Below are 40,798 nucleotides of genomic sequence, written 5' to 3'. Positions count from 1 at the left end.
GAAATGCTGAATGGAGAAGTCTTCTACAGCCTCCGCGAGGCACAAATACTGATCGAGCAATGGAGGAAGCACTACAACACGAAACGACCACACAGCGCATTGGGCTAYCSCCCGCCAGCCCCGGAAACCATCCTTCCGATGGACCAAAGACCGGCGATGCACTAACTTTTAAAATGGACCACTCAAGTGGGGCTGATCACCGGCCAGGGTCACGACCTGTTGATCTGGTCGAAATGGTGCGAGGCCGGGTGAACAGGATTACCGTTGTGCCGGCATGCGGATAAGTTCCCGGCAAGGGCCAAGCCACTCAAGAGCTTGCCGGGACCGAAAGGCACGAAGATGAGAATGGCCATACTGATTGCTATCGTGATTGCGACCATGCCGGCTTTCGCCTTTGCCCAGGACAATTGCTACGACAAGGCTCAGGATCAGGCCGCTCTGAACAAATGTGCTGACGCTGCGTTCAAGAAGTCCGACGAGAAGCTCAATGAGCTTTACAGGCAGATCGAAATCCGCCTGCGGGACGATGCGGATACCAAGAAGCTTCTTGTTCAGGCACAGCGGGATTGGGTCAGGTTCCGCGATGCGGAATGCGATTTCCGGACTGCCCAGGCGGCCGGAGGAAGCATGATGCCGATGCTCGTTGCACAATGCATGACCCACCTGACACAATCCCGCATCCAGGACCTCGAAGGCTATCTGAATTGCGAGGAAGGGGACATGGGCTGCCCCGTTCCGTCCGCCAACTGACACATCCCGCCGATATGCTGGAAAGAGCTGTCGTTCATCTCGGCTTTGCCGTGATTGATGGCTTCCGGCAGAGTGGTGAATCCCTGATCGGGCTCTTCTGTTACTCTCGGATATAGATCGTACAGCGCGAACCATCGGCGCGGACGGCCGAAATTCGCGCCAAGCATCTCCCCCATGCCTCTGCATGATTAGCCGGCATTCGCGGCGAAGGCTGCCCTTGGTCAAAAGAGCGCCCGTCCACGCTATTCACAGTACCGTCAAATAGCTGTCATCCGGGATTCATCGGGCTGTCATCCGCCTGTCCTATTACCGCTCTCAGCCCGATGCGAGACGCACTGCCTCGTTCGAAGCGACTTGTCCTTTTTTGTTCATGGCGACGCGGTGCAGTTCGTTCGCCCGCGTTGTACTTCCCGGCGGCCCGCGCCCGCATCCGATTTATCAGTTCTGGAGAGATCTACGATGGTTCAACTGACGCGCCGATCCGTGCTTGGAGCGGCAGCCGGTACAGCCGGCTCTTTCATCTTGCCCCGTTTCGCCATTGCGCAGGCGGACAATCGTCCCTCCATCACGATCGCGGTGCAGAAGATTTCGAACACGAACACGCTCGACGTCATGCGCGAGCAGTCCAATGTCGGCGAGCGCATTTTCTTCTCCTCGCTTTGGGAAGGTCTGATCGGCCGGAACTGGCTTGGCCAGCTTGATTCCGTTCCCCTGCTCGCCACCGAATGGAAACGTGTGGACGACAAGACCGTCGAGCTGAAGCTGCGCGAGGGCGTGAAATTCCATAATGGCGACGAACTGACCGCCGAGGATGTCGCCTTTACCTTCGGCCGCGAACGCATGTTCGGCGATACGGAGCCGGTGGCAGGGAAGACGATCTACACCACCGAGCAGAATATCACCGGCCGCGCCGACAAGGAACTTCCCATCGAGGTTCCAGCCGTGGCGCGCCGTTCCTGGCCCGCCCTGCTCGGCGTCGAGGTGGTCGACAAATACACCGTCCGCTTCGTCAACGGTACGCCGGACGTCACGATCGAGGGACGCATTTCGCGCTATGGCAGTGAAATCACGAGCCGGCGCGGCTGGGCTGAAGCCAAGAGCTATGTCGACTGGTCCCGTGGCCCGGTGACCACCGGTCCCTACAAGGTCGTCGAATTCAAGCCGGACAACTATCTTCTTCTCGCCGCCCATGACGAATATTGGGGTGGCCGTCCGCCGCTCAAGGAGATTCGCTTCGTCGAAGTGCCCGAAGTCGCCTCCCGCATCAACGGCCTGCTTTCGGGTGAATACCAGTTCGCCTGCGATGTCCCGCCGGACCAGATTGCCGGCATCGAGAGCAACGAGGCCTTCGAGGTCCAGGGCGGCACCGTCCTCAATCACCGCCTGACGGTATTCGACAAGAATCACGAGCAGCTTCAGAACCCGCTCGTGCGCCGGGCCTTCACCCATGCGATCGACCGCCAGGCGATCGTGGATTCGCTGTGGGCCGGCCGCACGCGCGTGCCTGCCGGTCTGCAGTGGGAATATTACGGCGACATGTTCATCAAGGACTGGTCGGTTCCCGAATACAATCCCGAACTGGCCCGCGACCTTCTCAAGCAGGCTGGCTACAAGGGCGATCCGATACCCTATCGTCTTCTCAACAACTACTACACCAACCAGACCGCAACCGGTCAGATCCTGGCCGAAATGTGGAATCAGGTCGGCCTGAACGTGCAGATCGAAATGAAGGAGAACTGGCAGCAGATTCTCGAGAAGACTCCGGGACGCGCCGTTCGCGACTGGTCGAACTCCGCGCCCTTCAATGACCCTGTCTCCTCCATCGTCGCCCAGCACGGTCCGAATGGCCAGCAGCAACAGGTCGGCGAGTGGACGAATGAAGAGGCGAACCGCCTGTCGGTCGAGCTTGAGACAAGCACCGACCGCGCCCGCCGCCGCGAGGCGTTCAAGCGGATGCTCGAAATCTGCGAGCGCGAGGATCCGGCCTACACCGTCCTGCATCAGAACGCGGTCTTCACCGCCAAGCCGAAGTCGATCAAATGGAAGGCGGCGTCCGCCTTTGCGATGGACTTCCGCCCCGGCAACTGGGGTGGAATGAACTGAGGCAGCGTACCGGGAGAAGGCACATGTCGCTGGTGGAAATCACCGGACTGACGGTTGCATTTGACGGTGTGCGTGTCCTTCACGGCATCGATCTGACGATCGGGAAAGGCGAGGCCGTAGGCCTTGTAGGGGAATCGGGCTGCGGGAAGTCGGTCACCTGGCTTGCCGCGCTCGGCCTCTTGCCCCAGAAAGCCCGAATCGGCGGCCGCGTCATGATGGAGGGAGCAGACCTTCTGACCATGCCGCGGTCCGAAATCGAGAAAGTGCGCGGCGCACGGATCGCCATGATCTTCCAGGATCCGTCCAGTGCGCTCAATCCCATCATCCGCGTCGGCCGGCAAATCGAGGAGGCGATCGCTCTCCATCGCGGTCTCACCGGGGCCTCCGTACGCGCAGAGGCCAAGCGCCTTCTGGATCTCGTCGGCATTCCCGACGCCTCCCGCAGGCTCGACAACTATCCGCACGAATTTTCCGGCGGGCAGAACCAACGCGTAATGATCGCGATGGCCCTGGCCGGCAACCCGGATCTCCTGGTCGCTGACGAGCCGACAACTGCACTGGACGCCACGATCCAGGCGCAGATACTCGATCTCATTGTCAGGCTGCGCAACGAAACAGGACTGGCACTGGTCTTCATCAGCCATGATCTCGGCGCGGTCTCGCAGGTCTGCGAGAGAGCCTGCGTGATGTATGCCGGCCGCATCATCGAAAGCGGCCCGACAGCGGAACTCTTCAGGCAGCCGCGTCATCCCTACACCAATGGCCTGTTCGAGGCATTGCCGCGCCTCGACGGGCCACGGCGCCGGTTCGTTCCCATCGAGGGAACCGTCCCGGATCCGCGCCATATGCCGGCCGGCTGCGCATTTTCACCCAGATGCAGGTCGGCCCGGGAAAACTGCCATCACACACAGCCGGCATTGGCCACCCTGTCAGGAACCCGGCAAATCGCCTGCCTGCATCCGTTATCGGACTCTCCGGCCTCGGAACGGCAGCGGGATTTCGCAGTCGCATGAGCGCGGACATCATCACCGCTCAGGGTCTGGTCAAGGACTATGCCTCACGGCGCGGCATGTTTGCGCCGCCGACGACAGTGCGTGCCGTGGACGGCGTCTCCCTGTCCGTCGAGCGGGCAAGCACACTTGGTATTGTCGGCGAATCCGGTTCAGGCAAATCGACCACCGGTCGCCTGCTGCTTGGCATCGAGCCGTCATCGAAAGGCAGCATCTCGTTTGACGGGCGCCCCATACCGGCCGCAGGGACTTCTGAATGGCGACGCCTGCGCGCACGGATGCAACTCATCTATCAGGACCCCCTGGCCGCCCTGGACCGGCGCCTGACGATCGCCGATCAGGTGCGCGAGCCGCTTGATGTGCACAACATCGGAGATGCTGCCGAGCGCCGCGAGCGGGTGCATGAATTGCTCGCCGCCGTGGGCCTCAGGCCGGATCATGGCAGAAGTTACCCTCATGAACTGTCGGGCGGCCAGCGCCAGCGCGCCGTTCTGGCCCGGGCCCTGGCCTCACGCCCGGAATTTCTCGTCTGCGATGAACCCGTTTCGGCGCTGGACGTCTCGATACAGGCGCAGGTCGTCAATCTCCTGACTGACCTCCAGGAGCGATTCAGCATCGCCATGCTGTTCATCAGCCACGACCTGAAAGTCGTTCGGAATATCAGCGACCGCGTAGCGGTGATGTATCTGGGCCGCATCGTCGAGGAAGGTTCTTCCGAGGACATTTTCCGCGAGCCGCTTCATCCATATACGCAGGCGCTCGTGTCGAGCGTCCCCCAGCCGGGAACGCCGCTGAAGGAACGCATCATCCTTCAGGGAGAGCCCCCGAATCCGGCAAACCGCCCGTCCGGCTGCGCCTTCCATCCGCGCTGCAGATTTGCAACGGCACGCTGCCGGAGCGAGACGCCTGCACTCAAGCAGACGACAGACGATCGCTCGGTGGCCTGCCATCTGGTGGCGGTCTCCACCGCACAGCCCTCCCTCGAAGGAGTCGTGTGATGCTCCGCTTTCTGGCACTGCGCGTTGCACGGGCATGCATCACCGTGGCCCTGGTCGTCACATTCGCATTCATCGTTCTGCGCCTGTCCGGCGACCCTGCATTGATCATACTGAGCCCGGACTCTCCCCCCGAGGCGATCGCCGCCTTCCGCAAATCGTGGGGACTGGATGATCCCATCTGGCAGCAATATCTGCGCTATTTCCTGGCGATCATCAGGGGCGATCTCGGTGTGTCGATGCGCGATGGCCAGTCTGCCATCATGCTTGTCGCCGAACGCATTCCGGCAACGCTGCAGCTCACGATTCCCGCACTGCTGATCAAGATCGGGCTCGGCATTCCGGCCGGCATCTATGCAGCGCTCCACCGCAACAGTGCGATCGACCGCATCGTGATGATCGGCGCGATTGTGGGCTTCACCATGCCAAGCTTCGTGCTCGGATTGCTGCTTGTCCTCATCTTCGCCGTGATCCTCGGCTGGTTTCCTTCCGGCGGCCAGGATACATGGATGCATGCCATCCTGCCGGTGCTGACTCTTGGCGTGGGAGGTGCGGCGATCCTCGCGCGCTTCACGCGCAGCGCCATGCTGGAAGTTCTTGGCCAGCCCTATATCCGGACCGCCAGCGCCAAGGGCGTGCCGTGGGCGCGGGTCGTGCGCGGCCACGCCTTCCCCAATGCCTCGATCCCCGTGGTCACTATTGTCGGCTTCATGGTGGGCTCGCTCTTCGCGGGCGCAGTGGTGGTCGAATCCCTGTTTGCCTGGCCCGGCGTGGGCCGCCTGCTCGTTTCTTCCGTGGCCAACCGGGATCTGGCCGTCGTTCAGTGCATCCTGCTCCTGGTCTCGATCACCATGGTCGTTTCGAACCTTACCGTTGATATTCTTTACGGTTATCTCGACCCGCGGCTGCGGACAGGGGGGCATACATGACGGACGCCACGCTTCCCGCCGAGAAGGCGGTTCGCTCCCGGGAAGATGGAAGCGGCGGCAAGGGCATTCCCGTCTCCGTCTATATTGCCATCTTCTGGCTCGTGGCGATGGTTGGCATCGCTATTTTCGCGGATGTGATCCGGCCCTACGGCATCACCTCCATGGATCTCGGCAACAGGCTTGCCCGGATCGGCAACCCCGCGCACTTGCTCGGCACCGACGAACTCGGCAGGGATGTTCTTTCGCGGCTGATCGAATCGATCCGCGTCTCGCTCCTGATCGCTTTCGGCGCGTCGTTGATTTCAGCGTTCTTCGGGACTCTGCTGGGCTTCCTGGCCGCCCATTTCCGCGGATTCGTCGAACAACTGGTGCTCATGCTGGCGGACTTTCAGGCGGCTTTGCCGTTCCTGATCCTTTCTCTGGCGGTCCTCGCCTTCTTCGGCAATTCGCTTCTGTTGCTGGTGTGCCTCATGGGCTTCTATGGCTGGGAGCGCTATGCCCGCATAGCGCGCGGCCTGGCGATTTCTGCCAGCGCGCAGGGCTATGCAGCGGCGGTGGCGCAGATCGGAGCGAGCCCCGCACGCATCTATCTCAAGCATATATTACCGAACATCGCCTCGACCCTGATCGTCTCCATGACGCTTGTCTTTCCCGAGATCATTCTCCTGGAAAGCAGCCTCTCCTTCCTCGGGCTCGGCGTACAGCCACCGATGACAAGCCTCGGCAATATGGTCGGCTATGGCCGCGAATACCTGACCAACGCCCCATGGATCATGCTCGCGCCGGCCTTCGTCATCATGTTCACCACGCTGGCGGTCAGCGTAGTGGGCGACTGGCTGCGCGACCGGCTCGACCCGACGCTGACCTGACACGATACCAAACTCAGAAAGGACCACGACATGCTCCCCAATGGCGCCGCAGGAACCGGCATCTCCGCCCACAAGCGGAAGGACGATCTCAGCGATTTCGCCGAGGAACTCGACATGATCCAGGAACTCGGCGTCGAAGCGATCGAACTGCCGACCTACGACATGGACATCGTCGTCGGCGGGAAAATCCGCCGTCCGCAACTCGAGGCGCTGAAGAGGGCCTGTACCGGGCGTAACGTGATCTATTCGGTCCACGGACCGCTCGCCATCAATTTCATGGATGAAGCCTACCGCCTGCCGCGCCATATGGAGGTGCTGGCCGCCTCGCTTGAAGTGGCGGCGGAGGTCGGCGCCGAGAATTACGTTATCCATTCCGGTCTGATCCCCGTTCAGCAGGGTGACGGCATCGAGGCAGCCTATGACCGGCAGCGCGAATGGCTTTCGAAGGCCGGGGATGTCGCAAAGCAGCTGAATCTCTTCCTTTGCGTCGAAACCCTGTTCGGTGGCTACAAGGGTGCGGTCCATGCCTCGTCCCCGACGCGGCTCGCCGCCGAGCTTGCCGCCATCGCGCATCCGAACGTGGTAGCAACGCTGGATTTCAGCCATGCCTATCAGAAGCTCGACTTCGACGGCCGCCGCGACGATTTCGTCCAGGAGGTCAAGGCGCTGGCTCCGTACTCACGCCATCTGCATGTCCATGACAGCTTCGGCCGGCAGGACGACATCTGGATGTTCACGGACGGCGAGCGCGTCGCCTACGGCCATGGCGACTTGCACCTGCCGGTCGGCTGGGGCGATATTCCCTGGGACACGCTGATGGCCGAATGCGAGTTTCCCGAAGGCGTTCTCTTCAATATCGAACTCAAGCCGCGCTACTGGTATGCCGCCCAGGAAACGGTGGACGCGACCAAGGAGCTCGCCGCCAAGGCTCGCATCCTTCGGAAAGCTGCCGCCGCCTGAGCGGTGCCCCTTCGGGGAATCCTATTGTTTCTGCCGATGGGACCGGCCTTCGGTTCCGTTGGAGCGAAAGCCACCCATCGGTACTGCACACCTGGCCTCGGCACTCGCAAGCCCCTGAAGAGCTTGTTTTGAGGCGAGATGAACTCAGACGGGATCATCTCGCCCCAAAGAACGGCGCTGCTGCTAAAAGCGCTCTCATCATCGCCGCTCCACTTCACGATCTCGCGATTTGCCGTCTATCCGGTTGTTGCCCAGGCGAGGCGCCCCTAATCTGCGTCTGCTGCGTTCGACAAAGACTCCGGCACCCCGCCGGAGGAGGCGCAACGCTATAGCCAGCTCAAGACAAGGAGAGCAAGCCATGGTCGCTTTCACCCTCAATGGCGAAGCGCGAACGCTCGATGTCGATCCGGAGATGCCGCTGCTCTGGGCGCTCCGCGACGTCATCGGGCTTACCGGAACGAAGTTCGGCTGCGGGCTCGCCCAATGCGGCGCCTGCACCGTTCATGTGGACGGCATTGCGACGCGCTCGTGCCAGACCGCAATAGGCGACATCGAAGGCGCCTCTGTGACCACGATCGAGGGCGTTTCCGGCAAGGTCGGAGAAACGGTGCAGGCCGTATGGGCGGATTTGGACGTTCCCCAGTGCGGCTATTGCCAGTCGGGACAGATCATGTCGGCCGTGGCCCTTCTGACGGAGACGCCGAAGCCAACGGACGAAGACATCGATGCGGCCATGAGCGGCAATCTGTGCCGCTGCGCAACCTATCATCGCATCCGCGCGGCTATCCACGAGGCCGCCCACCAGCTGGAGATCTGAGCCATGCTGCTATTTCGTTTCAAGGAAAGCACCTTGCAGCCCACGCGGCGCCAGTTTCTCCTCGGCACGGCCGCCACGGCCGCGGGCCTCGTAGTCGGCTATACCATGCTTCCGATGGCTCCGGCGCATGCCCAGTCGGACCAGAAGGACGCCGCCAACCCGTTCCAGGCCTATGTCGAGATCACACCGGACAACCGGATATTGGTCCATTCATCGCAATTCGAAATGGGCCAGGGCTCCTATTTCGGCATCGCCACCCTGGTCATGGAGGAGCTCGACGGTGATTGGGCGCAGGTCGATGTGATCGGCGCCTCCGGCAATACCGCCCTTTACGGCAACCTCGCCTGGGGCGGCGCCATGCAGGGAACCGGCGGCTCCACCTCCATGACCTCCTCCTGGGAGCGCTACCGCAAGGCGGGTGCGGCGGCCCGCGCGATGCTGATAGCCGCGGCCGCCAGGACGTGGGACGTGCCGGAAGCCGAGATCACCGTGGCCAAGGGCGTCGTTTCGCATCCATCCGGCCAAAGCGCTGCCTTCGGCGATCTCGCCGAGGCCGCGGCAGGAATGCCGGTGCCCGGGGACGTGCCGCTGAAGCCACGCGACGAGTGGACCCAGATCGGCTCGGACTCGTTGAAGCGTTACGATTCGTCCGGCAAGACGAACGGTACGCAGGCCTACACGATCGACCTCAAGATGGACGGGCTCAGCACTGCCGTGATGATCCATCCGCCGAAATTCGGCGCCGAGGTGGCAAGCTTCGACGCCGACAAGGCGAAGGCGCTCGACGGGATTGTGGACGTCGTCCAGACGCCCCGCGGCATTGCCGTGATCGGCAAGGACATGTGGACCGCGCTCAAGGGCCGCGACCTTGTGGAAGTGACATGGAACGAGGACAAGGCTGAAAAGCGCGGCTCGGCCGAGATCATGGCCGAGTACAACAGGATTGCCGACGGACCGGCTGCCGCCACGGCGCGCAATGACGGAGATGCCGCCGGCGCGCTCGCCAATGCGGAAAAAATAATCGAGGGCCATTACGAGTTTCCCTATCTCGCTCACGCCTCCATAGAACCGCTCAATGCGGCCGCCCGCATCAACGAGGACGGCACGATCGATGTCTGGGGCGGACACCAGATGCCCGATCTCTATCAGATGGTCGCCGCCGAGGTCGGCGGCACGACGCCGGACAAGGTCAGGCTGCATGTGATGAAGACCGGCGGCAGCTTCGGCCGCCGCGCGGTTTCGGATGCCGACCTCATTGTCGAAGCCGTGGCGGCGGCGCGCGCGCTCGGCCCCGGCAAGCCGGTAAAGGTGCAATGGACCCGCGAGAACGACATGCGCGGCGGGCGCTACCGTCCCGCCTATGTGCATGCGGTGAAGGCCGGCCTCGACAAGGATGGCAATATCGTCGGCCTGTATGACCACATCGTAGGCCAGTCGATCATGGCAGGCTCCGCCATGGCCGCGATGATCAAGGACGGCATCGACCCGACTTCCGTGGAAGGTGCGGCGAACCTGCCTTACGCGATCCCGAACCTGAAAGTCGATCTGACGACGACGGATGTGAAGATCCCTGTTCTGTGGTGGCGTTCGGTGGGCTCTACCCACACGGCCTATGTCATGGAAACCTTGATCGACGAACTGGCGGCAGCCGCAAACCGTGATCCGGTCGAGTTCCGCCTTTCAATGCTCGGCGACCATCCGCGTCACGCGGGGGTCCTGCGGCTGGCGGCCGAGAAGGCCGGCTGGGGAACGCCCCTGCCTGAAGGCCGTTTCCGCGGCGTGGCCCTGCATGAAAGCTTCTCGACCTATGTCGCCGAGGTGGTCGAGATCACCTATAATGGCGACAACGACTTCAAGGTCGATCGGGTCGTATGCGCCGTGGATTGCGGCACCGCGATCAACCCCGATCAGATCCGCGCCCAGATGGAAGGCGGCATAGGCTTTGGTCTCGGCGCTATCCTGCAGGAGGAGCTCACCCTCACGGAAGGGGTCGTGGACCAGGAGAACTACGATACCTACACGCCGCTTCGGATCGACCAGATGCCGCAAGTCGAGGTCCATATCGTGCCGTCGCAGGAACCGCCCACGGGCGTCGGTGAGCCGGGCGTTCCGCCGATCGGCCCGGCCGTCGCCAATGCGCTACGCGCTGCGACCGGCAAGACGGTCCGGAAGCTGCCAATCACCACGAATCTGTCAGCCTGATCAGCAGACATCACACGAGACGGCCGCGATCCTCATCGCGGCCGTCTCTTTTTTGGGTGCAGACGCTGCTGAAGCAGCATTCAAAGCTCGGTTGCAGCATATAGGCTGTCTTGCAGAGCTTCTTTTCTGAGCATCACTCCGAAGCCGGGACTATCACGGATAGGTATGACGCCGTTCTTCACGGTAGGCTCGATCGGATCTTCGAGAATTTCCCTGTGACCGGGAATGCGGTCCCAATAAGGGAAATGCTCCTGGATATAGAAGTTTGGAATCGAGGCGCTGAAATGCATGCCGACTGCCGTAGACAATGCGCTGGCGCAGATATGCGGCTGCACCTTGAGGCTGTAGGCTTCCGCCATGGCCGCGATCTTGCAGGCCTCCAGAAGGCCGCCGGTATTGCTGATATCCGGTTGAAGAATGTCAACGGCGCGCGTTTCCAGAATGTCGCGGAAGCCATACCGGGTATAGACGCGCTCGCCAACGGCCACCCTCTGGGAGACGGCGCTGGCGACCTTTACAAGCGACCCGATGTCACCCGGATCGGCCGGTTCCTCGATATAGGTTATGTCGTACTTCTCGACCGCATGGCAAAACCGTATCGTGTCGTCTGGAGTGGTCCCGGCGGACAGATCGAGCATCAGTTCGATATCCGGTCCCGCTGCTTGACGAACTGCAGCAACGCGCGCGACGGCCCGTCGTAGAAGCTCCGGCTCGCTTGCGGCGCGCAGCGCTGGATGACGCAACCGGCCATCCGGCATGATGGTGGCAAAAGGATAGAATTTCAGGGCTTTATACCCATCAGCCACGGCGGCTTCCGCGGCCCTCGGCAAATCGCCATCGGACATGCAGCCAAAATACCAGCCGTTTGCGTAAGTGCGCAGACCGTCGCGCATCCGGCCGCCAAGCAGCTCATAGACGGGAACCCCGAGTGCGCGGGCCTTGATATCGATCAGCGCTTGCTCAATGGCGCTCATCGCTGAAAAGAGGACAGGACCGCCGCCTTTCGTCCAGAAGCTGTGATCGTAGATTTCCGTCCACAGGCGCTCCACCCGGAAGGGGTCGCAGCCATCCACAAGGTAACGCTCGATCATCTCCTTGAGCATACCGGCGGCGGCCAATCCGCCGAGCCCGTAGGCCAGACCCGCCTCGCCCAGTCCGATCACGCCCTCATCGGTCACCAGCTCGAGCAGTATCGGGCGGATGCCACCACTCTCGACGACATAGACATTGGCAGTCTTCAATCTCATGGGCATCCTCGTTTCAGATCGGCGCGTTTGCTTGAGGTGGAGGTTCAGGCATGCCGAGTTCCGGATACAATGCCGCGATGCGCTCCATATCGGCAGCGAATTCCGCCGCGATCCAATCGCAGATCTCGACAATGACCGGCAGCTCCGGATTGCGTGCCGTAACCAGTTCGCATGTCCGGCCTGTCTTCATGATCGACCCGACGGGCACCAGATCGCCGCGCGCCAGCAGGTGTGAGACGACGTTCAGCCAGCCGAGCGCGACCCCCTGCCCGAGCAGCGCCGCCTGGACCACGACGGTGTAATCTGAAAACTGCAGGCCTCCGGCCTTCCCATCGGGCGTGTCGTCAGAGAAAAGTCCGGACCAGTCAGGCTCCGCATTGCTGAGATTGATTATGCGGTCGACGGCGGGCATGAAGGCCCCGGCCGGCGCTTCCGCGCCGCGGAAATGCGGAGCGCGGATCGGCACCAGCAGTTCCGGCATGAGCGGTCGCGCCACATGGCGCACGCCGCTGCCGTGGTCGAAGCGCATGGCGATATCGACGCCGTTGACGGATCCGCCGAGCGGTCCGCTGATCAACTGAAAGCGGATATCGACCTTCGGGAATCGTTCCTGGAAGTCGGCAAGCCGTGGCATGAACCAATGGGTCGCGAAGGCCGAGGAAGCCGACAATACGACAGTCTGGACGCCGGAGCGCCGCGCCTGCTGCACCCTCAGCAATGTCTTTTCGATCTCGTCGAAACTGGCCGAAATTCCGGAGAAGAGTGCGCTTCCTTCCTCCGTCAGGACGGCGCCGGCGCTCGTGCGATGGAACAGGGCGACACCGAGGTGCGCCTCCAGCCGTCCGATCGTCCGGCTGACGGCCGGACCGGTAACGCAGAGCTCGTTCGCAGCGCGTGCAAAGGTGCCGCAGCGCACCGCCGCCTCGAAGGTGACGAGCGCGTTGAGCGAGGGAAGCAGGTGGCGAAGCCGTGCCATTACAAAATGTAACCTCCCAGGTTACCATTTGTGGAATTGCGGCGGTCCGCTGGCTCCTGTTCATTGAGCCGAAGCTTCCGCGGTTCGGGAGCCGGATCAATGAAAGACAAGAGGCAGACCGGATGTCCTTCAAGCAGTTCAAGGTTCTGACATTCGACGTGGTCGGAACGCTCATCGATTTCGAGAAAGGTATTCTCGACGCGTTCCGTTCGATCGGCGGAAAGGCTGCCGAGGGACTGAGCGATGATGATCTCTTCGCCCCCTATCTCGATGGGCGCGTCGAGCATCCCGGCCGTTCCAGCCAGGTCATGGCGGATGTCTATCTCCATGTGGCGCGCAAGCTGAGCCTGCCCGCCGACGAAGGTTCTGCCGACGCCTTCCAGCTCGCCGTGCTGCGCTGGCCGGCATTCGAGGATTCCGCCGAGGCGCTTAAAAGGCTGCGCCGGCATTTTCGCCTCGTGGCGATGACGAATGCTGACCGCGTCGCCTTCAGCGCCTACGCGCACCGGCTGGGCAACCCCTTTCATGACGCCGTCACGATGGATGACGCCAAATGTGCCAAGCCCGATCCGCGCTTCTTCTCGCATAATCTCGGGCGGCAATCCGCCTTCGGCTATCGCCAGGAAGACATATTGCACGTTGCGCAGAGCCAGTACCATGATATCGGCGTCGCTCGCGCTCTCGGTTACAAAGTCTGCTGGATCGAGCGGCGGATGCACCAGGAGGGCTATGGCGGCACGCCGCATCCCGGCGAGGTGACGAAGCCGGATTACCATTTTGCCACGCTCGCCGAGTTCGCCGACGCGGTGGAAGCGGAATTCGGCGCCTGACGGGCATGCAGCGGGCCATGGCACGATGAACGCGACCGAGCATCCGCGTTCGCTCTGGCGGGAAACAGCCCCGCTGACGCCGGCTCCAGTCGTGCTCACCAAGGCGGTCAAGGCCGATATCGCCATCATTGGCGGCGGGTATACCGGTCTTAACGCCGCCTTGCGCGCCATCGAACGTGGCCTGCATCCGGTTGTTCTGGAAGCGGTCGAGATCGGCTGGGGCGCTTCCGGCCGCAATGGCGGCGTGGTCTCTACGAAATTCCGCGTCTCCCTAAGCGACATCGCCAAACACCACGGTCTTGAAACCGCCCGGCGCATGCACCGCATCGGCCATGATGCGATGGATTGCGTCGAACGGAATGTCGAAGGACTTGGCATTACGGATGCCGGCTTTGCCCGCACCGGCAACCTGCGCTGTGCCCATAACGATCTCGCCCAGGCGAGGCTCGTGGCAGAGGCAGAGACCGCGCGCGACATGTTTGGCGACACTAGCCTGACCATACTCGACGCCGATCAGGTGCGGGAGGAAACAGGCTCCGGTGATTTCGTCGGCGGCGTGCTGTCCACCCATGCCGGCGTCATCCACCCGCTGAACTATGCGCGCGCGCTTGCCGCCGCGGTGCGGGCGGGCGGCGGCGAAATCTTCGAACATTCGGCGGTTCTGGCGCGCAAGGGAAACGGCGACCGAACCGTCCTGACAACAGCGCAGGGCGAGGTCGCCGCCCGGCATGTCCTGATCGCCACCAACGGCTATTCTGACATCACCGCCGCCACGGCGCCGGTGCGCGGGACCGTCATTCCATTCCGCAGCGCCATGATCGCCACCGAACCGCTCGGTCCGAACCTTCGCGCCACCCTCATGCCGCATGGTCGCAGCTATAGCGAGACGCGGCGCATGATGCGCTGGTTCCGTCCTGCCGGCGACCGCATGCTGTTCGGCGGGCGCGGCGCCTTCGGTCGCGAGGATTCCGCTTCCGCCTTCCAGGAGCTCGAACGGGCGCTGAAGGAGATGTTCCCCCAGCTTGCCGGAACCGCGATCACCCATCGCTGGTCCGGGCTCGTGGCCATGACCATGGACAGCCTTCCGCAGGTCGGCATGCTCGACGAGCGGACCGGCTTCGCGCTCGGCTACAACGGCGCCGGCGTTGCCATGTCGAGCCTCATGGGCCGCCGCGCCGTCGATCTGATACAGGGAGACAAGCCTGATCTCGGCCTGATGGAACGGGACGGGCCGAAGCCCATCCCTTTTTACTTTCTGCGCGAGCCGGCGGTCCGCTTCGTGGCGGGCTGGTATCAGTTCCTCGACCGCATCGGCCGCTGACGCCGCCGGCAGGCGCATTGTCAGAGCGCGCTGCATATCCGCAAGGCATCCAGCACGGCGGCGTGGATATTCCGGCTCGAGACGGCATCGCCGATGCGGTGCAGTTCGAAGCCGTCCTCCCGCAGGCGCGGCTGCGGCGCCGCTTTCACCATCGCGTCGAGGTCGGTCACGCCGTCATTTGCCGACTGCCCACGCAGTTCGAAATAGACCTCGTCCATCGGGATGCTCCCCTGCTCCACGATGACCTGATCCACGAGAACGCTTGTCACCTCGCGCGAGATCTCGTTCAGGAAGCTCGCTTCGAGCCGGTTGTCCTTGCGACGGACGGCGAAAAGCCGGCTCTCGAAGACCGGCTTCACGTCGAGCTGCAGGAAGCGTTTCTTCCAGCGCAGCCGCTCCGCATAGGTCAGTTCTTCCGAAAGCTGGGCGTCAATGGACACATAGGTCACCTCGGCGCCCGCCTCGCGCGCCTGTTCAGCAGCAAGCGGGCCGGGATGCCGGCCGGTTCCGTCATAGATCAGAACCTCGCCATGCAGCGGAACCTGCCCCGTCAGCACGTCCCAGGTGTTGAGGCACAATTCCGCCCCCTCCTGAAGGTCGATATTCGGCAGGCCGCCCGTGGCGAGGATGACGACATCCGGCTCCAGGGCGGCGATGTCGGCGCTTTCCATATAGCTGTTGGTGTGCACCGAAACGCCGAGGCGCTGCAGTTCGGCCTCGCGCCATTCGACAATGCCCATGAGATCACGCCGCCAGGAGCCGGTCGCGCCGATGCGGATCTGTCCGCCAAGGTCGCTGCCCGCCTCGTAGAGCGAGACGGCATGGCCGCGTTCCGCGCTGACGCGCGCTGCTTCCAGGCCGGCCGGACCGCCGCCGACGACGACCACCTTGCGCGCGCCTCCTTCGGCCTTCTCGATGACATGGCGCAGCGTCAGTTCGCGGCCCGTCGCGGCATTGTGAAGGCAGGAGGGCCGGTAAGGCGACTGGCAATGCGTTGCCCCGACGCAAGGGCGTATCTCGGTTTCGCGTCCGCCGGCGAGCTTCTCCACCAGATGCGGATCGGCGATCTGCGCCCGCGTCATGCCCGCCATGTCCAGCATGCCTTCCGCCACCGCAAAGCGGGCGGATGCCACGTCGGCAATGCGCGCGGCATGAAAGACCGGCAGTCCGACCTCGTGCCGGAAAGCGCCGACCGGCTTGACCCAGGGCGCCAGCGGCGAGCCCATGCCCGGCATGTTCTCTTCGGCCAGTGCGCGGGTCGTATCCATCGTTCCGTAAATGGCGTTGAAGAAGTCGATCGCGCCGGCCTGTTTGAGTATCAAGGCCGCCTTCACGCATTCCTCGAAGCCCAATCCGCCGTCCGGGCCTTCATCCACCACGAAGCGCATGCCGACTAAGAAATCATCCCCGACCGCGTTGCGGATGGCTTCATGCACCATGAGACCGAAACGCAGGCGGCTTTCCAGCGAGCCGCCGAAACGATCAGTTCTGCGGTTGGTCACCGGCGACAGGAACTGACCGATCAGATGGCCGCCCGCCAGCGTCTCGATCCCGTCGAGGCCACCCTCCTTGCAGCGCAGGGCAGCTTGCGCATAAGCCTTCACAACGCGGTCGATGTCGTGATCATCCATCTCCTTCGGGATGCTGCGATGAAGGGTTTCGCGCACCGGCGAGGGGCCGATGGTGGAAAGCCGGTCGCCCGCGTAGGGATCGCCGCGGCGGCCGAGATGCGTGATCTGGCACATCAGGGCCGCACCTTGCGCATGCATGCGCGTGCTGAACTGCTGGAGATGCGGGATGATGGCATCCGTGCCGACATTGAGCTGGCGGAAGATGTTGGGCGAATCGCGATCCACATTGGACGAGCCGCCGAACATGGAAAGCGCCAGCCCGCCCCGCGCCTTCTCCTCGTGATAGCGCTGATATGCCTCTTCCGGCATGCCGCCGACTTCCAGCCCGCAGGCATGGCTGGTGCTCATGATGCGGTTGCGCAATGTCAGTTTCTTGATGGTCAATGGCTGCAGCAGCGGATCTTTGGTAATGGTCCTGGCTTCCGGCCCGTTCATTTCATTCTCCTGCCGAATTTTGGCCAAGCACGATCGTCCGCGTAGATGGGTCCGTCTGCGCGCCGCCGTCGCCGGCCTGTCTGGTTCAACTTTCTTGGCCGATAGCTCGAAAGCTTCGGGCCGAAACTCCTTCGATCCTAAAGAACCTGGCTAAGGAACTGCCTCGTTCTCGGGTCATTTGCTTTGGTGAAGAACTGATCCGGCGGACCGTGCTCCACGATCACGCCTCGATCGGTGAAATAGACATGGTCCGCGACCTCCCGTGCAAAGCCCATCTCATGCGTGACGAGGATGCATGTCATGCCCTCGGCCGCGAGTTCCCTGATCGTCAGCAGAACCTCCTTCACCGTCTCGGGGTCGAGTGCGGCGGTCACCTCGTCGAACAACATGATATCCGGCCGCATGGCGAGGCTGCGAGCGATGGCGACACGCTGCTGCTGACCGCCCGACAATTCACCCGGATAAGCATCCTCCTTGCCTTGAAGACGGACCTTGGCGATCAGCGCGCGGGCCCTTTCCTCGACCTCCCTCTTCGGCTCCCTTAGCACCAGAACCGGCGCCATCATGACGTTCTGTAGGGCCGTCTTGTGCGGGAAGAGATTGTACTGCTGAAAGACGATGCCGACCTTTTTGCGCAGGGACAGCAGATCGAGCTTCGGGTCGTTCACTTCCTGCCCTTCGACCTTGATCGAGCCCTTTTGGATATTGTTGAGACCGTTGATGCAGCGGATCAGCGTCGACTTGCCGGAGCCCGACGGGCCGATGATGCAGACCACCTCACCCTTGCGAACGTCGAAACTGATGCCTTTCAACACCTCGACGGCGCCAAAGGATTTGTGCACGTCCCGCAGCGATATGATCGGCATGTCGGGCGCCCAGTTCGGTTGCGGGTTCGCGCCACGGGCGTTCGAATTAGTTTGCAACGGCATATTTTCGCTCAAGCTTCCGCGTCCAGATTGCGATCGGGTAGATGTAGGCGAAGAACAGGCACAGCAGGAAAAGATAGAATGGAATGAGAAATTCCGGCCGCGCGCCTGACGCCTCCATGGCGGCCTGGGTATTGCTTACTGCCTCACGCACGCCGAGGATCGAGGCCATAGGCGTCGCCAGCGCCAGCAGCGCATACCAGTTCATCCATGGCGGGATGGCGCGCCTGACGCATTGAGGCAAGATGATCCAGCGCAATGTCTGCCCTCGCGTGAAGGCGAGGCTTTCGGCAGACTCCCACTGCCCCTTCGGGATGGAATTGATGGCACCGCGCAGGATCTCGCTGATATTGGCCATCACCGGCAGCGAAAAGGCGAATGTTGCCTTGATCCAGTCCGGTAGCATGACTCTCTCTCCGCCGGGCAGATACATCTCGAACGGCACCAGGAACATGACCATGAACAGGATCACCAGCCACGGCGAATTTCGGAACAGATGCGTAACGAACCAGGCAGGCCACCGCAGAAGCGGCAGTTTGCTGATTTGCAACAGTCCCAGTCCGATCCCAAGAACAGTCGCGGCGGCCATTGCGATGAAGCTCATCAGGAGATTGAGACCGAAGCCTTTGAGGATGAAAGGCAGCCACAGGATCAGCGTGCTGATGGCCGACGGCACCTGCTGCCCGGGTTCTGATTGCGCATAGGCGAAGACAAGCGAGCCGAAAAAGGCCAGTCCCAGCCAAAGGCCATGCCGCCAGTGGACATGTGAACAGAAGCTGCCTCCGCCAAAGCGGCGGGCTTCGATGCGAAACGCCATGCCGCTCATTGGCCGTATCCAGGCAGGGCTAGCCTGCGCTCCAGAAAATGAAGCCCGGCAGCCAGTAGCGACACCACGAGCACGTAGAAGAGAAACAGAATCAGCATCATCTCCGGAACGTTCACATTGTCCGACCACACCTGGTTGAGCGTGTAGGTCATCTCCGGGACGGAAATGACATAGGCAAGCGACGTCGTCTTGGCGAGGCTGACGAGATTGTTGGTAAGCGCGGGAAGGCTGATGCGGAATGCCAATGGCAGCGTGACATGCATGTATGTCTGCCATTTGGTCATGCACAGGCTCTCAGCAGCTTCCTTCGTCGATTCCGGCACGGCCTCCAGGCCGGCGCGAAAGATTTCGACATTGAAGGCGCCACCGAAAATGCCCAGCGAAATGATCGCCCACATGAAGGACGAAATCAGCGGCTGATAGTAGCCTCCCATGTCGACTTGTGGCGTGAATGTGCCGAGAGCGAAGTAGAAGAAGAGGAGTTGGATCATCGGCGGGGTATTGCGGAATGCCTGGATATAGGCATCCATCAGGCCACGCAGCACGGGAGACCGGGCGCTCTGCGCCCAGGCTCCCAATATGCCGATCACCAGCGACAGGACGATCGACCAGAGTATCAGTTGCAGCGATATGCTGATGCCGGACAGGAACCGCTCATATTCGTAGCTGTCGTAGAAAACGATGAAGTTCAGGCCTGTGCGATTATAGAGATCCTGGAAGAATGGCGCGATCAACTGGAACATGTCAGCTCTGGCAACCGGTCATTGATCAACGTTCCGTCGAACTTCGGCTTAGTTGCTGCCTTCCAGATAGCTCATGTCCCACTTGTGCTTTTCGTGCTGTTCGGCAATCCAGTCGGACGGCTTTACCTTCCATTTCTTCTCAAGTTCGATCAGTTGACCGGAAGCTTGCCAGCGATAGGCCATGCCTGACATGAACACGCCCCATGCCTCGTCCAGTTCCTCCAGGGACACCGCGGCAGCCCAGGGATTGTTGTAAAGGACAGATACCGGCATTTCATAGCCTTCCCACTCACCGGAGGCGAGGTCGGCCATGATGCTTGCATCGTCATAGACCCAAGCAATGCACTTTCCCGAGCGCAAGGCCTCCTTGCCTTCCGTATTGCCCGTGAAAGCGACGATGTTGGCCTTGTATTCCGTCTCGATCGCCTTGTTGTAATGGACACCCTGCTTGCCGCAGACGGGCTTGCCGGCGATATCCTTCCAATCCTTGATCACTCCTTCCTTGGCCAGCAAGGTCGGACCGGAGGTCCAGTAGGCCGGTTCGATGATGCCGATCACCTTACGACGGTCAGTGGTATCGTACATGCCGCCGATGATGACGTCGATCTTGCCCTGCTGAAGGAACTGCATGCGGTTAGCGGAGGTGACGACAACGGTCTCAAGTTCGACGCCGAGTGCATCGGCGACTGACTGGGCCAGATCGACCTCTATGCCTTGCATGGAGCCATCGGGAGCAGGGAAGGACCAGGGCTTGAAGGCCCCCAGCACGCCGACACGCACCACTCCGCGCTCAATGATTTCCGTCAGCCGCGAATCGGCTGCCTGCGCTCCGTTGGCAGAGAGTACCGTACCCGCCGCCAGCGTGATGGCGAGGGCGGCAATGGTTTTCAATGCAGATCTGCGTTTCATGCTTGAACATCTCCCATTGTTGATGTCGTTGCTCTTGATTGAATCGGGTCTGATGCGGTGCGGAACACCGTCTTCTGATATTGGATGAATTTATCGACCTCCCGGGCGGTTCTCTCCTTCGACCAGCCGACGAGATCGGCGACGTAGCTTGCGGCCTCTTCCACTTCACCTCGATCCAGATGGCCGCGCCAGGCGAGACCTGTCCTGGTATAAAGGATGCCCTTCAGATCCCGCGCATACTCCGCCAACACCGCCCTGCGGAAGGCAGCCTGCCTGCCCCCGGCAATCGGGCACGAAATACCGAAACCGCCAACTCGTGCGGCCGAAACCTGCCTTTCGGTGAGACCGCGTGTCGGCCTGAAATGCTTCTCGACAACCCGCCTCATCTCGCGCCCCGCGCTCAGATGGGTCATAACCGGCCCGGCAGTCATGGCGAAAATGCCCGCCCTTCCGGCGCTGGCAAGGTCATGGACCTCGCGTGTGCGTCGGCCCATGGGCTGCTGCTCATCGAAGGTGAGCGGGCGCACTCCGGCCCAGGTAAACTCGACATGGCGGCGGGTCAGCCCCAGCCCGGGAAGCATATGGTTGGCCTCAGCAAGCAGGAAATCGATGTCTTCGTCACTGGCTGCGACATCGGTCGCGTCGCCGTCGAAAGGCGATTCCGTCGGCCCGAAATAGAAGCAGTCGTCATGGGATGGCAGGCAATAGAACGGCATGCCGCTCCGGTTGATCGTGGCAATGCCGTAGCCTTGATAGGAATCCGGCAGCCGAACTGCGATATGGGCGCCCTTCGTGCCGCGAATAAGTCGGGGGGCGGCGCCAGTCGCGGCAACGGCATTCACCTTGTCTATCCAGGTTCCAGCCATGTTCAGCACGAGGGCGGCGCGAATTTCGGTAGCCTCGCCACGGTCATGGTCCGTGAGTTGGACAACCCACCTGCCCTGCTCCTTCCTCACGATCTCGGCCTCGCAGAAGAGACGTATTTCCGCTCCATTCTCCTCCGCGTCGAGGGCCGCATCCACGCAAAGCCGGTCCGGCCAGTCCATGACATATTCGCGGTAAGTGGCGATGGACTGCAGCCGATGCAGGTCACGCATATGGCCTGCGAACGGCAGATGGCTTTTGAAATCCTTCGTCAGCCGGCGGTAGGCAAGCGGCGGTTCCGGCGGCCCGAGATGCCGCAGGATGCGAAAGCCGAGATCCAGGTGCCAACGGCGGACCGGGCTCTCCGGATAGACGGGAAAGCACATGGTGAAGAGCTTGCAGCGCCCTGGCTCGCGCTTCACCAGTTCCGCTCGCGCTTCCATTCCGGCCCGTGCCATGCGCACGGCGCCGGCAAAGCGTCGCGGATGAAGCGCAAAGCTGCGAATGGGATTGGGCGTTTCGAAATAGCGAAGGCCGCAATGCAGAATGCGTGAGGAGCGGCTGGAAGCGCCAGCGGCGAAATCACGCTTTTCGGCCAACAGCACTTTGTAACCGGCCATAGCCAGTTCACGCGCCGCACTTGCCCCGTTGATGCCGGCACCGATCACAACAACGTCGTAATCTCTGCCCTGCATCTCGGTAAGCTTCGGCGGCATCGGCGGCCCGTTCCCTGGATGATCACCACGCCAATAAAGCGAGGAAAGAGCAATGTTCAAAATAGAATTATCGTGGATTGATATGTGCGTAATGCATACCTAGTCATCGTGGCAGTTGCGCCAGCAGCCGGTCACGTTTTTCCGCCATCACTTCCAGCAAGGCATCTGCGGCAGGGTTCGCCGCCCGCGACTCCGGCCTCAGCAAGGCGACGTTGAATGGAATCTGCGGTGCGAAGGGAATGAGCCTCACCCGATCGTCAAGCTGCTCAACCGCCGTGTAGGGATCGATGATCGCGATGCCTATGCCCTGCTTGACCATTTCATATGCCGAGATCGAAAAAGTCGTCTCATAGGCGGCATCCACCTTGACGCTGCTGGACTGCAGCGCCTGGTCAAGGAGATGCCGCGCCGACACGAAAGAGGTCCATGAGATAAACGGACCTTCACGGAGATCGCCCGGGCCGAGTCGGCTCCGGTCTGCAAGCGGGTGATGGCGCGGCACGACCGCGATATATGGTGCGTTGCTGAAGATCGACGTACGGAATCCGGAGCGCCTGAAGGGCGTCTCCGCCAGGCCGAAATCGATTTGCTGCGCGGCAGCCCATTCCTCGATCTTGACCGACATGCGGACATTCAGGGTAACTTTGGTCTTCGGCCAGTCCCGCCTGAACTCGGCCAGCAGACGCGGCACGAAATTGATGCCCAGCGCCGGCATGACAGCGAGGCTGATCTCGCCACCCTCGCCGCTTGCCAGCCGAGAGGCAAAGCTGCTCAGCGCTTCCAGCGAAACATAGGCCCGTTCGATCTCGTCGAGCAGAAGATGCGCGACAGACGTCGGCGTGATCTGGCCCCTGCGCCGCTCGAAGAGGGAAACACCAAGCTCATATTCAAGCTTGTCGAGGAGCCGGCTAACGGCCGGCTGGCTCCGCCCGAGAAGTTCCGCAGCCCCGCTCACCGTGCCGGTCAGCATGACGGCGCGAAATGCTGCATAATGCAGGAGGTTCAATGTCTTCAATGGAGATACCGGTCCTTCGCGGCAAGGTTGAGTTTCGACACAGGTCCTGTCGGATTTTCCATGTTTTCCTGTCTCAGTCTCCCTCGCCCGTCCTGGAGGTCAACTGGCGGCGCGCTAGAAATGTGAGATCCCGTGTCGGACTGGCAAATCCTCGTTCGTCCTTGATGCGTGGATTGGCGATTCATGGGAGCCATCCGTCAAACTCACAAGGATAGACCACATGCCCAGCACCGTAAGCCTGCACCGCGTTCTGGCAACCAGCCCGGAGAAAGTCTACCGCGCGTTCCTCGAAGCGGACGCGCTCGCAAAATGGCTTCCGCCAAACGGCTTCGCCTGTACCGTCCACCATCTGGAGCCGAAGGTCGGCGGCACCTTCAGGATGTCGTTCCGCAACTTCACAACGGGCCAAAGCCACGCATTTGGCGGCGAATATGTCGAACTCGTGCCCGGTGAGCGCTTGCGCTACACGGACAAATTCGACGATCCGAACCTGCCTGGCGAGATGCAGGTGACCGTGACCTTGAAGCAAGTATCGGTCGGTACCGAACTCGATATCGTGCAGGCCGGCATCCCGGATCTCATCCCTCCCGAGGCCTGTTATCTCGGGTGGCAGGAGTCGTTGCGAAATCTGGCAAGGCTCGTCGAGCCTGAGATCAATCAATAGCCAGAGAGCAAATTCAGCCGAGACGGCAGGGGCCAGAACAGGAAGCGGCGCTGGCCCTCTGATGCGGCTGTGATCGGGCGGGAAATCGGCCTTGCAATTACGCGCGCGCCGCTCTGCGCGCGCCGCTCTCATCGGCATCGGCCGGAGACATTTCCTCGGCGACGGCACCGTTCAGGATCGTCTCGAACATTTCCAGTGCCCGTGCGACATTGGCTCCATCCATGACCCGATGGTCGTAGAGGATCCGGACATTGACGAATCCGTCCTTGTCGATCGTGCCGTAGTTGAGAAGCGTGGTCAAAGGGGTGAGCGGATTGAAGGATTCGGCCCCAAGCCCGGAATAGACGGATAGCTGAAAGGTGCCGAAATAGTTTGCCCTCTGCCGGGCGATATTGAGCCCCAGCCACATCAGCAGCCATCTGATCGGCGCCGGCGCACGGGCGAGTTTCAGGGCGCGTTGAAAATCCTTGACCTCGAGAACCGGGCGCGACCGCACCCTCTGAATCATTTCATCGAGTTCGGCGACCGAGAACCGTTCCGGGGCCTTTATGCTGCTCAATAGCACGGCCCGCTCGCCTTCATATTCGCGCTCATAGGCGATCGAGGCCACGCTAACGGGATACTCGTAGAGTTGCGGCCGGGGCAGCTTCACATAGGCGCGCCGCAATTCGGGCACCTCGCGGGCAAGAAGCGCATATCCCTTCAGAAAGATCACGGTCCAGGAGGGTCTGGGCGTTTGGCTCATCCTCGCCTTCATGAGGGGAGCGAGGTTCATGCGCCGCTGCACCGTGACCCGCGGCACTCTGATCGAAAACCGCATCAGGTCGCCGACCAGACGTCGGGACGCCGAAAGCTTGATGACTCGGCCTCTCATCACAGGACCTCAATAAATATAAGGAACTATTCTCTTGGTCCTTTCCATATAGGCGCGGTACTCCGCACCGAAAATCTCCAGCATCATACGCTCTTCCTTACCCACCCGCAGAAAAAAAAGAACCGCAAAGCCGACCAGGCCGGCCAGGCCCGCGACCCAGTTCGCCAGGAGAAAGGCCTGTCCGACCGCCATGAGCAGAAACGAGGTGTACATGGGATGGCGAATTCTGGCGTAAAGCCCCGTATCGACCAGCTTGTGGCTTTCCCGAATCTCCAGCGTGATGGACCAGTTTCGGCCGAGTTCCTTGTGGGATTTGCGAAAAACCCACAGCGCGGCGGCAAAAATGATCGTTCCGAAGGCAACGGCCCAGGCGTTGACCGGATGGTCGGCAACCTTCGGAATGCCGCTTGCAACGTAGAATCCAGGAAGGATCGCCATGCCGAAGAGCGCCGAGGCAAGGCCGATGCCATCAGCCGGAGAACTGCGGTCGGTCACCACTCTCCGGCGTCTGGCCCGCCGTTCGAAGGGATATCGTATGATATACCAGGCAATTATGCCGAGGACCCAGACGATCTCCCCAATGGTAGCCACGCCTATCTTCACTCCAGAGCCTCTCGCCGGTCGGGACCTATTAGTATGATCGAACGTTCTGCCAACGGGAATTCGGAACACGGGCCGAAGGCTTCGGCGCAGGTCCATGCAGGCATCAGCCGAACCGTATCCGACAGGCCAGCGAATCGCCTGCCATTATAGGCCCGGCTGACCGGGACGTCTGTGTTTGCGACGCTATTCCCTTCGAAACCCGGCTGCTGCCGAGGAAAGGGTCGTGTTGTCGTCCGTGTTCATCTCCCGAAGCTTGGTGATGAACTGCTGGGACCGGAGCCACTTGGAAGGTGTCCTGTAGCCCATGAAGCGCGCGATGCTTCCGACGAAAGCGTTGCAGTTGTAGACCGTCGCATTCCAGGTAACGGAACTGGACTGCAACTTCCGGATATATGCGACGACCTTGTTATACTCGTCTTCATTGAGCATCACTCGCCAACTCGCCGACCTGTATTCTTCTTCCAGATCTCCGTCACTCCAGCCGGTTTCGGCCGGTACCGGGATGATATGCCCCAGTACGTAGGGGACCGGGCTGTTCGAGGCCGGGTGAAGGCCCGCTACTTCGGGATTGATCATCTCCCCTGTCTCGGTCGCGCGGCCGAAAACCACATAGGAGTGGCCGTAGCTCAAGGCATAACGGGAGCGGAATTCTATGAAATACTGCCGTTCGCTGTTTCGAGCCGGCGCTGCCGGAGCACTTTGCGCCGCGGCCGTCGACATCGGCACGGCTATTCCGTCATCCGGTGCAAAGGAAATGAAACGCGGCTGAGGAGGCAAATCGTCCGTTTGACACGCGGCCGCCATGAGAGCGAGTAGCGCCGCAAGCACCAGACGAGCACAGACAGGCGTCATCCCCATCCGGAACCTCAAAATTGCATGGAACTACATGCCCGCCCCGCCGCCAAGAGCGGGTTCAGGCCAGTAATTGATGGGAAAGTGCCGGCCGGCACTTTCCCATCAAAGCCCAAGTATGGGTTACTTGGTGATGATTTCCTCAGCCACCGGAGCCGGCTCAACAACCGGAGGCGGGGCTTTCCCCTTGCCTTTTCCGATCGTTCCGCAGGCGCTAAGGCCGGCGACAGCGAACAGAAGAACCACTGGAACTAGTATTCTGACCATCGGGCAAATCCTTTCCCCGTAAGTGGAGTAGATTATCTACGCAACGACCCCCCAATGGACGGGAAGGTAACGGCATTCGTTACAGAAGCCTAGTGCAGGAAAGACACAGTTGGTTTGCTGGTTAACGGAGAAACTCTATGCCGGAGCCGCGGACAAGTTGACGGGCTGCTGCTGGAAAAAGGAGGCTATCCGTACTTTATCAGGCCGGATCAGATGACCAGTACCGGCGCGCCCGTCGGGGTACGCTCATACAAATCTATGATGTCTTCGTTGGTCAGGCGAATGCATCCATTCGACACTGCAGTGCCTATCAGCCAAGGCTCGTTGGTGCCATGGATCCGAAACATGGTATCGCGCCCGTTACGATAGAGATAGAGCGCGCGAGCACCAAGCGGATTGTTTTCTCCGCCTGGAACTCCTGCCGCATATTTTGCCAGATGCGGCTTGCGCTTGATCATGTTTGCGGTCGGCGTCCATGACGGCCACTCGGCCTTGCGGCCGATCTTGGCCCTGCCCTTGAAGGTCAGCCCCTCCTCGCCAACGGCGACACCATAGCGCGTCGCCATGCCGTCCTCCTCGACGAAATACAGGAAACGCTCCGATACATTGACGACGATCGTCCCCGGCTCCTCCGTCCCATAATAGGCGACACGCTGTCGCCTGAGTTCAGGAGCCAGTTGAAAGGGAGGCGGCGGCGACGGCGCCTCAACGACCTTCCGCCGCGAAGCGCAACCGGAAACCATCAGTGCCAGGCAGCCCAACACCAACTCCCGGCGCGCGATCCCAAAGCGGTTCGCTTTACCGGCAGCACCCACAACATCCGTCCCGACCACCACGCACCCTTCTTTATTTGTTCCAGCTGTCATTCATGGCGGCCATGCACCGCCGGTCAAGCATACCGGGCCTGCCCTTTTCGTTTTCTTTCAAAAGTGTTGCATCGCTGCCTCGATTCGGCAGGCGAAGCCATTATCGGGCCAGGAAGGCTGGCCGAGGCCGATCATCGCCTCCGGCCTGCCAGGAAAAGTCATGCAGCCTTGCGGGCAAGCCGCGCCCGGATGCTCTCCACGTCGGCTCGCGGCGTCGCGGCGAAAAGCGTCTTTGTGTAGTCGTGCTTCGGCGACGAGAATACCTCGTCGCGGCTGCCATATTCCACCGCTTCGCCGAAATACATCACCATGACGTCGTCGGCGATGTAGCGGACCACGGACAGGTCATGGCTGATGAAGACATAGGTCAGCCCGAACTCGTCCTGCAGATCGCCAAGCAGGTTCAGGACCTGCGCCTGCACCGAAAGATCGAGCGCGGAGACCGGTTCGTCCAGCACCAGAAGTTTCGGATTGAGCATCAGCGCGCGGGCGATCGCGATGCGCTGGCGCTGGCCGCCGGAGAACATGTGCGGGTAGCGGTTGAAATGCTTTTCGTCGAGCCCGACCTTGGTCAGCATCTGCATGGCCCGTTCACGCCGCTCACCGGCGGGAATGTCGGTATTGATGATCAGCGGCTCCATCAGCACATCGCCGATCTTCTGGCGCGGGTTGAGCGAGCCATAGGGGTTCTGGAAGACGATCTGCACCTTGCGGCGCAGCTCGGGCGCCAGCTTCTGATGTGCTATGTCTACCTTCTCGCCTTCGATCAGGAGTTCGCCGGCGGTCGGCGGGTCGATCATGGTGATCATACGCGCCAGCGTGGACTTGCCGCAGCCACTCTCCCCGACAATAGCCAGCGTCTTGCCTTCTTCCACCTTCAGGCTCACCCCCTTGACGGCATGGACCGTCTTCGGCTTGCGGAAGAGGCTGCCGCCGATGTGATAGTCGCGGACGATGTTGCGCGTTTCCAGGATGATGCGGTTCATCGCAACGTCCCCAAATCCTGACTTGCCTCAAGCGTCGCGAAATCCGGCATGGTCGGAAGACGATCGCCGACGGCGTTTTCCGGCAAAGCCGACAGAAGCGCCTTCGTATAGGCATGCTTCGGCGCCTCGAAGAGCGAGAGCACGTCGGCCTCCTCCATCTTGCGGCCGCGATACTGCACGACCACGCGATCGGCCGTCTCGGCCACAACGCCCATATTGTGGGTGATCATGATCATGCCCATGCCGTGCTCGGTCTGAAGCCGCATGAGCAGATCCAGTATCTGCTTCTGGATCGTCACGTCGAGCGCGGTCGTCGGTTCGTCGGCGATCAGGAGTTTCGGATTGCAGGCAATGGCGATGGCGATCATGACGCGCTGGCACTGGCCGCCGGACATCTGGTGCGGAAATGCGCCGAGGCGCTCCTCCGGATCGGGAATGCCGACGGCTTTCAGAAGTTCTATGGCGCGTCGGCGCCTTGCCTTGCCGTCGAGGCCCAGATGCTCGCGCAGAACCTCCTCGATCTGAAAGCCGACCGTGAAGCACGGATTGAGGCTGGCGATCGGCTCCTGAAAGATCATGGCAATGTCCTTGCCGATGATCTTGCGCCGGTCCGGGGAGGAAAGCTTCATCAGGTCCCGGCCCCGGAAGGCCATGCGGTCTGCCGTCACCTTGGCCGTCCAGGGCAACAGCCCCATGACCGCCAGCATCGACACGGACTTGCCCGAGCCGGATTCTCCCACGATCGCCAGCACCTCGCCCTCATTGACCGAAAGCGATATGCCGTCAACCGCGCGGAATGGCCCGGATGCAGTCGCGAATTCGACCACGAGGTTTTCGATTTCCAGAAGCGCCATGGTCACGACCTCTTCAGCTTGGGATCGAGCGCGTCGCGCAGGCCGTCGCCCATGAGATTGATAGCGAGCACGGCGATGAGGATGGCAAGGCCCGGGAAAGTCACCACCCACCAGGCGCGCAGGATGAATTCACGCGCCTCGGCCAGCATGGTGCCCCATTCCGGCGTCGGCGGCTGCGCACCCATTCCGAGGAAGCCGAGAGCGGCAGCATCGAGGATGGCGGTCGAGACCGACAGCGTCGCCTGGACGATCAGCGGCGCCGTGCAATTGGGCAGGATCGTCTTGAACATCAGCCTGAGATTGCTGGCGCCGGCGACCCGGGCGGCGATGACATATTCGCGTCCCTTCTCCCCCATAACCGCCGCGCGGGTCAGACGGACGAAATGCGGCTGCAGGACGAGCGCGATGGCGATCATGGCGTTGCCAAGACCTGGCCCGAGCACCGCCACCAGAACGAGCGCCAGAAGCAGCGAGGGGAAGGCGAGGATGATATCCATCAGCCGCATGATCACGGTATCGATCCAGCCCCGGAAATAGCCTGCGACAACGCCGATCAGCACGCCGACCGTCAGCGCCAGCGCGGTGACGGCGACACCGATGAAGAGCGAGAACCGCGCGCCATAGAGGAGCCGCGAGAGCATGTCGCGGCCGACGGCGTCGGTGCCGAGCGGGAAGGCGGCGCGGCCGCCATCCTCCCAGAATGGCGGGACCAGGATCGCGTCGCGATATTGGGCATTGGGCGCATGCGGCGCCAGCAGCGGCGCGGCGATCGCCACCACGACGAGGAGAAGGAAGACGACGAGCCCGATGACGGCGCCGCGGTTTTCGGAAAAGTAGAACCAGAACTCCACCAGCCTGCGGCGGCGCGACGAATCCTGCATTCTGGCAGAGGTTGCAGACGTGTCCGTCATCATCCTACCTCAATGCCTGATGCGCGGATTGATGAGACCGTAGAGCAGGTCGACCAACAGATTCACCAGCATGATGATGCCGGCGATGATCAGCAGACCGCTTTGGATCACGGGATAGTCACGCCTGAAAACCGAATCGACCATCCATTTGCCGATGCCGGGCCAGGAAAAGATGGTTTCGGTCAGGATCGCGCCCGCCAGCATGACGCCAATCTGGAGGCCGATGGTCGTGATCACCGGGATGAGCGCGTTGCGCAATGCGTGAATGCCGACGACGCGGAAGGGCGAGAGGCCCTTGGCACGTGCGGTGCGGACATAATCCTCGCCGAGCACCTCCAGCATGGCTGACCGCGTCTGCCGGGCGATGACGGCAAGCGGGATCGTCGCCAGAACGATAGACGGCAGGATGAGATGGCTTGCCGCCGAGGCGAAGGCTCCCTCCTGGCCGGACAGGAGCGAGTCGATCAGCATGAAGCCGGTCACCGGCGGGAAATAGTAGAGCAGCGATATGCGGCCCGATACAGGCGTCCAGCCGAGCATGCCGGAAAAGACGATGATGAGCAGGAGGCCCCACCAGAAGATCGGCATGGAATAGCCGACAAGCGCGGTGCTCATGATCGTCTGATCGAAGAAGGAGCCGCGCTTGATGGCCGCGAAAACGCCGGCCGGAACGCCGATCAGAACGGCGATGAACATGGCGCAGAACGAAAGTTCGAGCGTGGCGGGAAAGAGCGCCATAAAGTCATCGAGCACGGGCCTGCGGGTAACGATCGAATTGCCGAAATCGCCTGTCAGTATTCCGCCGAGATAGTCGAAATACTGGACGAAGAGCGGGCGATCATAGCCGAGTGCATGGCTGATCTGCTCATAGCGCTCCTGCGACATCACCCGTTCGCCGGACATCAGCATCACCGGATCTCCCGGCAGGACGCGGATGAAGGCAAAGGCAATGATGGAAACCCCTATGAAAGTAGGAATCAGGACGGCAAGCCGTCCCAGAATGAATCGAAACATGGCGGTTCGATCTCCGGCGGCTGGAAGCAGACCCCATCTACAACCATCATGCAAATGGGGCGCGCCGGTCGCCCGGCGCGCCTCCAGTATCTGGTTCTTGACGACTATTCGACGAGGTCTACACCGTCGAAGGCAAAGTCGCCCAGCGGGCTCTGGACGAAGCCCTCGACTTCCTTGCGCATCGGCACGACGGACAAGGAGTGGTCGATCGTGGCCCAGGGCGCCTCGCGCTTGAAGACGACCTGCGCCTCTTCGTAGAGCCTGGTGCGCTCCGCCTGGTCGGTGGTGCGCTTGGCGTCCGTCACCAGCTTGTTGAACTCCTCGTTGCACCACTGGGCGCGGTTGTTGCCGCCGACGGCATCACAGCCGAGCAGAGTGTGCAGGAAGTTGTCCGGGTCGCCATTGTCGCCGGTCCAGCCGAGGAGGACCGCTCCGTCGCGGTCCTTTGCCGAGGAACGCTCCAGATATTCGGCCCATTCATAGGTCACGATCTCGACATTGACCCCGATCTTGGCAAAGTCCGACTGGATGAGTTCGGCTGCGCGGCGCGCATTCAACATGTAGGGACGCGAGACTGGCATCGCCCAGACCTTCATGGAAAGATCCGTCACGCCTGCCTCTTCCAGCATCTTCTTCGCCGCCTCGGGATCATAGGAATCGTCCTCGACGGCGTCGTTGTAGGACCACATGGTCGGCGGGATTGGGTTCTTGGCGGGCGTTGCGAAGCCCTGGAACACGGCCTCCACGATCGCTTCCTTGTTGATCGCCATGTTGAGCGCCTTGCGCACCTTCGGATCGTCGAAAGGCTCCTGCGTGGTGTTGTAGGCCAGATAGGCGATGTTGAGGCCCTCCTGCTCCATCACCTTGAGGTTCGGATCGGCCTTCATCGACTCGATATCGGCCGCGTTCGGGAACGGCATCAGATGGCATTCGCCAGCCTTCAGCTTCTGGTAGCGTACCGACGCGTCCGGCGTGATGGCGAAGACGAGATCATCGATCTTCTGCGCCCCGCCCCAATAGTCCGGATTCGCCTTGTAGCGGATCACCGCATCCGGCTGATAAGCGACAAAGGCGAATGGCCCGGTTCCGAGCGGCTGCTGGTTGAGCTGGTTCATATTGCCGTCGGCTTCGAGCTTGTCGGCATATTCCTTCGACATGATCGAGGCGAAGGGCATCGCCAGATTGGCGAGGAAGGGTGCCTCGGGCTGATTCAGCACGAATTTCACCGTCATGTCGTCGACCTTCTCGATCGACTTGATGAGATCCGGGAAACCCATACCGCTGAAATATTCCCACGCGGCGCCGGCGACATACTGGTGCCACGGATTGTCCTCCTTCAACTGACGCTCGAAGGAGAAGATGATGTCGTCGGCGTTCAGTTCGCGGGTCGGCGTGAAGAAGTCGGTGGTCTGGAACTTCACGCCGGAGCGGATCTTGAAGGTGTATTCCAGGCCGTCATCGGAAACCTCCCAGCTTTCCGCCAGGCCCGGTTCTGTTTCAGTGGTGCCCGGCTTGAATTCGAGAAGGCGGTTGTAGACGGTATGGGCAGCGGCGTCGAAGGTTGTGCCGGCGGTGTAAAGGCCGGGATCGAAGCCTTCCGGCGATCCTTCCGAACAATAGACGAAGGTCTTCGCGCTTGCCGCGCCGCTCAGCATCGTGGCAGCGAGTAGCGCCGCCGCGAAAATGGTCTTGGTTTTCATCGAGGTCTCCCCTGAGATCATGCGAGCCACTCCCATCGGCTCTGGAAGCGCCATATAAGCAAAGTTCCAATGGCGAGGAAACACCCGTCAGTGTTGCCCTACGGTCAAGCTGCAGAAGTGTTGCTATAGGATACACAGGAAGGAATGCCTGTCGGCAGACATATTTGCGGGACGGAAAGGAAAACATCATGCACGAGGGATGGGTAGACGACGTGCTGAACTTCTGGTTCGGGGAACTTACACCGGAAGATTGGTTCCAGCAGAAGGATGCCACCGACAAGGCCATCCGTGAGCGTTTTCTTCCGCTGCATTCGGATTTACAGCGGAATTTTCCGGAAGAGGCCATGACGGACCCGCGCACGGCCCTTGCCGCCATCATCGTCTTTGACCAGTTTCCGCGCAACATGTTCCGCCGCACGCCGCAAGCCTTCAGCACCGATTCTCTCGCTCTCAAACTGGCCAGGAATGCTGTGGAAAATGGGCTCGACAAGGATCTTTCGCCCGAGGAAAGGCAGTTCCTCTGCCTGCCGTTCCAGCATTCCGAAGAACTCGGGGACCAGGAACGCTCGGTGCAGCTCTTCGAGGCGATCGGCGACGAGGAAGGCATTCGCTACGCCGTCGAACATCGCGACATCATCGCGCGCTTCGGCCGCTTTCCGCACAGGAACAAGGCGCTCCAACGCAAAAGCACCGAGGAGGAATTGTCGTTCCTGGAAGGCCATGAAGGTTTTGGCCAATAGCCGGATATTTGCCGGAATCTGGCATACTTGCGCCAACCATCCATCACGCAATAGTTAGGTTGGCGCCAGGAGCCTGTGAAACATGCCGTGAACGGATTGTTGCGGCATAGGACAAATAAAATTCCGCAAAGAAATTTGCGAGGGAGGCAGCATGGTCAAGCAAGCAACCGCTACGCGGAAACCCCGACAAAAAGCGAGGGCCTCCAAGGACGAGGCCGAAGCGAAATCCGCTACGGCCAAGGCTGCCCCGAAATCCTCGCTTGAAAAGGCGGCAGGGAGCAAAACCTCTGCGGGCAAGCCGAAGCCGAAGGCGAAAGCACCGGCCCCCAAGGCCAAACGCGCCCCGAAGGCAAGCGCGAAGGCTTCGCTCGACCCGAAGCCCTGGCTGAAAAGCTATCCGGAGGGCATCCCGGCGGAGATCGGGCCGATCACATACAACTCCATCGGCGACTTGATGGTGGAAGCCTGTCGCAAATATGCCGACAGGCCTGCCTTCACCTGCATGGGCAAGACGCTGACCTTCCGCGAACTGGAGCAGCAGTCCACCGCCTTCGCCGCCTATCTCCAGTCTCTGGGACTGCAGAAGGGTGCGCGCGTCGCCCTCATGATGCCGAATGTGCTGCAATATCCCGTCGCGATGATGGCGGTGCTGCAGGCCGGCCTTGTCGTCGTCAACGTCAATCCGCTCTATACGCCTCGTGAACTCGAGCACCAGCTCAAGGATTCGGGCGCAGAAGCGATCGTCATCCTGGAGAATTTCGCCAAGACGCTGGAGACGGTGATCGCCAGGACGCCGGTCAAGCACGTCGTCGTAGCGACGATGGGCGATCTCCTCGGCCTCAAGGGGCTCATCGTCAATTTCGTCGTACGCCGGGTGAAGAAGATGGTTCCGTCCTGGTCCCTGCCCGGCAATGTCCCCTTCAAAGCCGCTCTGAGCCAGGGCAAGGCCAAGACCTTCCACCCGCCGGAACTCACCCAGGACGACATCGCCTTCCTGCAATATACGGGCGGGACGACCGGCATTTCGAAAGGCGCCACGCTTACCCATCGAAACGTGCTCGCCAATGTGGCGCAGAACGCTGCATGGGTGGAAGCGGCCTTCAGGAAGCATCCCCGGCCGGAGCGCCTGGTCTATGTCTGCGCCTTGCCGCTCTATCACATCTATGCGCTGACGGTGAACGCGCTCATGGGCGTGCAGCAGGGGGCCGAGAACCTTTTGATCCCCAACCCGCGTGACATTCCCGCCTTTGTGAAGGAGCTCTCCAGAAAGCCGTTCCACGTCTTCCCGGGCCTCAACACGCTCTTCAACGCGCTGCTGAACAACGAGGATTTCCACAAGCTGGATTTCAAGCCGCTGATCCTGACCTTCGGCGGCGGCATGGCCGTGCAGCGGTCGGTGGCGGATCGCTGGAAGCGGCTGACCGGCAATACGATCGCGGAAGGCTACGGCCTTTCGGAGACGTCGCCCGTCGCCACCACCAACCGGTTCGACAGCGACGAGTTCACCGGGACGATCGGCCTGCCCATTCCCTCGACGGAAATCGCCATCCGCGACGAGCACGGCAAGGACGTTCCGCTCGGTGAGGTCGGCGAGATATGCATTCGCGGGCCACAGGTCATGACCGGCTACTGGAACCGGCCCGACGAGACGGCCAAGGTCATGACGAAGGACGGCTTCTTCCGCTCCGGCGACATGGGCTTCATGGACGAGCGCGGCTATGTGAAGATCGTCGACCGCAAGAAGGACATGATCCTCGTCTCCGGCTTCAACGTCTATCCGAACGAGATCGAGGAGGTCGTCTCGCAGCATCCGGGCGTGCTCGAAGTTGCGGCCATCGGCGTACCGGACGAGCATTCCGGCGAGGTGCCGAAACTCTTTGTCGTGAAGAAGGACCAGTCGCTGACCGAAAAGGATATACTCGACTTCTGCCGGGACAAGCTGACGGGTTACAAGCGGCCGAGAAAAGTCGAGTTCCGTTCGGAACTGCCGAAGACCAATGTGGGCAAGATCCTGAGACGCGAATTGCGTTGAAGCCGGGTCGGCGGCCTCATTCCTCCGGACTGAGAAGCGCCGGCAGGTCAGCGATCGAATTGAGCAGCACATCGGCACCCGCCAGCGTCTCGCGCGTGCCGGTGCCGCTGAGCACACCGACGATCAAACCGGCGCCTGCAGCCTTGCCGGTGTCGAGGTCGTGGCGATTATCGCCCACCATCGCGATCTCGGACGGCCGTAGCCCGGTCATGTCGGCGAAGGCGTGGATGACGTCCGGGGCCGGCTTCGGATTGGCCACCGCGTCATAGCCGAAAGCGGCATCGAACATCTGCGCGATTCCGAGCGCCAGAAGCGTGCGCTCGGCGCCGCTCGTGGAATCGTTGGTCGCCAGTCCAAGGCGAAATCCCCGACGATGCAATTCCGTGATCGTTTCCTTGCAGCGGTCCACGGCCACCGCAGTCGCGGCTGCTTCTTCCGCCGTTATCTGGTCGAACGCCGAGACGCGCTCCAGACGACCGGCGGCCGACAGATGCGGATACCAGAGCGCCACGATATCGGCATTGGTGCCGGCCGCGAAGACGGAGTCGGCGCGGAATCCGCCGGTCACCGCATCATAGCCGGCAATGTTCATGAGTTCATCGGCCCGTTCGCGGTCGCCATCAGCGGCAAGCAATGCCATATGCGCGCCGATCGCGAACCAGGTCTTGTGGAAATCGACGAGGGTGCCGTCCTTGTCGAACAGGATGCCCCTGATGGCCCGCGCCGATTTCATCGACTGCCGCGCAATGCGTTGATGCGGGCGACCAGGCCGGCTGTCGAGGAATCGCGATCCCCTGCACCCGCCTTGCCCTCGACGACCGGCAGCAGGCCGGTCGCAAGCTCCTTGCCGAGCTCCACGCCCCATTGATCGAAGGCATTGATGCCGAAAAGCTGAGCTTCGACGAAGACGCGATGCTCGTAAAGGGCGATCAGGCGTCCGAGGGAGAACGGATCGAGTCTGCGGTAGAGAATCGTCACCGAGGGGCGGTTGCCGGGGAAGACGCGGTGCGGTGCCAGGGCTTTCGCTTCAGCCTCCTTCATGCCCTTGGCGCGCAACTGCTCCAGCGCTTCCTCGTGACTGCGACCGCGCATCAGGGCTTCCGACTGGGCAAGACAATTGGCGAGCAACAGGTCGTGATGCTCCTTGAGCTCCGGTTCGTGGCCTTCCGCCGCGGCGATGAATTCGACCGGAACGACGTCCGTGCCCTGATGCAGCAGCTGGAAGAAGGCATGCTGGCCGTTGGTGCCCGGCTCGCCCCAGACCAGCGGCCCGGTCGGCGCGACCACGGCTCCGTTCAGGGCCACGCGCTTGCCGTTCGATTCCATATCGAGCTGCTGGAGATAGGCCGGCAGGCGCGCCAGCCGCTGATCGTAGGGGATCACCGCGCGGGCCGGATAGCTGCAGAAAACGCGATGCCAATAGCCGAGCAGGCCCATCACCACCGGCATGTTCTCGAGCAATGGCGCCTCGCGGAAATGCCGGTCCATCGCCTCCGCGCCGGCAAGCAGGCGGCGGAAGTTCTCCGGGCCGATGGCTATCATGATCGGCAGGCCGATGGCCGACCAGAGCGAATAGCGTCCGCCGACCCAGTCCCAGAAGCCGAAGACCCGGTCCTCCGCGATGCCGAAATCGGCGACCTTGTCCAGCGCCGTCGAGACGGCCGCGAAATGCCGAATGACCGCATCCGCGCCGAGCCTGTCGGCAATCCACCGCCGCGCCGTCGCTGCATTGGTCATGGTCTCGACGGTGGTGAAGGTCTTGGAGGCGACGATGAAAAGCGTCGTTTCTGGATCGAGCGGTTTCAGCACGTCCGCGATATGCGCCCCGTCGACATTGGAGACGTAATGCGCGCGCGGGCCGTCATGGTAGGGAGCGAGCGCGAGCGTCGCCATGGCCGGTCCGAGATCGGACCCGCCAATGCCGATATTCACGACATCGGTGATCGCCTTGCCCGTAGCGCCGCTTGCCGATCCATCGCGGATGGCCGTCGCGAATTCCCCCATCGCCGCAAGAACGGCCTTAACGTCGGGCATGACGTCCTTGCCGTCGAGCATGACGGGATCGCCGGAGAGATTGCGCAATGCCGTGTGCAGAACGGCGCGGTTTTCCGTCGTATTGATGCGCTCGCCGGCGAACATGGCTTCGCGCCGCTTTTCAAGCTGCGCTGCGCCTGCCAGTTCCGCCAGAAGCTGCATCGTCTCCTGCGTGACTGCGCATTTGGAATAATCGAGGAGCATGTCGTCCATAGACAGGGAGAACTTCTCGAAGCGCGCCGGGTCATCGGCGAAGGCCGCCCGCAAGTTCATGCTTGCCACCTCCTGGTGATTGCGCTCCAGCGCTTCCAAGGCACTGCCGAAATCCATCTCCGTCACTCTTCACACTCCGTCCTGAACTTATGGAACCGGATTAGACCATCCGGGGCGACCATAACAGACGCCTTCCCTTTTTGGGGCGGCGTTACCGTCTAATGAAAAGATCAGCAAAACTTTGGCGTAATTCATTGGACCAGACTTGATAGCGCAGCCGACCGCCTATAGGCTCTGCGCCGGAGAGAAACGCCATGCCCGCAAGAAACGACACGGCCATCTGGTCCGGCCTGTTCAAGATATCGCCCGAATCCGGCCAAACGCTGCAGGCGCAAATCCGCCAGGCGATCGTCGCCGCCATCCTTGACCGCCAGATCGCGCCGACCATGCCTCTGCCGTCCTGCCGCATCCTGGCGGAAAAGCTCGGCGTGGCGCGGGGCACGGTGGTGCTTGCCTTCCAGCAGCTCGTGGATCAGGGATTTCTCGTGGCGCGCGAGCGGCGCGGGCACTTCGTCAATCCGGAGGTGCTGGCCTCGCCGCCTCGGCAACCGGCGCGCAAGGCCGAAAAGAACAGCCGCTCCATCGACTGGAGCGCGCGCCGGCAGGTCTTCGCCAGCGAGCTTTCGGAAGGACCGAAAAACGAGAACTGGATCAAGTCCTCCTATCCCTTCGTCTACGGGCAGTTCGATCCCGGCCTGTTTCCGACCGCCGAATGGCGCGAATGCAACCGTATGGCGCTCGCCGTCCTGGAAATCCGCAATTGGGCGGCCGACATGGTCGACCGCGACGACCCTCTCCTGATCGAGCAGATCCAGGCGCGTCTCCTGCCGCGGCGCGGCATCTTCGCCAATCCGGACGAGATCATCGTGACGCTCGGCGCCCAGCATGCACTCTATATGCTGGCCACGCTCCTCATGCGGAAAGGCGCGCGCGTCGCGATGGAGGATCCAGGCTATCCCGATGCCCGCAGCATCTTCCGCCTTGCCGGGGCCGAGATCATCCCCGTTCCGGTCGACGAAGAAGGCATGAATGTCGATGCCATCCCCGAAGATTGCAGTTTCGTCTTCACGACGCCGGCCCATCATTGTCCGTCCATGGTTCAGCTTAGCCGGCCGCGCCGCGAAGCCTTGTTGAAGGGTGCCGAAAGGCACGACCGCATCATCATCGAGGACGATTATGACAGCCAGTTGGCCGACGAGACGCCGCAGGAGGCGCTGAAGGGGATAGATGACACAGGCCGGGTCATCTATGTCGGCTCCATGTCGAAGACGCTCGCACCGGGCCTGCGCCTCGGCTATGTGGTGGCTCCGGCCGAACTGATCGCAGAGCTGCGGGCGCTCAGGCGCTTCATGCTGCGCCATCCGCCGGCCAACAACCAGCGGGCGGTGGCGCTGTTCCTGTCGCTCGGCCATCACGATGCGCTCATCCGGCGGCTTTCGGCGGCCTTCGAGGAGAGGCGGCAAAAGCTCACCGAGGCGGTTGCCGATTTCATGCCCGACTGGAAGGCCACGGATGTTGCCGGCGGCACTTCCGTCTGGATGGAGGGGCCGCCGGGAATCGACACCCAGTTCCTGGCCGAGGCCGCCGCCACACGCAGCGTGCTCATCGAGCCGGGCGCCCGCTTCTTCCATGGCGGCGAGCGCAGATCGCGCTTCATGCGGCTCGGCATCTCCTCCATTGCGGTGCAGAACATCGAGCCGGGTATCCGCGAGCTGGCGGCGGCCGCGCGGCGGCGCTCCGTCGCCGCCTGACGAGAGCCATGCAGCAGAACCTCCACCCGCCTTCCGGGTTTCTCCGAAGCTCTATCCGGGGAGCCTGAACGGTCATGCCGGAGCCGCTCGAAGGCGAAATTCTGACCACGGAGGATCTTGCCCTAGACGAAGAGAACGAGCGTCGGCTGCGAAGAATGGTCGCGCTGGAGAAGCTGCTCGACCGTCAATTCTCATTGGCCGGTTTCCGCTTCGGCTGGGATTCGCTCGCCGGGCTCATCCCGGTCCTCGGCGACACGCTGACGACCGCGCTTTCGGCCTGGATCATCTGGGAGGCGCACAAGGCCGGAGCGCCGAACCATCTGAAGGCGCGCATGATCGCCCATGCAGGCCTGGACTATCTGATCGGGCTGGTGCCGCTGGCGGGCGATATCGGCGACGTCTTCTACAGGGCCAATACGCGCAATGTGCGTCTCCTGAAGCGTCATCTGGAGGAGAAGCGTGCTTCCGGAGCCCCGCGCCGAAAGCCCTGACCTCCTTCTCCGCCGTCTGGCGGATGGACAAGCCGTTCCGGCTGGGTTAGCCATTTGCATCCGCATATCAGGAGGGTTCACATGGCCATGATCATCGAAGGTGAGGAGCGCATCGAGGCGCCGGTAGAAAAAGTGTGGCTGGCGCTGAATGATCCGGACGTGCTGAAGACCTGCATCCCCGGCTGCGAAAGTCTGGAGAAGAAGTCCGACACCGAATTCGAGGCGACGGTCTCCCTCAAGATCGGCCCGATCAAGGCGAAGTTCAACGGCGCGGTGGAGTTGAAGAATCTCAATCCGCCGCATTCCTATACGATCGCGGGCGAAGGCAAGGGCGGCGTGGCCGGCTTCGCCAAGGGCAGTGCCGAGGTGACGCTTGCCGAGGACGGACCGGACACCACCATTCTCATCTACAAGGCGTCGGCTGATGTCGGCGGCAAGATGGCGCAGCTCGGCAGCCGTCTGATCCAGTCCTCATCCAAGAAGCTTGCAGGCCAGTTCTTCTCCGATTTCAATGAGACCGTCAGCAATAGCGGTTAGGCCGAGCCATTAATCATTAGCCGGCTTCTGCGTGGTGACATGAACCGTCGGGACCTGGATGACGGGCGCGCCGGCGGAGGGACGAACCCGCCTCTCGGTCCCGGCGGCTGATTTTGCCGATTCTGTCTCCCCCTCTCCGCCCGGCTGTGCGGAAGGAACACGCGCGGGGATAAATCCGCCGCCCTCTCCGCGCCAAGCCATTGTCGCCCTTCACCATTCACCGATCCCCATTCACCATTTCATCCCCGCCTTCCTAACCTGCGCTATCCTTGCCC

The 40,798-nt window shown here is 61.7% G+C and carries 39 protein-coding genes; 18 read left to right on the top strand and 21 right to left on the bottom strand.

The genetic code is table 11. The features are described 5' to 3' along the window. The 10 genes from L598_RS11695 to L598_RS11650 all read left to right on the top strand — a co-directional run. Positions 1–165, top strand: a 165-nt coding sequence (locus L598_RS11695; protein ID WP_144862701.1) for an integrase core domain-containing protein, incomplete at its 5' end; no start/stop codon positions are given. Between the two features lie 174 nt (positions 166–339). Then, complete coding sequence (locus L598_RS11690; RefSeq protein WP_144862700.1) at positions 340–750, top strand: lysozyme inhibitor LprI family protein; 411 nt, start codon at positions 340–342, stop codon at positions 748–750. A gap of 459 nt (positions 751–1,209) precedes the next feature. Continuing rightward, a complete protein-coding gene (locus L598_RS11685) occupies positions 1,210–2,853 on the top strand; it encodes an ABC transporter substrate-binding protein (RefSeq protein WP_144862699.1) in 1,644 nt (547 codons plus the stop codon). A 23-nt stretch (positions 2,854–2,876) separates the two neighbouring features. Next, a complete protein-coding gene (locus tag L598_RS11680; protein WP_144862698.1) occupies positions 2,877–3,866 on the top strand; it encodes an ABC transporter ATP-binding protein in 990 nt (329 codons plus the stop codon). Beyond that, positions 3,863–4,861: an oligopeptide/dipeptide ABC transporter ATP-binding protein gene (locus L598_RS11675; RefSeq protein ID WP_144862697.1), complete on the top strand. Its 999-nt coding sequence runs from the start codon at positions 3,863–3,865 to the stop codon at positions 4,859–4,861. Before L598_RS11680 ends, L598_RS11675 begins: the two co-directional genes overlap by 4 nt. After that, positions 4,861–5,787: an ABC transporter permease gene (locus tag L598_RS11670; protein ID WP_144862696.1), complete on the top strand. Its 927-nt coding sequence runs from the start codon at positions 4,861–4,863 to the stop codon at positions 5,785–5,787. Before L598_RS11675 ends, L598_RS11670 begins: the two co-directional genes overlap by 1 nt. Continuing rightward, positions 5,784–6,656 (top strand): ABC transporter permease, encoded by an 873-nt coding sequence (locus L598_RS11665; RefSeq protein ID WP_144862695.1) that lies wholly within the window; start codon positions 5,784–5,786, stop codon positions 6,654–6,656. The genes L598_RS11670 and L598_RS11665 overlap by 4 nt, the downstream gene beginning before the upstream one ends. 30 nt (positions 6,657–6,686) lie before the next feature. Beyond that, positions 6,687–7,616 carry a sugar phosphate isomerase/epimerase gene (locus L598_RS11660; protein WP_144862694.1) on the top strand — a complete coding sequence of 310 codons (930 nt, stop codon included), beginning with the start codon at positions 6,687–6,689 and terminating at the stop codon, positions 7,614–7,616. A 358-nt stretch (positions 7,617–7,974) separates the two neighbouring features. Beyond that, on the top strand, positions 7,975–8,433 hold the full coding sequence (locus L598_RS11655; RefSeq protein ID WP_144862693.1) for a (2Fe-2S)-binding protein: 459 nt from the start codon (positions 7,975–7,977) through the stop codon (positions 8,431–8,433). Positions 8,434–8,436: 3 nt separating this feature from the next. Continuing rightward, on the top strand, positions 8,437–10,635 hold the full coding sequence (locus L598_RS11650) for a xanthine dehydrogenase family protein molybdopterin-binding subunit (RefSeq protein ID WP_144862692.1): 2,199 nt from the start codon (positions 8,437–8,439) through the stop codon (positions 10,633–10,635). Between the two features lie 80 nt (positions 10,636–10,715). Here the strand turns inward: L598_RS11650 and L598_RS11645 are convergent, their stop codons facing one another. Both L598_RS11645 and L598_RS11640 read right to left on the bottom strand, forming a co-directional pair. Further along, positions 10,716–11,882 (bottom strand): mandelate racemase/muconate lactonizing enzyme family protein, encoded by a 1,167-nt coding sequence (locus L598_RS11645; protein WP_144862691.1) that lies wholly within the window; start codon positions 11,880–11,882, stop codon positions 10,716–10,718. Between the two features lie 13 nt (positions 11,883–11,895). Then, positions 11,896–12,858, bottom strand: coding sequence for a LysR family transcriptional regulator (locus L598_RS11640; protein ID WP_144862690.1), 963 nt, complete (start codon positions 12,856–12,858; stop codon positions 11,896–11,898). Positions 12,859–12,980: 122 nt separating this feature from the next. Here L598_RS11640 and L598_RS11635 point away from each other — a divergent pair, with 122 nt between their 5' ends. Then, positions 12,981–13,688, top strand: coding sequence for an HAD-IA family hydrolase (locus tag L598_RS11635; protein ID WP_144862689.1), 708 nt, complete (start codon positions 12,981–12,983; stop codon positions 13,686–13,688). Positions 13,689–13,713: 25 nt separating this feature from the next. Then, on the top strand, positions 13,714–15,009 hold the full coding sequence (locus L598_RS11630) for an FAD-binding oxidoreductase (protein ID WP_144862688.1): 1,296 nt from the start codon (positions 13,714–13,716) through the stop codon (positions 15,007–15,009). 20 nt (positions 15,010–15,029) lie between these two features. On the opposite strand, the gene L598_RS11625 is transcribed toward L598_RS11630, so the two are convergent. The 7 genes from L598_RS11625 to L598_RS11595 all read right to left on the bottom strand — a co-directional run bounded on the left by L598_RS11625 (position 15,030) and on the right by L598_RS11595 (position 23,074). Further along, positions 15,030–17,075, bottom strand: coding sequence for an NADH:flavin oxidoreductase (locus L598_RS11625; protein ID WP_144862687.1), 2,046 nt, complete (start codon positions 17,073–17,075; stop codon positions 15,030–15,032). Positions 17,076–17,212: 137 nt separating this feature from the next. Then, on the bottom strand, positions 17,213–17,941 hold the full coding sequence (locus tag L598_RS11620; RefSeq protein WP_144862686.1) for an amino acid ABC transporter ATP-binding protein: 729 nt from the start codon (positions 17,939–17,941) through the stop codon (positions 17,213–17,215). 46 nt (positions 17,942–17,987) lie between these two features. Then, on the bottom strand, positions 17,988–18,827 hold the full coding sequence (locus L598_RS11615; protein WP_144862685.1) for an amino acid ABC transporter permease: 840 nt from the start codon (positions 18,825–18,827) through the stop codon (positions 17,988–17,990). Beyond that, the gene (locus L598_RS11610; protein ID WP_144862684.1) at positions 18,824–19,570 is read right to left on the bottom strand and encodes an amino acid ABC transporter permease; all 747 of its coding nucleotides are present in this window, start codon (positions 19,568–19,570) and stop codon (positions 18,824–18,826) included. Before L598_RS11610 ends, L598_RS11615 begins: the two co-directional genes overlap by 4 nt. A 48-nt stretch (positions 19,571–19,618) precedes the next feature. After that, a complete protein-coding gene (locus tag L598_RS11605) occupies positions 19,619–20,479 on the bottom strand; it encodes a transporter substrate-binding domain-containing protein (protein ID WP_144862683.1) in 861 nt (286 codons plus the stop codon). Further along, a complete protein-coding gene (locus L598_RS11600) occupies positions 20,476–22,059 on the bottom strand; it encodes an FAD-dependent oxidoreductase (protein ID WP_144862682.1) in 1,584 nt (527 codons plus the stop codon). Before L598_RS11600 ends, L598_RS11605 begins: the two co-directional genes overlap by 4 nt. Positions 22,060–22,162: 103 nt before the next feature. Then, complete coding sequence (locus tag L598_RS11595; protein WP_246658723.1) at positions 22,163–23,074, bottom strand: LysR substrate-binding domain-containing protein; 912 nt, start codon at positions 23,072–23,074, stop codon at positions 22,163–22,165. A 220-nt stretch (positions 23,075–23,294) separates the two neighbouring features. Here L598_RS11595 and L598_RS11590 point away from each other — a divergent pair, with 220 nt between their 5' ends. Further along, the gene (locus tag L598_RS11590; protein ID WP_144862681.1) at positions 23,295–23,738 is read left to right on the top strand and encodes an SRPBCC family protein; all 444 of its coding nucleotides are present in this window, start codon (positions 23,295–23,297) and stop codon (positions 23,736–23,738) included. Between the two features lie 97 nt (positions 23,739–23,835). Here L598_RS11590 and L598_RS11585 read toward each other — a convergent pair whose 3' ends face one another. From L598_RS11585 to L598_RS11540, 10 genes are all read right to left on the bottom strand, one after another. After that, positions 23,836–24,612: a 2-oxo acid dehydrogenase subunit E2 gene (locus L598_RS11585; RefSeq protein WP_144862680.1), complete on the bottom strand. Its 777-nt coding sequence runs from the start codon at positions 24,610–24,612 to the stop codon at positions 23,836–23,838. A 9-nt stretch (positions 24,613–24,621) separates the two neighbouring features. After that, on the bottom strand, positions 24,622–25,209 hold the full coding sequence (locus L598_RS11580; protein ID WP_144862704.1) for a protein-S-isoprenylcysteine O-methyltransferase: 588 nt from the start codon (positions 25,207–25,209) through the stop codon (positions 24,622–24,624). Between the two features lie 189 nt (positions 25,210–25,398). Next, positions 25,399–26,067: a hypothetical protein gene (locus tag L598_RS11575; RefSeq protein ID WP_144862703.1), complete on the bottom strand. Its 669-nt coding sequence runs from the start codon at positions 26,065–26,067 to the stop codon at positions 25,399–25,401. A 123-nt stretch (positions 26,068–26,190) separates the two neighbouring features. Next, on the bottom strand, positions 26,191–26,334 hold the full coding sequence (locus tag L598_RS21770; protein WP_144862679.1) for an ABC transporter: 144 nt from the start codon (positions 26,332–26,334) through the stop codon (positions 26,191–26,193). Between the two features lie 209 nt (positions 26,335–26,543). After that, on the bottom strand, positions 26,544–27,077 hold the full coding sequence (locus L598_RS11565; RefSeq protein WP_246658724.1) for a L,D-transpeptidase: 534 nt from the start codon (positions 27,075–27,077) through the stop codon (positions 26,544–26,546). A gap of 281 nt (positions 27,078–27,358) precedes the next feature. After that, the gene (locus L598_RS11560; RefSeq protein WP_144862677.1) at positions 27,359–28,186 is read right to left on the bottom strand and encodes a dipeptide ABC transporter ATP-binding protein; all 828 of its coding nucleotides are present in this window, start codon (positions 28,184–28,186) and stop codon (positions 27,359–27,361) included. Continuing rightward, positions 28,183–29,040 (bottom strand): ABC transporter ATP-binding protein, encoded by an 858-nt coding sequence (locus L598_RS11555; RefSeq protein ID WP_144862676.1) that lies wholly within the window; start codon positions 29,038–29,040, stop codon positions 28,183–28,185. The genes L598_RS11560 and L598_RS11555 overlap by 4 nt, the downstream gene beginning before the upstream one ends. A gap of 2 nt (positions 29,041–29,042) precedes the next feature. Continuing rightward, positions 29,043–29,951: an ABC transporter permease subunit gene (locus tag L598_RS11550; protein WP_144862675.1), complete on the bottom strand. Its 909-nt coding sequence runs from the start codon at positions 29,949–29,951 to the stop codon at positions 29,043–29,045. A gap of 9 nt (positions 29,952–29,960) precedes the next feature. Then, a complete protein-coding gene (locus L598_RS11545) occupies positions 29,961–30,965 on the bottom strand; it encodes an ABC transporter permease subunit (protein WP_144862674.1) in 1,005 nt (334 codons plus the stop codon). A gap of 104 nt (positions 30,966–31,069) precedes the next feature. After that, entirely contained in the window at positions 31,070–32,665 is a 1,596-nt protein-coding gene (locus L598_RS11540; protein ID WP_144862673.1) for an ABC transporter substrate-binding protein, read from the bottom strand. Positions 32,666–32,853: 188 nt separating this feature from the next. Here L598_RS11540 and L598_RS11535 point away from each other — a divergent pair, with 188 nt between their 5' ends. Both L598_RS11535 and L598_RS11530 read left to right on the top strand, forming a co-directional pair. Beyond that, positions 32,854–33,405, top strand: coding sequence for a DUF924 family protein (locus L598_RS11535; RefSeq protein WP_144862672.1), 552 nt, complete (start codon positions 32,854–32,856; stop codon positions 33,403–33,405). A 151-nt stretch (positions 33,406–33,556) separates the two neighbouring features. Next, a complete protein-coding gene (locus L598_RS11530; RefSeq protein WP_144862671.1) occupies positions 33,557–35,437 on the top strand; it encodes a long-chain fatty acid--CoA ligase in 1,881 nt (626 codons plus the stop codon). Between the two features lie 16 nt (positions 35,438–35,453). Here L598_RS11530 and L598_RS11525 read toward each other — a convergent pair whose 3' ends face one another. Both L598_RS11525 and pgi read right to left on the bottom strand, forming a co-directional pair. Next, the gene (locus tag L598_RS11525) at positions 35,454–36,170 is read right to left on the bottom strand and encodes an HAD family hydrolase (RefSeq protein ID WP_144862670.1); all 717 of its coding nucleotides are present in this window, start codon (positions 36,168–36,170) and stop codon (positions 35,454–35,456) included. Then, on the bottom strand, positions 36,167–37,801 hold the full coding sequence (gene pgi, locus L598_RS11520) for a glucose-6-phosphate isomerase (RefSeq protein ID WP_144862702.1): 1,635 nt from the start codon (positions 37,799–37,801) through the stop codon (positions 36,167–36,169). The genes L598_RS11525 and pgi overlap by 4 nt, the downstream gene beginning before the upstream one ends. A gap of 197 nt (positions 37,802–37,998) precedes the next feature. On the opposite strand from pgi, the gene L598_RS11515 reads away from it, so the two are divergent. From L598_RS11515 to L598_RS11505, 3 genes are all read left to right on the top strand, one after another. Continuing rightward, the gene (locus L598_RS11515) at positions 37,999–39,495 is read left to right on the top strand and encodes a PLP-dependent aminotransferase family protein (protein ID WP_144862669.1); all 1,497 of its coding nucleotides are present in this window, start codon (positions 37,999–38,001) and stop codon (positions 39,493–39,495) included. A 74-nt stretch (positions 39,496–39,569) separates the two neighbouring features. Next, positions 39,570–39,986, top strand: a complete 417-nt coding sequence (locus L598_RS11510) for a DUF4112 domain-containing protein (protein ID WP_144862668.1) — start codon at positions 39,570–39,572, stop codon at positions 39,984–39,986. 81 nt (positions 39,987–40,067) lie between these two features. Further along, the gene (locus L598_RS11505) at positions 40,068–40,523 is read left to right on the top strand and encodes a carbon monoxide dehydrogenase subunit G (protein ID WP_144862667.1); all 456 of its coding nucleotides are present in this window, start codon (positions 40,068–40,070) and stop codon (positions 40,521–40,523) included. The last annotated feature ends 275 nt before the right edge of the window (positions 40,524–40,798 follow it).

The sequence above is a fragment of the Mesorhizobium sp. J18 genome, from assembly GCF_007829525.1.
Taxonomy (GTDB): Bacteria; Pseudomonadota; Alphaproteobacteria; order Rhizobiales; family Rhizobiaceae; genus VLJP01.
Note: the sequence above shows the minus strand (reverse complement) of the source record. Positions and strands in the feature narration are given on the sequence as shown.

Bases quoted from the DNA above. Each gene is read 5' to 3' on its own strand.
- L598_RS11650 (WP_144862692.1), top strand. From the start codon at position 8,437: ATGCTGCTATTTCGTTTCAAGGAAAGCACCTTGCAGCCCACGCGGCGC.
- L598_RS11550 (WP_144862675.1), bottom strand. From the start codon at position 29,951: ATGACGGACACGTCTGCAACCTCTGCCAGAATGCAGGATTCGTCGCGC.
- L598_RS11640 (WP_144862690.1), bottom strand. From the start codon at position 12,858: ATGGCACGGCTTCGCCACCTGCTTCCCTCGCTCAACGCGCTCGTCACC.
- L598_RS11575 (WP_144862703.1), bottom strand. From the start codon at position 26,067: ATGACGCCTGTCTGTGCTCGTCTGGTGCTTGCGGCGCTACTCGCTCTC.
- L598_RS11605 (WP_144862683.1), bottom strand. From the start codon at position 20,479: ATGAAACGCAGATCTGCATTGAAAACCATTGCCGCCCTCGCCATCACG.
- L598_RS11690 (WP_144862700.1), top strand. From the start codon at position 340: ATGAGAATGGCCATACTGATTGCTATCGTGATTGCGACCATGCCGGCT.
- L598_RS11510 (WP_144862668.1), top strand. From the start codon at position 39,570: ATGCCGGAGCCGCTCGAAGGCGAAATTCTGACCACGGAGGATCTTGCC.
- L598_RS11540 (WP_144862673.1), bottom strand. From the start codon at position 32,665: ATGAAAACCAAGACCATTTTCGCGGCGGCGCTACTCGCTGCCACGATG.
- L598_RS11545 (WP_144862674.1), bottom strand. From the start codon at position 30,965: ATGTTTCGATTCATTCTGGGACGGCTTGCCGTCCTGATTCCTACTTTC.
- L598_RS11660 (WP_144862694.1), top strand. From the start codon at position 6,687: ATGCTCCCCAATGGCGCCGCAGGAACCGGCATCTCCGCCCACAAGCGG.
- L598_RS11685 (WP_144862699.1), top strand. From the start codon at position 1,210: ATGGTTCAACTGACGCGCCGATCCGTGCTTGGAGCGGCAGCCGGTACA.
- L598_RS11615 (WP_144862685.1), bottom strand. From the start codon at position 18,827: ATGAGCGGCATGGCGTTTCGCATCGAAGCCCGCCGCTTTGGCGGAGGC.
- L598_RS11610 (WP_144862684.1), bottom strand. From the start codon at position 19,570: ATGTTCCAGTTGATCGCGCCATTCTTCCAGGATCTCTATAATCGCACA.
- L598_RS11630 (WP_144862688.1), top strand. From the start codon at position 13,714: ATGAACGCGACCGAGCATCCGCGTTCGCTCTGGCGGGAAACAGCCCCG.
- L598_RS11555 (WP_144862676.1), bottom strand. From the start codon at position 29,040: ATGGCGCTTCTGGAAATCGAAAACCTCGTGGTCGAATTCGCGACTGCA.
- L598_RS11565 (WP_246658724.1), bottom strand. From the start codon at position 27,077: ATGGTTTCCGGTTGCGCTTCGCGGCGGAAGGTCGTTGAGGCGCCGTCG.
- L598_RS11600 (WP_144862682.1), bottom strand. From the start codon at position 22,059: ATGCCGCCGAAGCTTACCGAGATGCAGGGCAGAGATTACGACGTTGTT.
- L598_RS11560 (WP_144862677.1), bottom strand. From the start codon at position 28,186: ATGAACCGCATCATCCTGGAAACGCGCAACATCGTCCGCGACTATCAC.
- L598_RS11620 (WP_144862686.1), bottom strand. From the start codon at position 17,941: ATGCCGATCATATCGCTGCGGGACGTGCACAAATCCTTTGGCGCCGTC.
- L598_RS11585 (WP_144862680.1), bottom strand. From the start codon at position 24,612: ATGAGAGGCCGAGTCATCAAGCTTTCGGCGTCCCGACGTCTGGTCGGC.
- L598_RS11680 (WP_144862698.1), top strand. From the start codon at position 2,877: ATGTCGCTGGTGGAAATCACCGGACTGACGGTTGCATTTGACGGTGTG.
- L598_RS11530 (WP_144862671.1), top strand. From the start codon at position 33,557: ATGGTCAAGCAAGCAACCGCTACGCGGAAACCCCGACAAAAAGCGAGG.
- L598_RS11590 (WP_144862681.1), top strand. From the start codon at position 23,295: ATGCCCAGCACCGTAAGCCTGCACCGCGTTCTGGCAACCAGCCCGGAG.
- L598_RS11635 (WP_144862689.1), top strand. From the start codon at position 12,981: ATGTCCTTCAAGCAGTTCAAGGTTCTGACATTCGACGTGGTCGGAACG.
- pgi (WP_144862702.1), bottom strand. From the start codon at position 37,801: ATGGATTTCGGCAGTGCCTTGGAAGCGCTGGAGCGCAATCACCAGGAG.
- L598_RS11670 (WP_144862696.1), top strand. From the start codon at position 4,861: ATGCTCCGCTTTCTGGCACTGCGCGTTGCACGGGCATGCATCACCGTG.
- L598_RS11525 (WP_144862670.1), bottom strand. From the start codon at position 36,170: ATGAAATCGGCGCGGGCCATCAGGGGCATCCTGTTCGACAAGGACGGC.
- L598_RS11535 (WP_144862672.1), top strand. From the start codon at position 32,854: ATGCACGAGGGATGGGTAGACGACGTGCTGAACTTCTGGTTCGGGGAA.
- L598_RS11515 (WP_144862669.1), top strand. From the start codon at position 37,999: ATGCCCGCAAGAAACGACACGGCCATCTGGTCCGGCCTGTTCAAGATA.
- L598_RS11645 (WP_144862691.1), bottom strand. From the start codon at position 11,882: ATGAGATTGAAGACTGCCAATGTCTATGTCGTCGAGAGTGGTGGCATC.
- L598_RS11675 (WP_144862697.1), top strand. From the start codon at position 3,863: ATGAGCGCGGACATCATCACCGCTCAGGGTCTGGTCAAGGACTATGCC.
- L598_RS11665 (WP_144862695.1), top strand. From the start codon at position 5,784: ATGACGGACGCCACGCTTCCCGCCGAGAAGGCGGTTCGCTCCCGGGAA.
- L598_RS11625 (WP_144862687.1), bottom strand. From the start codon at position 17,075: ATGAACGGGCCGGAAGCCAGGACCATTACCAAAGATCCGCTGCTGCAG.
- L598_RS11655 (WP_144862693.1), top strand. From the start codon at position 7,975: ATGGTCGCTTTCACCCTCAATGGCGAAGCGCGAACGCTCGATGTCGAT.
- L598_RS21770 (WP_144862679.1), bottom strand. From the start codon at position 26,334: ATGGTCAGAATACTAGTTCCAGTGGTTCTTCTGTTCGCTGTCGCCGGC.
- L598_RS11505 (WP_144862667.1), top strand. From the start codon at position 40,068: ATGGCCATGATCATCGAAGGTGAGGAGCGCATCGAGGCGCCGGTAGAA.